Origin of the sequence: Desulfovibrio legallii (assembly GCF_004309735.1) — a bacterium.
Classification (GTDB): domain Bacteria; phylum Desulfobacterota; class Desulfovibrionia; order Desulfovibrionales; family Desulfovibrionaceae; genus Desulfovibrio; species Desulfovibrio legallii.
The window spans coordinates 169578-220888 of record NZ_SIXC01000006.1; the positions used below are offsets into that span (position 1 = coordinate 169578).

Consider the following 51311-nt stretch of genomic DNA (forward strand, 5'->3'; position numbering starts at 1 on the left):
CGGCGCTTTGACGCGCGGCATTCGTCTGATCCGAAGGCTGCCCGGTTTGCCGCGCTGTGGCCTGCTGTGCTGTAGACTGCCCCGCAGCCGTGTTGGCGTCGGCTGTTCCGGTTTTCGTCACCGTTTGCTCCAGCACCTGCCGGCTTTTTTGCTGTACGGTGTCGTCAATGACGGCTTTGCTCTGCTGGGCTTTTTTGTTCTGCAGGGCGTAAGCCTGTTTTTCTTTTTCCGTGCGGGCGCGGGCCTTGGCCAGCATGGGCTGCAGGGTATCCTTGAGGGCTGCGTCCAGGGTTTTTTGCGCAGTCTTGGCGGCGGTAAAATAGTCCGTGGCCGGGGCCAGCAGATTGCTCAGCTGGGCAGGCGTGGAAAGCAGTTCCGTGGCGGTGCCGAACTGGTTCTGCAGTCCCAGCAGAGCCGAAGTGGAAAGCCCCAGCCCTTTGCCCAGGGCCAGGGCCTCGGTCTGCGTTACCGTAATGCCGGTGCTTTGGTCCAGCCTGGCGACAAAGTTCTGAATAAGCGCCAGGGCTTCCGCGCCGTTGCCCTGCAGCATGAGGGCCTGGGCGTTGTCGTCCAGCACGCCGGTGGGATCGATTTTTTTCAGCAGAGAAGTAATGGCGGACTTTTCGTCGTCGCTCAACTGCGGCGTGCTGCCGCCGGTTTTGAGGCTGGCCAGCACCATGGCCAGGCTTGCGCCGTCGGGCTGATCGGCCAGGGCGTCCAGGCGTTCCAGGCCTTCATCTGAAACGCCTGCCTTGGCCAGTTGCTGGCGTAGGTTCTGGAGCTCCTGTTTGGTAAAGCAGACTTCCTCCAGCGTATAGGTGACGCCGTTGGAAGTGGTGCGGGTGTAGGGGCTCTGCACCTGCGTTGTGGCGGCGGTGCCGGTGGTGGCGACAGCGGCGGTATTCTCCTGGGCCAAGGCCGCATCAGCGGAGACGCTTTCGCCGTTTTCCGCGTTGTCCATGGCTGTGTGCATGGTCTGAAGATATTCGGCGAAGCCATCGGCGCTCCGGGCAGCGCTCTGGGCGCTCCAGAGGGCGTCGGTAGCGGCGGCGGCGTCGGTGGCGATGGGCAGAATCTGCATGGTCCTCTCCTTGCGCACCGGTACGATTCAAGGAGTGTTCCAAAAAAAATTATAATTATATTTTAATAAGATAAAAATATACTGTGGGAGTAATGGGCAAGTCTTGCCGCCGTACTTCAGCCCAGCCTGGATGCGAGGTCGGCCAGGCGTTCCAGGGCCGTGCGCCAAGCGCGGCGGCTGTAGCTGGCGTTTTGCAGATAGAGGTGCAAAAAACCGCTGCCCAGGCGGGCCAGGGGCGGCTGGGAGTTCCAGAAACCTGGGGGCAGGCTGCGGGCGTCATTTCTGAGGGCTGCGGCGCAGTGGGCGCAGACCTGCGCCAGGGCTGCCCCAAGACGCGTCTGCAGTGCGGGGAAGCGCGTGTGCAGGGCCGTCAGGCGAGTTTGCAGCAAGGGTGCCAGAGCGGGCTGGTAGATGTACAGAAAAACCGCCTGCCAGAAGTCTTCCAGTACGGGACGACAGGAAGGTGAAGGGCTGCCCACGGCGGAGAGGCTGTGCAGGCCCAGGACATCGCGGCCCGTGCGCCAGAGGCGCAGGCCAGGCCTGGACGGCAGGGCGGCAGGCAGGCCGAGGCAGGGGGTCTGCAGCAGGGCCAGCACCGTGTCCGCCACGGCCGCCGGGCTGAAAGCCCCTTTGCAGTACAGGCGGCCGCGTCCGCACTGCCAGCAGCCCACACAGCTCATGCCCGCGCGCAGCACCCACTGGCCGGGAGCGGTGGGGCCCGTTTCCCGCGCGTGCACGGGGCCCATGGAAAGGTTGAGCACGGGCACGCCCAGATAGTCTGCCAAATGCATGGGGCCCGTATCCGGTGTGACGCAGAGGTCCAGGGTGCGCATCAGGGCCGCCAGTTGGCCCAGGTCCAGCCGACCGCAGGTGTTGGCCTGGGGCAGACCGGCCTTGCGGGCCACTGTTGCCCCCAGCGCGGCCTCGGCCGGGCCGCCCAGCAGCAGAGGGGGGGCGCCGGCCGAAGCCAGCCGTCGCGCCAGCCGTGCCCAGAAATCCGCGTCGGGCCGTTTGGCCGGGGTGCTGGCGCCCAGCACCAGGCCCACACGCCGCGCCCCGGCGCGGCGCAACGGCGCGTGGGGCACGGCGCGCAGATCTGGAGTGGGGGCAAGGTCCAGCAAATGCAGGTCCGCCCAGTGGAAGGCGTTGTTGTGGTTGTTTTGGGTTAGCGCTGTCCGGTACAGCTGCCAGAAGCCGCGCACATGCAAGCCCTTGCGGCCGGCCACGGGGCCGAGCTTGCGCTCCGCCCGCAGGGTTGCCATGCACTGGGCTGCTGCGGGTGCGCTGCAGAGATTGAAGGCGGCCTTATAGCGGGCACGGGCCAGGGTCGCGCAGTGGGACGGAGGGAAAAAAACCACCTCCGGCGCTATGGCCGTGAGGGGCATAAAAAACTGCGGTTCGGCCACCACCCAGAGGGGGCGCTCCGGCCACAGTCGTTGCAGGCGCAGCAGCAGGGGAAAGGTGAGCAGCAGATCCCCCATGCGGTGGAGCTGAAAGATGAGGATGGGGTCCGCGTTCACGTCATGGGTCCGGGGGGGGGCGCTGGTGTAGCGTCCTGAACGCTTTTTACGCCGTAAACCGCGCGCATCTGGTGGAGCAGGGTTTGCAGACGATGCCGCCAGGTGTGGCAGGCCAGCACCCGCCGCCGTCCGGCCGTGACCAGAGCGCGACGCTGGTCCGGATGGGAGAGGAAGTGGCGGGTCAGATCCGCTATTTCTTCCGGCTCATGGTAGACGGCCATTTCGTCCGGTTCAAACAGGCGTTCCATCTGCGGACGCCAGTCGGTAAGCACAAAACCGCCGGCGGCGGGGATGTCAAAAATACGCTGGTTCACGGCCCCTTTCATCTGCTTGCTGGTGCAGTTAAAGTTGAGGTCTGAACAGCCGTAAAAGGCGGGCAGCTCCGTATAGTAGCTCAGGGCGGGCAGATAACGGGGCTGCGCGGATTCGTGGCGGAATTCCGTCTTCCAGCCCGCGTCGCCCACAAGGAGCGGGTGAAAGGGCAGCAGGCGGCGCACGCAGCCATTGCGGTAGAGGCGGGTGGCCTGCCAGGTGACGGCCGTCTCATAGGCCAGCCTGGCTTCATTGTCCGGCAGGGCCAGGTAGCGGGCGTGTACATCGGGAAAGTCCCGCTCCAGCAGAGCGGGCACCGAACGCAGTTCGCTTTCCATAAAGGCCCGCGCCACGGTTTTGAAGGGCAGCAGCAAGGCGCGGGGAAAGCGGCCGTTTTTGAGCCTTCCGCCCACCTTGTAGAGCATGGAATTGCCCACAAAGGAGATTGCCGCGCGCCAGGCCGCCGGGGCGTCACGTTCTTTGCCGGGGCAAAAGCGTTCCGGGTCCGTGCCCAGGGGCAGATAGAAGACATGTTCGAAGCCCGCGGCGTGCAGGCTGGGGATATTGTCGCTGTCCCAGGTGAACAGGGCTGTCCAGGGGCTCACGCAGCGCGTGTAGAGGTGGATAATCAGGTGTGGATTGTCCACAAACCAGGAGGCCAGGGGCAGTTGCAGCCGGGCCAGCAGGTCCATGAGCACGCCCTCCACGTCCACGCCCATGTGGTTGAGCGTCAGGCAGCAGTCGGGGCGGAATTCCAGTACGGCGCGCAGCAGGCGGCGCACAAAATCTGCCTGGGCCACATCGCCGTCGCCTACGGTGAGAAGCCGGTATTCCAGGTTCAGCTGGCGGCAGGCGGCTTCGATTTCGCCCATAAGAAAGTAGCGGCTGGTGAGCAGTAAAAGGCGGGGGCGGGCGCTGGTAAAGCGCGGTTCCACGGCGCGGCTCCAGAAGTCAAAGCGGGCGCTGGCCTCGAGCTTTTGGCGCAAAAAGCCGTAGTAGGCCGCGTCCAGACGCTGATAAAACGGCAGGGCCACAGGCAACAGACGGTGGCCGCCGTGTTCCGCCTGCCAGCGGGTCAGGGCGGCCAGGGCAGATTCCGCCTCCGGATCGGCAACCAGAACAATGCGGGCGCGCTCTTGCGGGCTGAGGGCGGCCAGCGCGCCGCTGCAGTCTTGCAGAGCCCGTTCTTTTTCCACTACCGCCAGCGGGCCCGTGGTGCGGGCCAGCAGCAGGCGCAGGGCGTGCCCCAAGCCGCAGCCCAGAAGCACGGGCAGCGTTGCGGACAGGGCCGGGGCCGGGCCGACGGCCATCGGGTCGAAGCGTGCGGCGGCCGTGTCGGGGCTCTGTGGGGCCGCAGGCGGCGAAAGTCTGTTCAGGGCGGCGCGCACGGCTGCAGTTTCGCGCTCCGGGCCGCCCGCCCCCAGCATACGCAGCGTACGGCCGTCGGGCAGAAGAGCTTCCACATCAAAGGACATGCCCCTTACCGTTCCGGGCAAGGGGCGGAAGCGGGGCGCTGCGCCTGGGGTCATGGGCGCTTGCTCCGGAGGGCAACGGGCAGGGGCTCCACCACAATATCGTCCTTGTCCAGGCGAAAGAGCACATTCTGTTGCAGGCGTTCCACTTCCATAAAGGTACGCCCAATGGAAATTTCCACCCCCGGATAGATCGTGCCCGGCACCAGCAGCCGGCAGCCCTGCATGGCCTGCTCGTCCTGAGTCAGTCGGCTCCAGAGTTGTTCACGCTTTTTGAGCAGATCGTCATACTGCCGGCGCTGGACCTGGAGTTTGCGCGTGATTTCGTTGGTTTCCGGCGGCAGATGTCCGGCCACAGCATTGAGGTGCAGCACGGCCTGGGAAAGGTCTTTGAGGATTTTGTCCAGCTTTTCCAGCTGGCGGATGCTCACGGGGTCGTAGCCCAGAAAAACCTGGGTGGGGATGGCAGCCTTGTTGCCCAGCTGCCGGCCCACATACACGCTGCCGTAGGCGTTGATGACGCCGCCGTAGGCCAGTTCGCGCACCACCAGGTTGCTGCCCGCGTACACGGTGCAGTAGAGGCAGGTTTTGTCCACCACCATGCTGTCACGGGCGCGGGCGTCCACGCGTTCCATAAATGGGGTCAGCAGTTTGCCGCCGGCGTCCACCTTGCTGTGCCTTCCCGCGCCGCCGCGCACGCCCCCTTCAATAAGCAGGTTGCGCCGGGCGCGGACCACGCCGCCCTCCACCATGCCCATGATGCGCACGTTGTTGCCCTGGACGGAAAAGCCCGCGCGTACGGAGCCGTGCACGGCCATGTCGCCTACAAAAAAGATGTTGCCGGTCTGAAAGCTCACGTCTTGGCGCACGTTGAGCAGTTTTTTGACCGTGATCTTTCCGTGGAGATAAAAAACATAGCCATTGGCGGCGGCCAGCAGGTATTCGGGGTGTTCGGGGTCTACTCTGGTGTTGGCCCCGGCGGGAAAAACCGGAGATTCCAGAATAAAACGCAGATCCGTTTTTGTGCCGACGGCCTCCAACGGCACCAGGCGGGCCAGTACCTGCCCATTGATGACGTTCTGCACGTAGCCCAGGCTGTAGACGTCGGACGAACCGCCAGCCTCTCCCGGCTTGAGGTTGAGGTGGTCGAAATCGGGATTGAAGTAGTGTTGCAAATAGTATTGCACCGTGCACCTTCCGCTGGAGCACCGTCACAGGGCGCTCTGCCGGGACAGCCGTGGCCGGCTATTCCGCTGTGTCGGGGATGTAGCCTTTGAGTTCCTCTTCGCTGTAGAAGGTGGGGAAAAATCCCTCAATTTCGGATTTGCGTAAAAGATCGGTCACATGGGGCGCAGGCGTCAGCAACACCAGGCGTCTGCCCTGACTGCGGCCCTTGGTGCTGGCGCTCACCAGGACGCCCAGACCGGAGGCGTCCAGTTTGTTCACCTCGCTCAGGTCCAGCACCACCTGCCGAATGCCCGGGGCCAGGATATAGGCGTCCAGTTGCCGGCTTAGGTCAGGCACATCGGGCAGAACCATGTCGCCTGCAAGGCGCAGTACGGTGACCTTGTTGTGGGATTCCGCCTGAAGGGAAAACATGGGGGGGCCTCCGTCAAGGTACATCCACAGAGTAACGCGTTGGCCGGGTAGGGGACGGCACGGCCGCGTACTTCCGAATAACCCGCCTGCCGTGAACAAAACCGTTGCAAACAAGATCGCAAGGCTGGACGCCGGCCTCGCAGCCGACCCGGGATCGCCCCCAAAGACGGACCACCGGCCGGGGCTTTTTATCGCAACTGTCATACACTACGCCGACGCGGCGAGATTCGTCAACCATGCCGCCGGGAAAGGCGCACGCTGTAGCAAAGGCGTCCAGGGCGTGTCCCTGCGTTCAAGCGTGTCCCAGCGGTTCTTCTGTTGTTCCAGCAGGTTGCGCTGCGTCCGCGTCATGACGGCGTTTCTTGCGTTGGGCGCGCTTCTGTTCTTCCTCTTCCCGCAGGGCGCGGCGCAGCACCTTGCCCACAATGGTCTTGGGCAGACTTTCACGAAATTCCACCAGGCGCGGCACCTTGTAGTTGGCCAGCTTTTGCCGACACCAGGCAATGATGTCCGCCTTGGTCAGGGTTTCGCCCTGACGGGGCACCACATAGGCTTTGAGCACTTCGCCGCGCAGGTCGTCGCCGATGCCCACGCTCACGGCTTCCAGCACCTTGGGGTGTTCCAGCAGCACTTCGTCCACCTCGCGGGGGTAGACGTTGTAGCCGCCCACCAGGACCATATCTTTTTTGCGATCCAGGATGTAAAAGTAGCCGTCTTCATCCATGCTGGCCAAATCGCCAGTGTAGAGCCAGCCGTTGCGCAAGGCGCTGGCCGTTTCGTCGGGCCGCCGCCAGTAGCCGTGCATGACCTGCGGCCCCTGCACCACCAGTTCGCCCATCTTGCCGGGGGGCAGGGTCAGGGAGCCGCCCTCCATGTCCACAATGCGGGCGTCCGTGCCTGGCACGGGCATGCCGATGGAATTGGCCCGCTGCCCCTGTTTGCCCAGAGGGTTGATGTGGGTGATGGGCGAGGCTTCGGTAAGGCCGTAGCCTTCCAGAATGGCCGCGCCTGTGGCTTCCTGAAAGCGGCGGAAGATTTCGCGCGGTAGGGGCGCGGATCCGGAAACGCATATCTGGATGCTGCCCAGGTCGAATTTGTTCAGATTTTTCTGCTGCAGCAAGGAAATGTAGACCGAGGGCGCGCCGGGAAAGATGGTGGGCTTGCGCTTGTCAATAAGGCGCAGCACGTCCTGCGGCACATAGCGCGGCAAGGGCAGGGTGGTGGAGGCCAGGGCCATGGGGATGATCAGCCCCGTGGTCAGGCCGTAGACGTGAAAGAAGGGCAGCAAAGAAATGAAGGTGTGGTGCGTTTCGGGGCGGACATTGATAATGTTCAGCACCTGGCGGCAGTTGGTGCCCAGGTTGGCGTGGGTGAGCACGACGCCCTTGGGCAGGCCGGTAGTGCCCCCGGTGTACTGCAGCATGATGGGGTCGCGCTGGGGGTCGGCAATGGGCGCCGCATAGCGTCGCGCCCCTTTGCAGAAGCTCTGCCAGGCAAAAACGTTTTTGTTGTCGTAGGGGATGGGGGCTTTGTTGCTGCGACGCTTTTTCAGCTTGTACAGCCAGTTGAGAGGAAAGGACAGAGAATCCGCCGCACTGGTGACAATAAAGTTGCGCAAAGGCAGGCGGTCCCGCAGAGCGTCTATGCGCGGCCAGAGCATATCCAGCAGGATCATGTGCTCCGCGCCGGAATCCTGCATGTTGGCCACGATTTCCTTTTCCATATACAGGGGGTTGGTCATGACCACCACGGCCCCGGCCTTGATGACGCCCCAGAAGGCGATCATGGTCTGCGGCAGGTTGGGCAGCATGATGGCCACCCGCTGTCCGGAGCGCACGCCCATGCGCCGCAGTGCGCCGGCAAAAAGTTCGGCCCGCTCCCGCAGTTTTTTGTAGGTAATGCGCGTGTTCTGAAAAATGAGCGCGTAGCGGTTGGGGTATTTTTCCGCCGCTTCGTCCAGCATGGCGTAGAGGGGTTTGTTCCACACGCTGGCGGTGTGGGGCACAAAGGCATCATAGTGGTCAAACCAGGGGCGGGTAAGTTCTGTGCTCATAACCGTTCGGCAGTGGGGTTCAGGGGGGAGGAATGTTCCGCAGCGTCCAGGGGCGCGGCCTGTGCGCTGACCACGGCATAGGCCTTGATGCCCTCAAGCCGGCCGGTAAAGCCCAGGCCTTCTTCGGTGGTGGCCTTAACATTGACGCAGCTCTGGGGCAGGCCCAGCAGCCGGGCCACGTTTTTGCGGATAGCCGCGCCGTGGGGAGCCATGCGCGGTTTTTGGGCCACAATGGTCAGGTCCGCGTGGCAGGGCGTGACGCCCGCCTCGCGTACCATAGTCAGCACCCTGTCCAGCAGCAGGGCGGAAGAAACGCCCTCCAGAGTGGGGTCGCTGTCGGGAAAATGCCGGCCAATGTCGCCCAACGCGGCGCAGCCCAGCAGGGCGTCGGCCAGGGCGTGCAGCAGCACGTCGCCGTCCGAGTGGGCTACTACCTCAAAGCCGCCTTCTATGGGCACGCCGCCCAGGCGCAGGGGGCGGCCAGAGCCGTAGCGGTGCACATCATAGCCCATGCCGGTGCAGAAGCGCGGTATGGGGGTGGCAGGGCGCAGCAAATCCAGGTCTTGGGGATGGGTCAGTTTGACATTGACGGTTTCGCCTGGCACTACGCGCACCTCCTCGCCCAGGGCTTCCAGCAGGGCTGCGTCGTCCGTGGCCGGGCCGCCGGGGGCGGCCAGAGCCGCCGCATGGGCGCGGCGCAGGGTCGCGCAGCAAAAGCCCTGCGGGGTCTGCACGGCCGCCAGGCTGTGCCGGGGCAGGGTGGCAAGCACCTTGCCTTCCGCCACGGTTTTAATGGTATCGGTGACGGGCAGAGCGGGCACTACGCCCACTGCGCCTTCCCGCAAGGCCGCACAGACGCGCTGCACCAGGGCCGGGCTCACAAAGGGGCGGGCCGCATCGTGCACCAGCACCCAGCGCGTGCGCGCGGGCAGGGCGGCCAAACCCTGGCGTACGGAATCCTGCCGGGTTTCGCCGCCGTCGGCGCAGACCCAGGGCAAGCCGAGGTCGTGGCTGCGGCACAGGGCGCGCAGGCGCTCTTCTTCCGCCGCGCGGCGCTGGGGCGGAAAAACAAAGACCAGACCGGCCGTCAGGCCGCTGCGGCTCATGGCCTGGGCTGCGTGCCAGTAGAGGGGCAGGCCGCGCCAGGGCAAAAACTGTTTGGCTTCGCCGCCTGTGGCGGCCGCCATGCGACTGCCGTGCCCGGCGGCCAGCACCAGGGCCCAGGGAGCATCTTCGGCGTCGGACGTGAAAACAGGTTGGGGCATGGGCGTGCTCACAGTATAAAAACAACGGGAGTGGGACGATAAGCCGGGTTCTGTCCGCGCGGCAAGCGCGCGTGACCGTCATTCCTCTAGGAGCGCAGTTGCCTGCGCCCTCCAGCAACCTACCCGGAAGGCATGGGCCGGGCCGGCCGCCTTCCCTATTTGGTCTTGCTCCAGACGGGGTATGCCGAGCATGCCGCGTCACCGCGGCATCTGGTGGGCTCTTGCCCCACCGTTTCACCCTTACCCCGCACGCGGCGGGGCGGTTTGCTTTCTGTGGCGCTGTCCGAGGGTCGCCCCTCCTGGGTGTTACCCAGCGTCCTGCCCTGTGGAGCCCGGACTTTCCTCCCCGGGCACGCGGCCCGCGGCGACGGTCTGTCCCACTCCCGTTACTTTGTGTTGCGGTCTTGCGTGCAGACCACAGCAAAACCGTACGGCTGCAGTTCAGGGCATTGCAACGTTGCCCTGCCCTGGCGGTTGCATAAGCAAACGCCCGCCGTGGAGGCGCACGCGCAGGTCTTTGCGCGCTTGAGCGTCGGGACGAGCGTGCCGTAACCTTTGGGAATACATATTCTCAAAGCTAGGCGGCTCTGGCGCTCCGGCGGCAGCGTAAACCCGCTTGCCTCAAGTGGCTGCTGCGCCTGCGGGGCAATAACCAGCCGTTGTGTCGGCTCCGGTTCCCACGCAGGCCGGTGTGCCGGGCAAGCGGCCTCAGGCCTGGTCGTTGGCCGGGGCCTGCGGTGCGCACTGGGGCTGCTCCGCATCCTGAAAATGTTCGCACCAGAAAATCAGGCGCTGGCAGTTGGGGCAGCTCAATATCTGCTGGCCGCGCTGCAGCTCGATGAAGGTCTGCGGCGGCACGGCGATGTGGCAGCCCGTGCAGACGCCTTCCCGCACAGCCACGATGACCGGGTGATCCAGCCGCTCACGGATGAATTCGTAGCGCAGAAAAACCGGGTGGGGGATGGCCGTGCCCACATTGGCGCGTTTGGCGTCCAACTGCACCAGACTGGCCTGGGCTTTTTGCAGCCGGGCGTCCAGATTGCTGCGTTTGTCTTCCAGTTCGGCCTTGAGGGCGTTATAAGTTACGTCCAGTTCGGCTAGGGCGTCGTTCTGGCTTTGGACTTCATCCAGCAAGGTCATTTTTTCTTCTTCGCGGGAGCGATTGACCTTTTCCATGCTGTCCATTTCGCGCAGTACGGCGTGATATTCGCGGGTATTGCCCACCAGGGTGAGCTTGTTTTTGCTTTTTTTGATGCGGGCCGCGTCATCGTCGATTTCGAGCGAAAGACGCTTCTGCTGCTCCTGCAGGTGGGTCAGCTTGTCCAGCACATAATTGCGTTGGGTTTCCACCGCGGCAAAGCGCTGTTCCAGGGCTTCCAGATCGCCGGGGGCGCGGTCCAGCTCCTGCCGGACTTCGTGGATGGCGTCGTCAACTTTTTGCAGTTCAACAAGTTGACGGATTTGTTCAAAATAGACGGCACTGCTCATGGAAGAGGTCCTCCTCGCGGATCAGGAAAAAACAACAGGGCGGAAGGGCGATCGCGACGGCACAAAGTGTACGGCCACGCCCGTCAAGGTCTGTTGCAGCAACAGGCTCATGTGGCGCATCATTTCTTCTTCCAGGCTATGGTGCCCCACGTCCAGAAGGCAGACGGCGGCTTCGAGAGCCGCGTGATACTTGATGTCGCCGGTAATATACAACTGTGCGTCGGCCTGGGCCGCCGCGTCCATCAGAGAGGCGCCCGAACCGGTGCAGTAAGCCACCCGGCGCACGTGGGTCGCCTGCGGGCCGCAGCAGACGGCCGTGCTCAGGTCCAGCCGCCGCGCCAGGCGTGCGGCCAGATCAGCCACGGAACAGGCCTGGGGCAGGTCGCCCGCCAGGCCGTAGCCGGGGGGCAGCTCCGTCCCCTGGGCCGGGGCTGCGGGTTCCAGCACGCAAAGGTTGTTGAGTTCCAGCTCCCGCGCCAGCCAGCCCGCCGGTCCGTGGGGGTTGACGTCCAGCGACGTGTGCGCGGCGTAGAGGGGCACATCCGCGCTCAGCAGCAGGCGCAGGGCCTCGTGGTAGTTGTTGCAGCAATTGGGCAGGGTGGGCTTGAGGGTCAGGGGATGGTGGCTGAGGACCATCTCCGCCCCTTGAGCTAGGGCGGCGGCCAAGGAGGCCGGCGTGGGGTCCAGGCACACGGCCAGACTGCGCACTTCTGTGCGGCGGGCCGCCACCTGCAGGCCGGAAAGATCCCAGGACGCAGCCTGCCCCAGAGGCGCAATTTTTTCTATGGCGTCAATAATTTCAATCAGTTGCATGTATTTCACCGGGAATAAAAAAGGCACTTTCGCGCTCTGTGCTACAAAAGTGCCCTTGGTGCGGCGGCAAGAAAACGTTGTGCGACGCTTGCGGCAATGGAATGACACACCTCTGTAAACAGGTGGGGAGCTGTTCCCGACCCGCATGCTCTTAATCGAGGAAGGATAGAGAGAGAGCCGGGTATTGTCAAGCCGCGTTGCCGACCAAGGCCAGACCCATGGCCCGCAACGCGGCGCAAAACTTACAGCTCACGCAGATAGCGCACAGCATTGACGAAAAGCAGCGTGCCCGGCGGGTCCAACTCACCCCTGGTCCAGCCCGGGTGGTTGGTGACATGGTGAAATGCCTCAGGGTGGGGCATAAGGCCCAGCACGCGGCCGGTGGGATCCGTGAGGCCGGCGATGGCCAGGGCCGATCCATTGGGGTTATAAGGATATTCCTGGGTGGGCAGGCCTGTCTTTGGGTCGGCGTACTGCAGGGCGATAAGGTTTTCTTTCTGCAGGCGGCTCAGGCAATCCGCGTCGCGGGGCACCAGCTTGCCCTCGCCGTGGCGCACGGGCATGGCCAGGGGGGGCAGGCCTTTGGTGAACACGCAGGGGCTTTGGGCGTTGGGCGCAAGGCGCACCCAGCGGTCTTCAAAGCGGGCGGAGTCGTTGTGTCCCAGCGAGACCTGGCGTTCGAAGCGGTGGCCGTCCAGGGCGGGCAGCACGCCCAGCTTGACCAGCAGCTGAAAGCCGTTGCAGATGCCCAGCACCAGCTTGCCGGCCTCAAGAAAGCGGTCCAGTTGCTCCCGCAGGGGCACGCCCGCAGCGTCTTCAAGGTAGCGCCAGCGCATAACGGCGGTCTGGGCCGCGCCCAAATCGTCGCCGTCCAGAAAGCCACCGGGAAAAATGAGGAAGTGATAGTCGTCCAAGTGAACCTTGGCGGCCACCAGGTCGGAAAAGTGCACCACGTCGGCCCGGTCGGCTCCGGCCAGGCGGGCGGTGTGGGCGGTTTCCAGATGCGAATTGGTGCCGTAGCCGGTGATGACCAGCGTATTGACCGTGCCCATGCGGGGAAAGCCTCCTTGACAAACAGCGCCGCCTGCCGACCCCTGCCGGCGACGGCATACGGCAGCGGGGCCCGGCGCGGCCGGCCCGCCGCAAGCGCGGGAGGGGGCCCCGTACGGGATGCCCGTCTGCATGGGGAATACCACACTACGTACCTTGCTTTGGATAGTCAATGCTGGCAAAAAAAATCGTCTTGGTGTATGTAGACGAAGATGTGCTTGGGGATGTGCCTTGGCACGCCACAATCAAGGTTGAGAGGCCATGAAAACAAAGTATATTTTTGTGACGGGCGGTGTGCTTTCGTCACTGGGCAAAGGCCTGGCGGCCGCTTCCCTGGGCGCGTTGCTGCAGACGCGCGGGCTGACGGTCACCATCCAGAAGCTGGACCCGTACATTAACGTGGACCCCGGCACAATGAACCCTTTTCAGCACGGCGAAGTCTTTGTCACCGACGACGGCGCCGAAACCGACCTGGACCTGGGCCACTATGAGCGCTACCTCAACGTGCCCATGTCCCGCAAGAACAACACCACCTCCGGGGCCATTTACAACCACGTCATTGCCAAAGAGCGCCACGGCGACTATCTGGGCGCCACGGTGCAGGTGATTCCCCACATCACCGATGAGATTAAGAGCGTGGTGCTTTCGCTGGCTGAAGGCGATGACGCGCCAGACGTGGCCATCATCGAAATCGGCGGCACCGTGGGCGACATTGAAGGCCTGCCTTTTCTGGAGGCCATCCGCCAGCTGCGTTCGGAGCTGGGCCGCGACAATTGCCTGAACATCCACCTCACCTTGGTGCCCTACTTGCGCACGGCGGGTGAGCACAAGACCAAGCCCACCCAGCACAGCGTCAAAGAGCTGCTCTCCATCGGCATTCAGCCGGACATCATCCTCTGCCGCTGCGAGCAGAGCATCCCCGAAGAGCTGCGCCGCAAGATCGCCCTGTTCTGCAATGTGGACCAGGACGCCGTGTTCTCTTCGGTGGACGTAAACAACATTTATGAAGTGCCCCTCAAGTTTTATGAGGAGGGCTTTGACCAGAAAGTGGCCATCATGCTGCGCCTGCCCGCGCGCAATGCCCACCTGGAAGCCTGGGAAAAGCTGGTCAGCGATTGCGCCAATCCCAAAGGCCAGGTAACCATTGCCATTGTGGGCAAGTATGTGGATCTGAAGGAAGCCTACAAGAGCCTGCACGAGGCGCTTATCCACGGCGGGGTGGCCAACCGGGTGGATGTGGAGCTGCGCTACGTCAATTCAGAAAATGTGACCGAGGCCAATGCCGCCGGGCACTTTGAGGGCTGTGACGGCATCTTGGTGCCCGGAGGTTTCGGCTACCGGGGGGTGGAGGGCAAAATTGCGGCCATCCGCTACGCGCGGGAAAAGGGCGTGCCTTTCTTCGGCATTTGCCTTGGCATGCAGTGCGCCGTCATTGAATTTGCCCGGCACGTGGCCGGGTTGGAAGATGCCAATTCCGAGGAATTTAACCCTCTTTCCGACCACAAGGTCATTTACCTCATGACGGAATGGTACGACTTCCGTACCAAGAACGTGGAGCGGCGCGACGCCGGCAGCGACAAGGGCGGCACCATGCGCCTGGGCGCGTACCCCTGCAAGCTGCTGCCCGGCACCAAGGCGCACGATGCCTACAAAAAAGACCTGGTGGAGGAGCGCCACCGCCACCGCTACGAGTTCAACAACGCTTTTCGCGAGATGTTCGGCCAGAAGGGCATGGTCTTCAGCGGTACGGCTCCGGACGACTCACTGGTGGAAATCATTGAGCTGCCGGACCATCCCTGGTTTCTGGGCTGCCAGTTCCATCCGGAATTCAAATCCCGGCCCATGAACGCGCACCCTTTGTTCCGCGAGTTTATCGGCGCGGCCAAAAAATACGCCAAGGGACACGGCAGGAGCTGAGCTTCGGCCTTTGCGCCCGGCTTGTACAGGGCCGTTCCGTGAAGGGCCGCGCGGCGTCGCGCCTTTCGCGGAGCGGCTTTTTTGGCGCCAAAGGGCGGCTTGGGCTGTGACGTGCAGCGTCCCTTGGCGGCGACTGGGCCACCAAATCGCGGGGGCGGTCCATTGCGCCCGCACAACTGCTGGCTATTGCATAATTTTTATAGCTGTGGCACATTCCTTGTAAACAAAAATCAGGTAGTTTTCTCGTCGCTTGAGGGCGGAAGGGACACATGGCACTGGAACTTCGGCAGCAACTAAAGCTGGCACAACAATTGGTGATGACCCCGCAACTGCAGCAGGCCATCAAATTGTTGCAGCTCTCTCGTCTGGAACTTCTGGAAACGGTCCAGCAGGAGCTGGTGGAAAACCCGTTTCTGGAGGAATCCGGCGGCGAAGAGGCCGGGCCGGAAACCGTGGCCGAAGACGGGCGCGAACCCGTGGCCGAAGAGGTCTATGACCGTGAGCTGGCCAAGGACGCCGACTGGGAAGATTATCTGGGTGAATTTGCCAGTACCCCCCGCCTGTCGCAGTCCCGCGAGTACGAGGCCGCCGAAGAAATTTCGCCCTTGGAGGCCCGCTACGCCGCCAAGCCCACCTTGGAAGGCCACCTGCTCTGGCAGCTCCGGCTTTCGCAGTTGACCGACGCACAGAAGGCCATTGGCGAGGTGATCATCGGCAACCTTTCTTCATCGGGCTATTTGCAGGCCAGCGTGGAGGAAGTGGCGGAGATGGCCCACGCCGCGCCCGACGAGGTGCGCGCCGTTCTTGAAAAGGTGCAGCATTTTGACCCTGTGGGCGTGGCCGCCCGGGACGCGCGGGAGTGTCTGCTGGTGCAGATCCGCAATCTGCACTATGACCGCGACCCCATCCTTGTGGAGTTGGTTACATCCCACCTGGAAGATCTGGAGGCAAAACGTTACAAGCCCCTGCTGCGCAAGTTCAAGCTGGATATGGAAGGCCTGCGGGAGTATCTGGACATCATCCAGAGCCTGGACCCGCTGCCCGGCGCCAGCTTTGGCGGGGGCGAGCCCACCTATGTGAGCCCGGACGTTTTTGTCTACAAAGTGGGCGATGAGTTTGTGATCCTGCTCAATGAGGATGGTTTGCCGCAGCTGCAGCTTTCGGCCATGAGCGGGATGGATCTGACCGCCGCTTCGGAGAAGGAAAAGGAATACTGTTCCGAAAAAATCCGCTCCGCTTCCTGGCTGATTAAAAGCCTTTACCAGCGCCAACGGACCCTGTATAAAGTGATGGAGAGCATTGTGCGTCACCAGCGGCCTTTTTTTGAAGAGGGCGTCACCAGGCTGGCCCCGCTCATCCTCAAGGACATTGCCGACGATATCGGCATGCACGAGTCCACGGTAAGCCGCATCACCACCAACAAATATGTGGCTACGCCCCACGGCATTTTTGAACTGAAATTTTTCTTCAACAGCGGGCTGGAACTGGACGACGGCAGCCAGGTGGGCTCTGAAAGCGTCAAGGCGCTGATCAAAAAATTTATTGCGGATGAAGACCCCCACGCGCCCTTGAGCGACGAACGCATCGGCGAAATGCTCAAAGAGCGCCTCAAGGTCAACATCGCCCGACGCACGGTGGCCAAATACCGCACCGCTCTCGATATTCCTTCTTCATCACGGCGCAAGGAGCACTTTTAGGCCCCTGTCTGGTCCGGCCTTAAGCGCCCCGGCGCCCCACACCAGGAGGACTTCATGAACATCTCCTTCGCCTTCAAAAACTTCGACGCCTCCGACCATCTGAAAAAATACGCTCGCCGCCGCATGGAAAAGCTGGGGCGGTTTTTTGGCAAATCCGCCGGTCTGGACGTGGCCGTGGTGCTGACCGTGGACAAATTCCGCCATCGCTGCGAGGTTACCGTCACCGGCGAGGGCCTGCACATTAATGCTTCAGAACAGACTTCGGACATGTACGCCGCCATTGACCTGGTGACGGACAAGGTGGAAGCCCAGATCAAGCGTCAGGTTTCACGGGTCAAGGAGCAGCGCCGCAAGGCCCGCAACGCCGAAGTGGACGTGTTTACCTATACCGTGGACGCCGAAGGCGAGGCCCCGCAGCCTGTGGAAGGTACGGACCGGCTGGCCACAAAACCCCTGCATCTGGATGAGGCGCTCATGCAGCTGGATTCCATCGGTAGTGATTTTCTGGTCTTTTTTAATGCGGAGAACAGCCGTATCAATGTGGTTTATCGTACGCGCGCCAGCGGGTATGCGTTGATTGATCCCGTATTGTAGGCGCAAGTGCTTCCTGGGCGGGGCTTTCCTCCGTCCGAAGTAAGCCTTTTGCAGGGGCCGCTCGGTTGGAGCGGCCCCACGCGGCTGCATACGGCGGGTTTCCCTGCAGCGGCAGGCGAGAGATCGGGGCGGCCRTGGACGAACCGGCCTTGCCGCGAGAGGGCGTTATGAGCAAAACCGTAGCGGCGGCTGCCGCCTCCACATCCACAAGTGCGCCGGCCTCTGCGCCGGTGCGGGTCTGCGTGGTTACGGGGCTTTCCGGTGCGGGCAAGAGCACCGCGCTGAAAGTGTTTGAAGACATGGGGCACTTTGTGGTGGACGGCCTGCCCGCCAGCCTGGCGCCGGAAATGGCGGCCATGATGTCCCGCCCTTCAATGAGCCATTTTCAGGGCATTGCGCTGGGCATGGACCTGCGGCAAAGCACTTTTCTGGACGACCTGAACGCCTCGCTGGAGGCCCTGGCCGCGCAGAGCATTCGCCCCACCTTGTTGTTTCTGGAGGCCTCGACGCAGGAGCTTATGCGCCGGTACGCCACCACCAGGCGGCCCCACCCCCTGGAGCGGGAGGGCATGGGCCTGGAGGCGGCCCTCAAGGCGGAGCGCGACAAGCTGCGTCCTTTGCGGGAGCTGGCCGATCTGGTGGTGGATACTACGCGGTTTTCCATCCACGATCTGCGCAGAGCCATTCAGAAGCGCTGGGGCAGCAGCCGGGGCAGACTGCGGGCCATCCGGGTCAATGTCATTTCCTTCGGCTTCAAGTACGGCGTACCGCGTGAGGCGGATTTGGTTTTTGACCTGCGCTTTTTGCCCAATCCCTATTTTCTGGAAAATCTGCGCCCCCTCTGCGGCCGGGACAAGCCCGTGGCCGACTACGTTTTTGCCACGCCCCAGGCGCGGGAATTTCGCGCCAAGTTGTTGGACCTGCTGTTTTTCATGTTGCCGCTCATGGAAACAGAAGGGCGTTACAGGGTGACCATTGCCGTGGGTTGCACCGGCGGCCGCCATCGCTCTGTGGCCATGGCCGAGGCCCTGTGGCAGGCGCTCCGGCAGGCGGACTATCCGGCCTCTCTTGAGCACCGGCATCTTGAACTTGGTTGAAAAAGCTGGCACGCTCAGCCCTGCGAGGTTTGTCATGACGGACGAAAATACTGCAAACGTCGAAAACGGCGAGCAGGACGCCGGCGGTCGGGTCGGCGTTATTGTGGTTTCCCATGCCGACTACGGTTCGGCCATGCTCCGCACGGCGGAATTTATTCTGGGGCCGCAGAGCGACTGTTGCTCCATTAGTGTGGACGTGGCCCACGAAGTGTCCGAAACCGTGCGCCGTCTGGACGACGCAGCCCAGCGCCTGGACAAGGGTGCCGGCGTCATTGTGCTTACGGATATGTTTGGCGGCACGCCTACCAATCTGGCCCTTTCACTGTTGGCCACCCACAAGGTGGAGGTGGTCACGGGGGTGAACTTGCCCATGCTCCTCAAGGTCTTTACGTCACGGGACAAGGAGCTGGAAGAACTGGCCCAGCTGGCCGGTGAAGCCGGGGCCAAGGGCATTGTGGTGGCGGGCAGCATGCTGCGCAACAAACCTCGTGACAAGAATGCCGGTTAGTATGTGGTTTCGGGTGGACAACCGGCTGGTGCACGGACAGGTTATTGAGGCGTGGCTGCCCTATACGGGGGCGCGGCATCTGGTGGTGGCCAACGACGAACTGGCCACGGATTTTTTGCGGCAGCAGATCGTGGCCCTGGCCGTACCCCAGCGGGTGGCGGTCCATTTTATTCCAGTCAGGGAGTTGGCAGCTACCCTCAATAGCTGCGGCGAGGAGAGTTTTGTGCTCTTTGCCACCTGCCAGGACGCGCGTCGCGCCTGTGACGCCGGAATCGTCATGGAGGTGCTCAATATGGGCAACCTGCACTATGGTCCGGAAAAATTGCAGATTCTACCCAATGTAGCCTTGTCGCTGCAGGACAGGGAAGATTTGCGCGTCCTGCGGCAGCACTTGGTGCAGTTCGACTTTCGGTCTGTACCTTCGGAGACTGTGCGAGGCCCCCATGAGCAGCTTTTCTGATCCGTCCGCAGTGGCGACGCTGCTTACGGTGGGGACGCCCTACGCTTTTTTTTTGCCCTGGCCGGGGCGGCCCGCTTTACCTGCATAGCGGGCCTGGTGGACAGGCCCTTGTGCCTGGCCCTGCTCACGAGCTGGTGTACGGGAGATTGGGCCCTGGCCCTGCCGTTGGGCATTATTTTTGAACTGCTCTGGCTGGACACGCTGGAGCTGGGCGGCGTGGTGCCGCCCTACGGCGGGCTGAGCTTTCTGCTGGCCTTTCCTCTGTGCCGTCACTTTGGCCTGACCCAGGCGGGCGCAGCCCTGCTGCCGCTGTTTCTCTCCATGCTGGCGGCGTACGCGGCAACCTGGCTTGAGTTGCGGCAGCGGGCGGCGCAGAACATCCTTGCCCCGTCTCTTGAATCCTGGTGCGCGGGTGGCCGCGGCATATCCCCTGCCAGGGCTGTTCTGGGGGCCGCCCTGCGCCGCGCCATCTGGCAATGGGGCTTTTACGCCCTGTGGTTCTGTACGCTCTACCTGATTCTGGCGGTCCTTACAGCAGGGGGGCATTGGCCCCGCCTTTCACTGGTGACCTGGCCGGTGCTTTACGCGGCGGCTCTGCTGGGTGCGGTGCTCTCGTTACGGACCCGACAGGCCTATCTGGTGCTCATGGCTTCTCTGGGCGGTCTGGCCCTACTGTTTTTCTGGCGGGGGGCGTAACCGCGCCGCAGCAGAGCGTCGGCGGCCGCTGTACTCGCCTGGGCGGGGGCCCCTGCTTGGCACAGATGGGGAACAATGCTGATGCGGCGTTGTTGTGGGTTCCTGCCAGGCCGCTGAGTACCCCCTGGTGACTACACGAAAGGTTAAAAATTTGGCTGCTTTTGTGGGCAGCAATATTAGCCAGCTTCGCCGCAGTAAAGGCATGACCCAGGCCGAACTTGCAGAGCGGCTTGGCGTTGGCAATGATTCTTTTTCTAGAGCATTTAACACTTGAAATGCTCGCTTACGGCAGGCAAAAGCCTGCCTTCTCGCATTTTGTGGCAAGGATTTTCAAGAAAATCCTTGCAGAGCAGTTAGCTCATTTCATTCGCTAACTGCTCTAGAATAGAGAAAGGAGTGGTAGCCCCAAGATTTCAGCGGTTGGAGCTTATTGCTGAAGTCCTGGGGTGTACAGTTTCGGAATTGTTTGTCTGTAAAAACGAGGAAGTAGCGGCAAAGATATCTGTTATTGAAGATGTTCTGCTGCGGCTGCCGCAGGATGTCCGCAGCGAAGTGCTGCAGGTAATTCTGAACTTATTGTACAGCTTTCAGAAACTATTGCCTGTCTGCAGCATGCAGGCAGAAAAAGAATCGCAACGCGCAGAGCAAAACAGGGTAATGGTGGGGAAACCACCGTCTTCCTGAAAAGTGCGGCTACATCCCCAGCTGGGCGAGCATAGCGTCGATGGCAGACTGGGAAACCCCGTTTTTATCCGGGCCTTTGAGGGCCTCCTGACGGCGCTGCTGGAAAGTCTCCAACGCTTTGTCGGCCTCGTCCCGCAGCTCGGCAGCGGTTTTGTGGGGGTTGGTTTCCGCGCCTTCCAGCATGAGGCCGGAAGAAATGTACAGCTCCACCACGGTATTTTCGATCTGGTTCAGAGCGTCCACCACGCGTTTGATGCGCTGGCCGGTGATGTCCTGAAAGCTCAGGGTGGTAAGCAGGGTGGTTAAATCGTCGCCGAGCCGGTTGTTGTTGTCTTCCAGCCTGCACACCTGTGAAGGCGTGGCCGCGCCCTGGCGCACGGCGGCCAGCATTTCGGCGTTTTGGGCCTGCAGGTCCAGATGGCGCTCTACAATTTCCATGATGCTCATGGTGGCTGTTTCTGTGGCCTTAAGCACTTCGTTCAGTTGGTCCGAGGCTTCGTGAAACAGCGCGTCCGTGGCAGGGCCGGGCAGGGGCTGGTCTTTGGACGCGGTGTAGATCTGGCGGTAAATTTCTCTGAGACCTTGGCGCATGTCCGCAGTCAGCTCTTTGTACACGGCGGGTTCGTCAGCCTTTTTGCTCATACCCTGCCCTTTGCGCGTGGCGCGGTTGTGGTAAAACTTGGCGGCGGCCCCGTGCGCTTGTCACACCCAGGGCCGCCAGGCCTCACTTGTTGGTCTTGAGAAAGGTTTTGGCTCGTGCGGCTTCGGGTGAGCTGGGGTATTTTTTGATCAGTTCCTGCATGCGGGCCTTGGCCGCCGCCCCCTGATTGAGCTTGCTGAAGCTGATGCCCTGCTTCAAGTAAGCGCCGGGCGCGCTGGACGACTTGGGGTACTTTTTGATGACGGTATCGTAGGCCAGGGCCGCGTCGGCAAACTGGTTGCGCTGGAAGTAGCACTCCGCCAGGTAGTACTGAGCTTCCGGGGCCTGGCTGTGGTCTTTATAGTTCTTGAGAAAGTCGGAAAAAGAACGTTGGGCCTCTTCGTATTTGCGGGAGTTGAAGGCATTGACGCCCGCGTCAAAGAGGGCCAGCGAAATATCCTTTTGCGGAGCCTGCACCTGCGTCTGCGGCTGGGGTGAAGGCTGGCCCCAGGTGCTGGCGCTGGGCGCCTGGGCCGGACCAGCCGCAGCCGGACCAGTCGCCGCAACGCCGGCAGCAGCGCCGGCCGCAGCGCCGGCAGCGGCCGCCTGGCCGTATGTGGGTTGGCCGTACGTGGGGCTCTGACCATAGGCGGGCGTCTGTCCATAGGCTGGGGTTTGCCCGTAGGCGGGCTGGGCTTGCGGCGCGGCCTGCACTGCGGGCGCGGCCGCAGCGCCGCCGGAAGCGGCGGTCATGGGGTCGCCCAGGTTCAGGTTCAGGGCCATGCTGCGCTCCACCTGGCGCAGGGCCTCGTCATGGGTTTTGACGCGTTCCACCAGGACGCGCGCGCCGCCCACGTTATGCAGGTCGTCCATTTGTCCTTTCAGCGTGTTCAGCTCTTGGCGCATGGCCTGCAGCTGATTCCAGGCGTCGGCCTGGGCGGGCTGCATCTGCCGCAGCTGCACGTCGTGCTGCTGCACCTGTTGTTCCAGGCTCAGGCTGCCGCTGCCGCTGCTGCTGCCCATGCAGCCACTCAGCGGCAAGGCTGCGCAGGTCAGGGTCAGAATATACAGGGAACGGAATGTGCGCATATATCTTCCTCATCTTCAAAGACGTTGGGGTTGTGGCGCGCCGCAGCGGTGCGGTTCAGGACTGCACCTCGCCCAGAGCTTTTTTGCGACCGGTAAAAATATAAATGATGCCGCCGAGGACCGGAACAAATACCACCAGCAACAGCCACAGCACGCGCTGTTGGGGGCTGGCGAACTCATGCCCCCAGATGTGCAGAATGCTCCACAGTGAAGGGATCATGGGCACCATCAAGATCAGCACATGCCACCAGTGAAAAATCATACAACCTCCTCGGGATGCGGCTGCCGCGCGCGGTGCGCCGGGACAGAAGCGTATTGCCCCTGCGGAAGGGCCCGCCCGCCGACACTTTGCCGCCCAGGCCTGCGTCATGCGCTCTTTTGCGGCGGGCGTCCCCGGGACCAATTTTTGCGCTGCTCCGTCCCGCCCACAAGAAGCGCGTTTTTGTCCCGCAATGCTTAATACTGCACACGGCAAAGCGGCGTGCAGTAAGCCGACATAAGGCGTGCCGCCATTACTTTTGTGTTGGCGGCTTGCGCCAAAGCACCAGGCAGGTCAGGGCTACCCCCACAAATATGGCGGCATCCGCCACATTAAATGCGGGCCAGTGCCAATCTTTCCAATAAATGTCCAGAAAGTCCACTACCGCGCGAAACCGCACCCTGTCCACCAGGTTGCCCAGCGCGCCCCCCATGATGCAGCCCAGGCCGGTCAGCAGGCAAGGGCCGTTTTCTTCGCTGCGGGCCACCAGCAGGATGGCCCCCACCGCCACGATGGTGGCGGCCAAAAACAGCCAGAACTGCCATTCCATGTCCGAGCGGTTCAAAAAGCCGAAGGCCGCGCCCCGGTTACGGATGTTGACCAGATCAAACAACCCCGCAATCACCGTGACCGGGCGGTGTTCCGGTATCAGGCGCATGACGGCCCATTTGCTCAACTGGTCCAGAAATAGGACCAGGGCGGCCACAGAGCCCAGCAGAGCATAGCGACGCGCCATATCAGCTCCGGCTGTTGTCCTGAGCGCAGACTACGGCCGTGCAGCGCGGGCAGAGGGCGGGGTGCTCTGCATTGCGGCCCAGCTCCGTACTGTATATCCAGCAGCGCTCACACTTGGCCCCCTGGGCTTTGCCGACCTCAATGCTCAGGCCGGACACCTCCGGGTCGCTGTAAGCTCCCTGGGGCGCGGCGGCCAGCGGCTGCAGGGCCAGCTGGGAGACGATGCACACGGCCCGCAGGTCCGTATCCAGGCCTTCCAGGCGCTGGCGCAGTTCGTCGGCTACATAAAGGGTCACCCGCGTGTCCAGGGCGTGCCCCACCACGCCGTCGCGGCGCAGGGGCTCAATGGCGCGGGTTACCGCGCCGCGCACGGCCAGCAGCACGTTCCAGTCATCGCGAACGCCGTCCGGCAGCAGAAAGGGGTCGAGATCGTCCAGCGGCGGCAGGGCAAAGACCGTGGCCTGCGGCACGCGCAGCCCTTCGGGAAGATGGCTGAGTATTTCCTCCGCCGTAAAAGAGAGTACCGGGGCCATATCGCGCAGCAGCAGGCGCAGGATGTGCCAGAGAGCCGTCTGGGCCGAGCGGCGTTCCACTCCGGTCCGGGACGAGGCGTAGAGGCGGTCCTTGAGAATGTCCAGATAGACGGCGGAAAGGTCGGTGACGCAGTAATTGTGCAGGCAGTGGTAGACCTTGTGGAAGTCGAAATCCATATAGGCCTGCTGCACCCGCTGGTGGGTGCGGGCGGCCGTGTCCAGAGCAAAGCGGTCCAGGGGCAGCAGGCCCGCCACGGGCAGCAGATCCTCGCGGGTCAGGTCGTGGAGGTTGCCCAGGATAAACCGGCAGGTGTTGCGGATGCGGCGGTAGGCGTCCACCAGCCGCCCCACGATTTCATCGGAAAGGCGGATATCCTCGCGGTAGTCCACCGAGGAGGCCCAGAGGCGGACGATTTCTGCGCCGTATTTTTCGGTGAGCTCTTGCGGCGCAATGATATTTCCCACGGATTTGGACATCTTGTGCCCTTCGCCGTCTACCACATAGCCGTGTGTGAGCACGCTGCGGTAGGGCGGGCAGCCCCGGTTGCCCTCGCTGACTAAAAGGGAACTGTGAAACCAGCCCCGGTGCTGGTCGGAACCTTCCAGGTACAGGTCCGCCGGGAAGGCAAGCTCCGGACGCTGTTCCAGTACGGCGGCAAAGCTGGTTCCCGAATCGAACCAGACGTCCAGGATGTCGGTTTCACGTTTCCAGTGGCTGCCGCCGCAGTGCGGGCAGGTCAGGCCCTGGGGTACAATATCCTTGATATCCGCCTCATACCAGTAATCGCAGCCCGTGGGGTGGGCGGCGAAGCGGTCGCAGAGACCTTCCATCCACTGGGGGTCGTTCCAGGCTTCCCCGCAGTCTTCACAGAGCAAGGCCAGAATGGGCACGCCCCACTGACGCTGGCGCGAGATGCACCAGTCCGGGCGCAATGCCACCATGTTGTGGATGCGCTCCCGGCCCCAGGCCGGAATCCAGCGCACCTGCTCGTCAATAGCCTTGAGGGCGCGGGCGCGCAGGTCGTTCTTTTCCATGCTGATGAACCACTGGGTAGTGGCGCGGAAGATGACCGGCTCCTTGCAGCGCCAGCAGTGCGGGTACGAGTGTTTGATACGCCCCTTGTGCAGCAGCGCTCCAACTTCTTCCAGCTTTTCCATAACCTTGGGGTTGGCCTCAAAAACATTGAGCCCGGCAAAGAAGGGCACTGTGGGCAAAAACCGCCCGGCGTCGTCCAGGGGGGAGAGGATGTCCAGCCCGTAAGCCAGGCCCACCTCGTAGTCTTCGCGGCCGTGGCCCGGCGCGGTGTGCACGCAGCCCGTGCCCGCGTCCAGGGTAACGTGTTTGCCCAGCACCAGGGGCGATTCCCGGTCGTAAAAGGGGTGGCGGGCCTTAAGGCCCGCGAGCTCCGCACCTGTGGCCCGGCCCAGCACGGCGGGGTTCGCCCAGCCGAAGCGCGCGGCGCAGTCTGCCAGCAGTTCGGCAGCCAGCAGGTACTGTGCGTCCCCGGCCTGCACCAGCACATATTCAAACTCCGGATGCAGGCACACGGCCATATTGTCCGGCAGGGTCCAGGGGGTGGTGGTCCAGATGACCACAAAAGCGCGGGCCGGGTCAGCCTGGGGGAAAAAGTTGCGCAGAGCGTCGTCGGGCAGGGCGAAGCGCACATAGATGGAGGGCGAGGTGTGGTCGGCGTATTCCACCTCGGCTTCAGCCAAGGCCGTGTGACAGGAGCAGCACCAGTAAATGGGCTTTTTGGCGCGCATGACGCCGCCCTTGGCCACAAAACGGGCCAGTTCCCGTGCGGTGGCCGCCTCGTAGGCGGGCTTCATGCTCATGTAGGGATCTTCCCACAGGCCCAGTACGCCCAGCCGTTTAAATTCCTTGCGCTGGATGTCGATCCACTTGGCGGCGTATTCGCGGCAGAGCCGCCGCACCACATGGGCAGGCAGGGATTTCTTTTTTTCTTTCAGTTCCTGTTCCACCTTGTGCTCAATGGGCAGGCCGTGGCAGTCCCAGCCCGGCACGTAACGCGAGGCGTAGCCCGCCATATTGCGGGATTTGACAATGATATCCTTGAGGATTTTGTTCAGGGCGTGGCCCATATGGAGGTGGCCGTTGGCGTAGGGCGGGCCGTCGTGCAGTACATAGCCGCCCTTGGAGCCGGAAGCGGCGGCCATAAGTTCCGCGGCGTTGATGGCGTCCCAGCGTTTGATGGCGTCCGGTTCTTTCCGGGCCAAATCGGCCTTCATGGGGAAGCTGGTCTTGGGCAGGTGCAGGGTCTTTTTATAATCGCTCATTCTGGCTCCGGCGGTAAAAACGCCACAAAATCATCCACATGGATAAATAACATAAAGAAAAAAACCGTCCTAGTGTGGGCAAAGAGCGCCCCAAAGTCAAGACTGCCCTGCGGCCGCAGGGCCCTTGCTGAAAAAAGGCCGCGCCACCGGCGTGGAACGGCCGCAACGCGTGGCAGCGGCATAATCCTGCCGCCAAAGCGGCGGAAGCATATGGGGCCGTATTATGTCAAAAACTACGCCTGGCTGCGGTGCGCACAGCGGCGCAACCGAGCAGCAGGCGTGCTTTTACGGCTGCAGGCAAGAGGTTTGCGGCGTAAGCCTTAAAACGGAGCCGGCGTGCCCTCCATAGCCTGGGCCAGTTCGCGCAGGGCGGAGAGGCTCTCCTGGGCTTCCTGGGGGGTCATAGTGTGCAGGGCAAAACCTGCGTGGACAATAACATAGTCCCCCACAGAAGGCGGTTCCGGCAAAAGCATGACGGAAGTGGTCAGAAAGGTCTGGCTTTCGCCCACGCGTACGCGGGCCATGCCGTTTTCCTGCAGTTCTTCGATTCTGGCGGGTATGGCGAGACACATGACGGTCTTCAGACCTCCTCAATGCGGATTCCTTACAGGATACGCATTCCCCGGCCCGACGGCAAGGTGTGGGGGGGCAAAAAAAGGGGGGCTTGCGGCCCCCCTTTGTACAGTTGTGGATCAGTCGTGCTTTTTGCTCTTCTTGTCAGGGAAGAGGATGAAGTTCCAGTACCACACATAGAGCGGCAGCACAATGAACATCATCACATAAGCCCAGCTCTTGGTGTAGAGGAAGTATTGATAAAAAGTATGGAATTCCATGGCAATCTCCTCTTGTGTTCTAGTGCGCATCCCTGAAGTCGGGGTGTTCGTAGAGCACGGGCATATGGTAGACGATGAAGCGGTACACCGTCACGATCATGGTCACCACAAATATGGAGATGCAGATTTCCCAGATGCTGGGGAAATAGCGCTCCGACGACGGCAGGGCGTAGTTGAAGGCGATCATGCTCACGTTGAAGCGGTTGAGCACAATGCCGATCACGGTATTGGCGGCGGCAAAGCGGCAGAGGCCCAGGCGGCGTTCCCGAGCGCCCTTGGCGTAGAGCAGGGCGGGCAGCAGCACAAAGCCCAGCATCTCCACCATCCACCATGCGCCGTAGCCAGTGAAGAGATAGGGGATGTTGGCCTGCACCAGCATATCAATGAGCTTGAGCATGAAGTAGGCGAAGAGAATGAACGACGCGGCCCGCGCAAAGCTGAAGACCACCTGGTCCGCCTCGCGCAGATGGGTCTTGTCCATATACTGGTGCACGCCTTTGTGGGCAAACATGCCTTCAAAGATGACCATGGACGCGCCTGCGGCCATGGAGCTCACAAAGAAGAACATGGGCATGAAGGGCGAGTACCACAGGGGATACAGCTTGCCGGGAGCGATAAGGTAGAGCGAACCCAGCGAAGACTGGTGCAGGGTGGACAGGGTCACGCCAAAGATGGTCAGCGGAATGGTCATCTTGATGACGACCTTGCGCCATTTGACCAGCCAGGGGAAGCGGGAGGCCAGCCATTCCATGGGTGCCACGGAAAACTCCACAAAGAGTACCGTGAGGTAGGTGGCCACGCACAGGCCCACTTCAAACAGCACAGACGTGGTGCCGGGGAAGAAGAACATGAAGGGCAGCCGCAGCGGGTGGCCCAGGTCGTACAGCAGGGCTATGACCACAAAGGCGTAGCCCAGGAAGGCCGTGGTCACGGCCGGCCGGATGGCCGAGTGGTAGTTGACCCCCATAATGTAGCAGGCCACGGTGGTAAAGTAGCCGCCGGCGGCCAGACACACGCCGCAGAGCAGATCAAAGCCGATCCACATGCCCCAGGGTTGGTTGTCGCTCAGATTGGTGACCGAGCCAATGCCCATGGTGAAGCGGATGATGGTGATGGTCAGCCCCACAGCCAGAATGATGGCAGTGATGATGTTGCCGGGTGTGGGCCGGAAAAATTCGCCCAAATTGAACAGCTTGTCCCTGGTGGGAATAACGATGCTGTGCTCAGCCATTTACTTATCCTCCCCGTGTTCCTGGCTGCCGGCCACTTCACGGGCCTTGAGGGCCTCGGTCATGGCGCGGCGGGCCGTATCGGCGGCGCCCGGTCCCTGGGTTTCCTCAATCTTGCGTACGGCGGCGTCCACAGCGGCGGCCACGTCTTCGCGGGCCTCCTTGGCGTGCTTTTCCTGCTCCGCTTTGTAGATGGACTCGCGGCGCTTGGTGATGGCGTAAGCCCCACCGAAGAGCACGGGCCAGAAGGCGACAATCATGGGCACGGTGCCCAGTGCGCCGTAGGTCAGCTCGCCCATGGGCTGGGTGCCCAGGTGGGTATCCAGACCCAGCTGCTTCCATGTGTCCGGGGCGTGCGCGTCCTTGGCGGGGGCGTCTTTGTCCGCAGCGGCCGGAACAGCCTTGGGCGCGGCCGGGGCCAGCACCATCCAGGCGGTGCCGCCGGCGTCCGCTTCGCCGTAGACGTAGTTGGTGTAGCGTTCGGGATTTTCGGCAATGCGCGCGCGGGCAATCTTGAGCAGGTCGCTGCGGCGGCCGAAGGTCAGGGCGTCCATGGGGCAGGCTTCCACACAGCCGGGCAGCTTGCCTTCCTTGAGACGCGGCTCGCAGAAGGTGCACTTCTGCACCAAGGGGTCAAAGGCTTCATCATATTGGAAGCCCGGCACATAGAAGGGACAGGCGACCATGCAGTAGCGGCAACCCACGCACTGACTGCCATTGTAGGATACGGTGCCGTCGGGCAGTTTTGTAAAGCATTTGGCAAAGCAGGCCGATGCGCAGGCCGGATCGTTGCAGTGGAAGCACTGCAATTTACGGAATACAGGTTTGCCGTCGACTTCGTATTTGTTTACCACCGTCCACTCGTAGGCCGAGGTACGGCGGCGCGTGGCCGTGACGGAAACGTCGGTAAAGGGCGTTTTGGGCTTGGGCAGGTGGTTGACCTTGTTGCAGGCCTCTTCACAACGGCGGCAGCCGATGCAGCGCGTGGTATCGTGCAGCACGCCGTAGCTGTCTGCATAGTAGGGGAAGGTGTGCACCCCGGCTTCGGCCACCTTGGCCGTGCTCAGGGCCGAGACCACACCCGCGCTTCCCATAAAAGTCAGGAATTTTCTGCGATTCATATGCGATTCTCCGTGCTCTGGGGCGCGCTACGGGCGCGCCTTGTGGCAGGTGGTGCAGTCGGTGTTTCTCGGGCGTCCCACATTCATACCCTGGTGGCAGCCCATGCACTGAAGGTGGTAGGCGGCCTTGAGGCTGGGACGCTGCGGATGCGCCGGGTCGATATCCTTGGTGTGGCAGCTGGCGCACTTGGGCGGCGTGGCCGAAAGCGGGCTTCTGTGATGGCAGGTGGAGCAGAGGATTTCCGGCTGGTTATGGAAGGCCTGGGCCAGCTTGTCGTCCTTGATGCGTTCCATGAGCGAGGAAAGGTGCCGACGATGGGAGAACACGGCGGGCTCATAAGTTTCGGTGATGGCGTCGATGGTGACCTTGTAGGGGGCGTCCGTGGGCGCGAGGTTTTTGACGGGCTTGTGGGAGAGCACGGTCTCCGCGGCCAGTTCCTCATTGCGTTCGGGCGGCAGCTTGTCGGCAATGCCTTGCTGCAGGTCGGCGGGCGTCATGGAAGGCGTCACGTTGTGGCAGGTGGCGCACCAAGCCTGGCTGCGGCTGGGGGTCACGATTTTGTGGCAGCCCGCGCATTCACGCCGTTCTTTGGTCTGCTGTTCGTGACAGCTTACGCAGCTCACGGGCGTGTTGCCCTTGGCGCGCTTGGCGATGTTGGTGGCGTGCATGGCGCGGTCAAGCGTAATGAAATTGCCTTCGGCCTTGCCCTCCACCGTGTGGCAGGTGGTACAGGCGACGGGGTCTCCCGTGTGATGGCAGGTTTCGCAGTTTTCAACCTTTTTTTCATGGATGAGATGGTTGAAGACCACAGGTTTCATGGCCGAGCCCTTGGGATTGGGCTTCTCGCTGACCGGGAACATGACCTTGGCCGAAGGCGCGCCGCTGTCAGTGGGTTCCAGGGTGGCGGCCACCGCCGTTCCAGCCCCGGTACCCGAGAGACACGCCGCGCCCGCCAGGGCCAGAGCCGCCAGCAGTAGCAGTGTTGTGCCGTTCCTCATGTGCTTGTCCTTTTGCATTCAGACATTTCCCCAAGGCCCGTTGCGCATGGCGTAGCGGGCTTCCTCCGGCCCCGACGATCCCTGCGGGGGCGACACGCAGATATCCGAACGGTACTCCACAGCCGACAATCCGTCAAGGCGTTCAGCCTGTTGGAACGGTTTCTTATGCTTGGAAAAACAAGATGATTGAGAAAATTTTCTTAAAATAGCGGGTGTTGCCCGGTGTGGTTATGCAACGGGCCGGGAAAAAGGTGGTTTTTCCGCGCCATGGGGGAAAGATTCTGCGGGGAGTATTATGGAGTGCCCTTGTGCAGTTTTTCCCAACTGCGTGCGGCCTCGGCGGTTATAGCCGCCCCATTGTCCGGCGGCAGAAAGACGGCCTCGCTGCGGGCGCGGAACCAGGTGCGCTGCCGTTTGGCGTAGGCCCGCGTGTTGCGCAGCCAGAGTTCCCGGCACTGGGCGAGGGTACAGCGGCCCTGCAGATGGGCCAGGGCCTCGGCGCAGCCTATGCCCGTCCAGCCGGGGGCGGCGGGATTACTGCAGTTTTGCAGGGCGGCGCGGGCTTCGTCCAGAGCTCCTTGCTCCAGCATGAGGTCCATACGGCGGGCCAGGCGCGGTTCCAGCCATGCTAAGGGGGCGTCCAGCACCAGCAGCGGGCCTTGGCACAGAGGCGCTTCGGCGGCATGGGCGTGCCACCAGCTGAAGGGGCGGCCCGTGGCCAGGCGCACTTCCAGCGCGCGGACAATGCGTTGGCGGTCGTTGGGGTGGATGCGCGCGGCGTAGCCCGGGTCCTGGGCGGCCAGTTCTGCGTGCAGGGCGGGCGCGCCTTCCGCTTCCAGGCGGGCTGTAAGGTTGGCCGTAAGGGCGGGATCCACGGGCGGGATGCGGGCCATGCCGCGTAGCAGGGCCTGGAAATAGAGCCCGGTGCCGCCCACCACCAGGGGCGTGCGGCCGCGTTCTAAAATCGCCGCAATGGTGCGGCTGGCCGCTGCCGCCCATCTTCCGGCGCTGATTTTTTGTTCTGTGGGAAGAAAGCCGTAAAGATGGTGGGGGCAGTGGGCCTGCTCCGCTGCCGTGGGCTGGGCCGTGATGCAGGGGAAGTCGGCGTAAACCTGGCGCGAGTCGGCGTTGACCACCTCGCCGTTGAGGGCTGTGGCCAGGGCCAGGGCTGCCGCGGTTTTGCCGGAACCCGTGGGCCCGGCCAGGCAGATGACCGGCAGCGGAAGAACGCAGGGGGGAGCGCTGCCGGGCATCAGAGCACGCGAAAGCCGCCGTAGGGCGGGGCCAGGCAGGGTGTGCCCTGGCGGACCTCTCCCTGCTGGTATTTTTGCAGCAGGGCCTGACGGACGTTTTCCGGCACCAGGCCCTTGATATCCGCCCCGTGGCTGGCCGCCGCCTTGACGATGGTGGAGCTGATGAACAGCCACTGGTAGTCGGTCATGAGAAAGATGGTCTGAATGTGGCGCTGCAATCGGCGGTTCATGAGCGCCAGCTGGAATTCGTACTCAAAATCCGAAACGGCGCGCAGCCCGCGCAGCAGGGCGCAGGCCCCGCGTTGGGCGGCGTATTCCACCGTCAGCCCGGAAAAGGGCTCTACCGTCACGTTGGGCATATCCTTGAGGGCCTCGCAGGCCATGCTTACCCGCTCTTCATGGCTGAACAGGGGTTTTTTGGGCGTGTTGTCGGCCACGGCCACGATGAGGTGGTCAAAAACTTCGCAGCCGCGGCGGATAAGGCTCAGGTGCCCGTTGGTCAAAGGGTCGAAGGTGCCGGGATAGAGGGCTGTTTTCATGGCATGGTCCAGATGCGGATACGGGTTTGGCCCAGCAGTCGGTCCACCTCCGGGCGCAGCTCCGGCGGTGGGGAAAGTCGGGCTTCTTTTTCCACTTCGGCGGTCACAAAGGCCCCGGGCGCAAGCCAGCCGCGCTGGACAAGCAGACGCAGGGCCGGGTCTGCCAGGCGTTTGCGGTAGGGCGGGTCCATGAACACCAGGTCATAGGGCGCGTCCGGCGGGCGCTTGAGCACGCGCAGTACGTCTTCGGCCAGCAGGCGTACCTGGTCCTGCAGGCCCAGGGCCGCCGTATTGGCTGTAAGGCAGCGCACTGCCTGGGGGGCGCTTTCCACCAGTAAGGCGTGCGGCGCGCCCCGGCTCACGGCCTCGAAGGCCAGGCTGCCGCTGCCGGCAAAAAGGTCCAATATCCGCGCTGTGGACCAGTTCAGGCCCCGCGCCGCCAGCATGGAAAACAGCGCTTCCCGCGTTCTGCCCATGGCCGGACGGTAGCCTTCGCCTTCCACGGTTTTGAGCAAACGTCCGCCCAGGCGTCCTGCAATAATGCGCATGGCGGGCTACATCCGTGAAAGCAGGCGGGTAAGGGCGTAGTCCAGCTTTTCCACGGCGTCCTGCAGGTCGGTCTGCTCCAGCCAGGGGCGGCCTTCCACGTCTGCAAGCCGCCCTTTGAACAGGCCCCACTTGCGTTCCACTTCGCTGGTAAGGAAGTTCCAGTCCACCCTGGGGTGGGCCTGCGTTTCGTGGCTTACGGTGGTGGCCACGTCGCAGCCCTCCAGGACCATTTCCTCCAGATAAGCGGCGATGAGGGGCCGCACGCCGAATTTCTGCTCCATGAGCCCGGCCAGGATGGTCTGGGCCTTGATTTCGCCGTGGGTCAGCACCACCTTGGCGCAGTGGCCGGTCACCAGGGGGGCCAGCCAGTCCAGCAGCTGGCTCTGCCCTGCGTGGGCGGAAAAGCCGTTGATGGTGAAAATGCGCGCGGCCACGTCCACGTCTTCGCCGAACAGGGTAATTTTTTTTGCTTTTTCCACAAGCTGCCGACCGGGGGTGCCCGCAGCCTGGTAGCCCACAAAGACGATGCTGGCCCCGGGCCGCCAGATATTGTGGCGCAGGTGGTGGCGCACGCGGCCCGCGTTGCACATGCCGCTGGCTGAAATGACGATGGCCGGGCCCTTGTAGACGTTGATGGCCTGCGATTCGCTGGCGGAAAGGGTGTAGTGCAGGTTGGGCAGGGCAAAGGGATTATCGCCGTTGTTGAGCATCTTTTGGGCGTTGTCGTCAAAAAGCTCGCGGTGGCGTTCAAAAACTTCGGTGGCGCGGATAGCCAGAGGGCTGTCCACAAAGACGGGCATGTCCGCCGGCAGCTTGCCCTGCTTATTGAGCACATGCAGGCAGTAGAGCACCTCCTGGGTGCGCTCTACCGCAAAGGCCGGGATAATGACCTTCTCGCCCTTGCCGTAGCTGTAGGCAATGGCTTCGGCCAGTTCCGCATCGCTCAGGGCCTCATCTTTGTGGTCGCGGTCGCCGTAGGTGGATTCCATGAAGACGTAGTCCGCCTGCGGGGGCTCTTCCGGGTTGCGCACGATAAGGGACTGGGGCCGCCCGATGTCGCCCGAAAAGATCATACTGGTGGTGCGTCCGTTTTCGTCGGCCTCCAGACGCAGGCTGCCCGAACCCAGGATGTGCCCGGCGTCGTAGTAAGTGACGCGGATGCCCGGTGCGGGCTCAAAGGTCTTGTGGTAGTCCACGGGCTGAAAGAAGCGGGCGGCTTTTTGTGCGTCCTCGGTGGCGTAGAGGGCGGCGGGCGGGTTGGTCAGGCCGCGCCGCAGATACTTTCTGGCTTCGCTCTGCGCTTCCATTTCCTGAATATGAGCGCTGTCTTCCAGCATGAGCTCCAACAGTTCGCCCGTGGCGCGGGTGCAGTAGATGGGCTTGGCGTAGCCCTCGCGCACCATCTTGGGCAGCAGGCCGGAGTGGTCGATGTGGGCATGCGTGACAAGGATGAAATCGATGTCTTGGGGCCGGTAGGGCTTGGTGTCCCGGTTGCGGGCTTCAATCGCCTTATTGCCCTGGTGCATGCCGCAGTCCACGCAAAAGCGCTTGCCGTTGGCTTCGATCATATAACAGGAACCGGTCACGGTCTGCGCCGCGCCCAGAAATTGAACTTTCATGCTGGCCTCCGCAAGTTGTCGCCCCAAGGCGGGCCTCCCCCGCATCCGGATGCCGGAGTGGGGAGAAGGCTTTTCCATAGCCGCAAGGGACGCGCAGCGTCAAGCAAGCCCCGTTGCCTTTGGCGGCTCCCCCATTTATACTGTGCGTTCAAATTCGGGATGCGGCCTTGGGCCGCCCCGTTCATATGAAGGAGCCGCTATGCCGGAACTGCAACAGAATATTGTGGACGATCTTGCTTCCGTTACCACCGAATCCTGGCGTACCTTCCGCATCATGGCCGAGATGGTGGAGGCCCTGGATACACTCAATGCCTTGAAGGTCAACTGCATTTCGCTGTTCGGCTCCGCCCGCTGCACCCAGGATATGCAGGAATATCAGGATGCTGAGAAAATAGCCCGGTTGCTGGTGCAAGCGGGCTTCGGCATCATTTCCGGCGGCGGCCCCGGCGTAATGGAGGCGGCCAACAAGGGGGCGTTCGACGCGGGGGGCGAATCTGTAGGCCTGCACATTCAGCTGCCCCACGAGCAGGGCTGCAACCAGTATGTAAAGACGCGCTGCAACTTCCGCTATTTTTTCATCCGCAAATTCATGTTCGTCAAATACGCCATGGCCTATGTGGTCATGCCTGGGGGCATGGGCACCATCGACGAGCTTTCCGAGGCTTTTGTGCTGGCGCAGACGGGCCGCACCCGCGCTTTTCCCATTGTGCTCTACGATTCCAGCTTCTGGAGCGGCCTGCTGGAGTGGCTGCGTAAGAGCATGGCGGGCCGGGGCTTTATCAAGGAAGCGGAAATCGACAAGCTCATTACTGTCTGTGATACGCCGGAAGAAGTGGTCAGCCACCTGTGCAAGATTGTGATCCTTTGAGGGCGGCGCGGGTTTTTGCTCCGGCTGGTCCGCGCACGCCGCCGCCGCCGGGCTGGACCTGGGAAGGGCTCATGGACCTGGCTCTGGAGGAGGCCCGCCGCGCTGCCGCAGCCGGTGAGGTGCCTGTGGGCGCAGTGCTGGCGGCGGCGGACGGCCGCCTGCTGGCGTGCGCCGGCAATGGCGTGGTCCGGCGCAACGACCCCACGGCCCACGCGGAGATTCTGGCGCTGCGCCAGGCGGGCGCGGCCCTGGGCAATTACCGTCTGGGCGGCTGCGTGCTGGCTGTCACCCTGGAGCCCTGCGCCATGTGCGCGGCGGCCTGTGTGCACGCCCGGTTGGCGGGGGTTGTTTACGGCGCGGCAGATCCGCGCGCCGGGGCCGTCATTTCCCGCGTCGAGTACCTGGACGCGCCTGAAGCCAACCACCGGGTCTGGCATATGGGCGGCGTGCGGGGAGAAACCTGCGCCGCAATCTTGCGCGCCTTTTTCGGGGAGCGGCGGCCGTAGCGCCGGCCCCTTGCGCCATACGCCCGAACAGGCTATTTTACGGCAAACAGGGAGGAGCTCCATGGAATTCACTGTCGTGAGCCCCGTAAAAAGCAGTGAAAACGTCCTGCGCATCCTGGGCAACAAGATGGCCAGCGGAAGGGAATTGACCATGGCTGAAAACCTCATGGCCATGACGGCTTCCGGCCAGATTCTGGGCAACAATTATGGCCCCGGCCCGGCGGAGATGGAGGTTTCTACCCCCCAATTGCCGGAAAACATCAAGGGGCTGCTGGCCAACTATGCCGGATGACCCGCAGGCGCCGACGCGGCTTCAGGCCGCGCGGACCGCGACCCGTGCCTGAGGTTTTGCCGCTGTGTCGTAGAGCGGCAAAGGAATGGGGCTTTGCGGCCCAAGGGATGCAAGAGAGGAAATTTTGAACGAAAGCATTGACGACCTTACAGTACAATTTGAGGAAAACGGCCAGACCATAGTCAATGAACTGGACAAGGTCGTTCTGAGCAAGGGGCTCTGGACCACCATCCTGTTCCGTTATCAGGTCTGGCAGCCGGAGAAAAACGCCTTCGGCCCGGACATGTTCGTCATCCGGCGCTACAAAAAGTCCGGCGGCGAGTACCGGCAGCAGTCCAAGTTCACCATTTCCAGCGCTGAGCAGGCCCGTAAGATTGTGGACGCCCTGAGCGGCTGGATCAACTAGCCCGTTTTTTCTCCCAGGGGCCCGGCCGCAAGTTTTGCGCCGCGCTTCGGCGGGGGCTGGGCCGCACGGCGGCGCGCAGCGGCATTGCTGCTGCGGCGCGGTCTGCGCAGGCTTTACAAGCGGTTTCGGGCAAGTCTTGCCGGGCCGCTTTTTTTATGCCTGCCACAAGGCTGCGGCGCATTGCGCCACATGGGGCTTGCTCCCTGCGTCAAAGTTGGGCAAGCTGCCTGCCTGAGTTTCATCATGTCTTTTTTCCCGACAATGTTTTTTCCGCAAACCGGCTGGAGTTCCCTATGCCTTTGCAATCCATAGCCGTGGTAGGCGGCGGTCTGGCCGGGTGTGAATGCGCCCTGCATCTGGCCGAAGCCGGCTTGGCCGTCACCCTTTTTGAGCAGAAGCCGGGGCGGCGCTCTCCGGCGCATATCAGCGACAACCTGGCCGAACTGGTCTGCTCCAATTCCCTGCGCTCGGACGAAAGCAGTTCGGGCGTGGGGATGCTCAAGGCCGAGCTGCGCGCCCTGGGCAGCCGTTTTATGGCCGCCGCCGACGCCTGTCGCGTGCCCGCGGGCAAAGCCCTGGCCGTGGACCGTGAAGCCTTTGCCGCCATGCTCACGGCCCTGGTGGCGTCCCAGCCGCGCATCCGCCGGGTGGAACGCAATGTGTGCGGCCTGGACGACCCCGTGCTGGCTCCGTTCCGCACTCCGGAAGGGACCGTGGTCATCGCTGCCGGGCCCCTGGCCTCCGAAGAGCTTTCCGCTTCCCTGGCTGCGGCGGTGGGTGCGGAGCACTGCTACTTTTACGACGCCATTGCGCCCATTGTCTGGACCCATTCGCTGGACATGAGCGTGGTCTTTCGCGCTTCGCGCTACGGCCAGGAACAGGGGGACGCCCCCGGCGAAGGGGATTACCTGAACTGCCCCATGAGCCGCGAGGAATACACAGCCTTTTATACTGCCCTGCTGGAGGCGCGTACGGTACAGGCCCACGCCTTCGAGTCGGAGCGGCACTTTGAAGGCTGTATGCCCATTGAAGCCCTGGCCCAGCGCGGCGACCGCACCCTGACCTTTGGGCCGCTCAAGCCCGTGGGCTTTGTGGACCCGCGCACGGGCCGCCGCCCCTGGGCCATACTCCAGCTGCGGGCCGAAAAAGCCAATGGCGAAGCCTGCAACCTGGTGGGTTGTCAGACAAAACTGGTGCAATCTGAGCAGGCCCGCATCTTCCGCCTGGTGCCCGGCCTGGAACAGGCGGAATTTGCCCGTTACGGCAGCATGCACCGGAATACCTACGTCAATGCGCCCACGGCCCTGACCCCGGACCTGGAGCTGCGCGCCGCGCCCGGCGTTTATCTTGCCGGGCAGATCACCGGCGTGGAAGGCTATGTGGAGTCCGCTGCCTGCGGCCTTTGGCTGGGCATGCTACTGGAAGCCCGCGCCTACGGCCGGGACCTGCCCACGCCGCCGCCGGAATGCGCCCTGGGCGCGCTGCTGGGGCATCTGCGCACGCCCGCCAAACGCTTTCAGCCCTCCAACGTGCACTTCGGCCTCATGCCCCCCCTGGACGAACGCGCCCGTAAAAAAGACCGCAAGGCCCTTTACGCGGCCCGCGCCCAGGCTGCCTTTGCCGCTTGGCGGGCGGCAGCGGGGCTGGCCTGAAGGAGAGAACCCCTCGCAGGACGGAAAGAGGGCAGGGGCAAGGTCGACGCACGCACGGATGCCGTCGGAAAAACGGCCAAAAGCCGCCAGAACATTCCATACCTGAAATGCCCTGGCGGTTTATAAACAGACGCCGCCGTGGAGGCGCAAGCGTAGCTTCAGCTATGTATTTGCGCGGTTATGCGCCGAAACGAACGTGCCGTAAACGTTGAGAATACAGATTCTCAAAGGTGATCTGCCCTAGAAAGCGTAGATAACGTTCAGCGAGGCTTTCCAGGCGTCCTTCATGTTCAGGCTGGTGCCGGCAATGTTCTGGTATTGGCCCCAGACGTCTTTGTCCAGCCAGAGGTGGATGTAGCCCAATTCGCCCACAAAAGTCAGGTTCTCTGTGGCCTTGTATTTGCTGTCCAGGTTGACTTCAATGCCCGTGTCGGAAGTGGTGAGGTAGGTGCCGAAGGAGTTGAAGTCCGTATTGTTGCGGTAGATCTGGCGGCCGTCGTTGTCGCGTCCCTAGCGGCCCGTGATGTAAGAGGCCATCTTTGTGTTGTTGGTGCCGCCGAAGTAGTTGACGCGCAGGGTGTGGGTGAGGTTTTCCAGCGAAGGAACGTCCTTGACGCGCGCGCCCACGCCCCAGGTGCCCGATGGGTTGGTGCCCAGAATGCCCTTGCCGCCGCCCATGATGGGGTTGCCCCGGTAACCGAAAGTGGACAGGGAGTTGGTCAGGTTGTTGGACGTGACTACGTAGGGCAGGCGCTCCGAACCGTTGTCGGGATTGGCGTCGTCGCCGCTGAAGTACCAGCCGTAGAGGCCGGGTAGGCCCCAGTCCGTGGCGTATTCGGCCACCAGCATGCCGTACCAGCCCTGGCGGTTGAGGTATTCCCGTCCGTGGTCCACGCTGCCGTAGGTAAAGTCCCAGGTCAGCCGGAAGGGGTCGAACAGGGTCCACTGGCCGGTAAGGCCGCCCCAGGCCATGGTGCTGTATTCACTGCTCCAGAGAGTGGATTGGGGCCGTCGGCTGCTGAAGGCCGCCGGGTACAGGCCGTCGCGGATCTGCAGCCCGTCAATGCCCTGCTGGCTGTTGTGGTTGGCCAGGGTAAAGGCTTTACTGCCGCCGGGCCGGTTGACGACCATGTTGTTTTTGTAGACGGAGTTGGGCCCCATGCCTCCGGCCATGCCCCAAGGCGTGATTTTAAGCCCTTCAAAGGTTACGGGCAGGCTCAGCACAAACAGATCAAAGTTGTCCATGTAGTTGGCCGGGCGTTTGTTGTTGCCGGTCCAGTTGTCGTTATAGGGCCGCATCCACACGCCCGTTACGCTCACATGCGGGTTAAATTTCCATGAAGCGGTAATGCCGGCCACATCGTCCTGAAATACCGGACTGTCAATGGCGTAGCCCGGCAGTTTGACGCCCTGCAGGCCCATGCGCAGTTTGAGAGGCGTGTGCGGAACCTTCCAGTCGATATACGACTGCTTGACCTTGACCACTGTGCCGTCCGCGCCCAGCGCGCCGCCCTGGGAATCCATGCCCCAGCGCTGTTCGCCGATTTCAAAAAACACTGTGCCCGAAAGATTTTCCGAGGCGATGGCGTGCAGTTGCACATGCATGCGCTGAATGGCTTCAAATGCGTCGCGTTGCTGCCGCATGGCGGCCCATTGCTGCCCGATGGTGTGGTTTCCGGCGCGGTCTTTCCCCATAAAGTTGCCGCCGTTGATGTAGTCAAAGGCAAATTGCCAGCGCCCCTTGATCTGAAAGTCCACCGCCAGGCTCTGTCCCGCCGTCCCCAGCAGCATGGCCGCCGCCAGCAGAAGTGTCGCCAGTTTCCTCATCCCTCGCCTCCTTCCTTCGTATGGGTTGTGTCTGCGACCCGCGTCACGCCACGGTCAGGTGTAAAAGGGGCGGGTCGCCCCACCGCCTGGCCGTAAAACAGGCAAATCCGTACGCCCAGGCCACTGGGCAGCGCAGATATACAACGGCATTGTCAGACGGTATTCGGATGTAACTTATCGTCATTAATATAAAAATAAAACGATGACACGGGATTGTAATAAATAGGGAGAATTGTTTCAGGTAATGTAAACAAAATCGCAGTGATGCATTTTGTCAGTGGCAGCCTTTGGACGCGCTGCGTGCTGGGAGCCCTATGCCGGCGCATCCCCTGGGCGGAGCGGGCATCCTGACGGGACGCACAGCTGCCGGTGTGGCTGTTCGGTCGTAAAAATGCGCTGGAAAAAAATCATGAATAGGCATAGTAATAACAACCCCCCTGTATAATCTGAATCCGGGATGACAATGCGCTGCTGCGGCAGTGTGTTCAGGAAAGGCAACCAAATTGAAGGAGGCGGGATGAAAAGGGTTGTTGTGCTGCTGCTGGCTGCCGGGATGTTGTGTGCGCTGCCGGTTGGCTCCAGCGCTATTGATTTTACTGCCAAAGGCCGTTGGGCATACAATTTTAACTATGGACAGAACGGCAATTTTACGTCCGGCGGCAAGCGGACGGGCTTCAGCAGTACCGAAGACGAATTTGAAGCGGCCCAGCAGGTGCGTCTGCAGTTGGACGCGGCGGCGTCCGAGCGTCTTTCCGGCACCGTACAGATCGAATTGGGCGGTTATAACCGCGGCATGGGGCAGTACTGGGGTTCCAATGCCAGCGGCGGGGCTCTGGGCGCGGACGGCGACTGGGTAAAAATTAAGGGCGCGTATCTGGACTGGATGCTGCCGCAGGCGGACCTCAAGGTGCGCATGGGTATTCAGCCCATCCAACTGCCCGACTTTATCAACAACAGCCAGGTACTGGCTGACGATGCGGCGGGCATTACGGCTTCCTACGCAGTTACGGAAAATGTGGGGTTGACGGCTTTTTGGGTGCGCGTTCTCAACGACAATTCCACCAGTGCCACCAACCGCAACCCAGGCTACATGGACAACCTGGACGCCGTGGGCCTGACCGTGCCGCTGACCTTCGACGGGCTCAGCCTGACGCCGTGGGGCCTGTATGCCGGCATTGGTCCGGCCATCAACTATGACAATGTCAACGAAGCCCAGATAAGCCGTTACAACAGTTATGCCGCTGGTTCAGGGCTGCGGGCAGGGCTCTTGCCCCTGCTGCCGCCCAAGGGAGGGGCGCATGCCGACCGCAGACTCAGCGAATACGGTAATGCCGTCTGGGCGGGTTTGCCCGGCCAAGTTACGGCTTTTGAGCCTTTCAGGATTTCGTGGGACGCGGTGTACGGTTCCGTGCAGTACGATAATTCTTCTTTGAATCGTTCCGGCTGGCTGGCCTCGTTGCTGCTTGAGTACAAGCTGGAGTGGAGCGTGCCCGGCATTTATGGCTGGTATACCTCCGGCGATGACGACGACCTGGGCAACGGTTCGGAGCGCATGCCCAGCATCCACCCCAACAATCCCAATGGCTTCTCGGAATTTGCCTTCCACGGCGACCCTATCATGGGGCGTGACAGCCTGCTGGGCAAATCCATGGCCGGCACCTGGGGTGTGGGCGCGCGGCTGAAGGACATGAGTTTTGTGGAGAACCTCAGCCACACTTTGCGCGTTAATTATATCGGCGGCACCAACGACCCCGGCGTGCTCAAAAAACTGCACAGCGCCACGGGCAGCTGGATGGCCCCCAACGACAACGCTGGCTATGCCGGACGCGAAGGCCTGTACCTGACCCGCAACGACGGGCTGCTGGAAGTGGGCTTGAGCAACAAGTACAAAATGTATGAGAATTTTACCATTTACAGCAGTCTGTACTACGACGCTCTGTTTCTGGACAAATCCGATTCCGTGTGGGGAAACAGCTGTATGAATGGTGAAAACGACCGCACGGCCGACGCCTGGAACGCCAGCGTGACGTTTGTCTATCAGTTCTAGCGCGTTGTGCCGTATTCGCCTTTGGCGGCGCGGCGCTTTTACACGGCGTCTGTGCCGGCTTTTGACAACAAAACGCCCATGGCTCCCATGGGCGTTTTGTTGTTCCACGTTGCGGGGGTCGCTGGGCGCTCTGCTTCCGCAGTAGGCCGGGGCAGGGGGTTGCACAAAAGAGCGGCCCAGCGGAGCGACGCGGTCGGGCTGTGGCGAACCGCCGCCGGAACGGCGTGGAGGGATACCCTGCCACGCAGGTAAAAAAATAAAATTTTATTGCATGTTCCGCAGAATGTGTGTAGATAATGAAGATGAAAAAAGAATTATGTGAACAAGAATCACAATTGAGTAAGGATTTGCGGGGCGTAAATTTTGAAGAGGCTAAAGATTGGTGGCAGGACAAAAACCTTTTGGTATTTCCGCTAACCAATTGTGAGAAACATATTTATGCGTGCATAAGAATGCTTAATGAGAGATATTGGACCGCATTGATTTCGCTTCACAGTGGATGCACCCACCTGATTTCAGTGCGTTTGGCCAGAAAAGACGAGGTACAGATATATGAAAAATGCTGCCAATAATAATTTTGAGGAATATTTTGATAATGGCGGAAGCGTTATGCCTTTTGCCAATATGGCGCATGCCGTCAAGCCCAACAGCCCCATGTGCATTGATCTTGAACTTCCCATCTGGATGGTGGAAGCACTGAACCAGGAGGCCCAGCGTCAGGGAATTTCACTGCAATCCCTATGTAAAATATGCCTGGACGACCTTATTACGGAAAAGGCTAAACGAATCTCCGCGTAAGGCAGATTTTTTCCCCTCAGATCTGGCCGCTCGCGCGGCTCTTTCCTGCATCCTACGCCAAAAATCATACCAGCAAGGCCTGAAGACGCCATTGCAGCCGCCGCTGCGAGGCCGGTTGCGCCGTCATGCTACACTCCTCGGCGCGCCGCGCAGCCGAACGCTTGGCGGTGGCAGGCGTGCCTTTGCGCACGCCTGCCACTCCGTTTGCGTGACGGACTTCAGACGAATATCTGAGAACCGGCGGAAGCGTATTCAATTTTTTTACCCATCAGTTTTTTCAGTCTGGCAAAAACCTCCTGGCCTGTGCAATGCCCGGTATAAAAGACCGTTTTGCGGCGCAGCAGTTCTTGGGCGATGGCGGCAACCAGTTCCGGGCTCTCCGGCGTCTTTGTAATGGGGTCAAACAAATGGAATCCCGAAAATACAAAATCAAATTGCGTCTTGCAGATGTCTTCTCCCCGTTCCAGAATATTGACGATGCCGTTGTGGGCGCAACCGCCAAAAAGGAGCTTTTTCCCTTCTGATTCCACCACAAGGCACTGTTCGTGCTCAAAGTCGTCAGGGACGATTTCTTGCCGCGTTTGTTTGCAGAGGCAGGCGTTGAGCGGTGACGTCAGCTTTCGCCCCAGGATTTTGCTGAACAGGGAAAGTTCTGCATCAAGGCGTATAAATCCGTCCACAAGTCTGACCTGTGGATGCGTTTTTAATGCCCGATTCAGCCCTATTTCCTGTTTTGTATTGCCGGTTACAGCATAATATTTTTCAAAAGCACTTTTTTGCAGGTAAATTGTGGCCGTAGAATTATTTTCCAAAAAAATATCCAAAGCGCCGCCATGGTCAAGATGCGCATGCGATATGACAACGGTATCAACCTGGTCCAGGTGGACATCCAATTGCTTTGCATTATATACTATATTTTCATTTTTACCCACATCAAAAAGTATTTTGTGCTGTTGCGTTTCTATATAAAAAGAAAGACCGTGATTGGCCCTGAAAGTGTCATTGAGGGCCGTATTTTCCACAAGAGTTTTAATAATCATTTTGCGCTCCTGATTACAGATGTTCTTTGGCCATATTGAGGGCATGCTGCAAAAAATCTATGTATTCGCGGCGTACAGAAGGCTTCTTGGTTGCCAAAAAACTGTAGAAGTCGCGTGAGAGTTCTTGATGGTAGCGCTCATGCAAGGCAAAGACCTTCTGGCCGGATTCGGTCAGGTACAGCGCTATGTCTCTGTTGTTATCCGGCTGTTTTGTCTTGCGGATAAACCCTTTCTTTTCAAGCTGCACTAAAATTTTGTGGGTTACCCCTCGCGTAATGCCAAAAAATTTTGCCAGCTCTGCGCTGGTAATCCCTTCCGATTGGCCGATAAGGGCGATGCTATGCAGCTCGCGCCGGTAAAAAATGTCTTTTCCAAAAACCACGGGCCGCCTGGCCAGCGTGGTTACGGTTTCGATCAGTTCCAGAAATAGGTGGGCTATTTTTTCGTTCTCGGCGTTCACAACCACTCTCCATACCGTGATGATCAAAATTGTATGCTAGGCATACAAAACTGGCAATCTTTTTCTCAAAGCCTTTCTGTGCTGGTCTTCCGTCGTGTGGGTTTGCACGTTCTGCTTTTGCATGACGTACATTCTTATGTTATGTGACGCCACATATGAGGCCGACCAGCGCGCCCGCTTGCTTCTCCAAAATTTTTGCGCAGATTGGTCATCAGGCGGCCACCAAATCAAAAAAGGGATGCACGGAAAAACCGTGTATCCCTTTGAAATATATTGGTGCGCCCAGCAAGAATCGAACTTGCGGCCTACAGCTTAGGAGGCTGTCGCTCTATCCAACTGAGCTATGAGCGCGACGGGATTTGTGTAGAGGGTCTTGGGCCGCGTGTCAAGGCGGACGGCCTGTGGGGGCGGGGCAGGCGCGGGACTTTTTCAGCCTTTTTTGGCCGTGCGAGCGGCCATGCGTTTGGCGCTGAGGGCGGTGGCCGGGGCTGTTGTGGGGTCTTCGGGCCAGGGGTGGCGGGGGTAGCGCCCACGCATTTCGGCCCGCACGGCAGGGTAGCCGTGCCGCCAGAAGTGGGGCAGGTCGCGGGTTATCTGCAGGGGTCGCCCCGCTGGCGAGTTGAGGTGCAGGGTCAGGGGCACGCGGCCATCGGCAATGGCTGGGGTTTGGACGCAGCCGAAAAATTCCTGCAGTTTGGCGGCCAGCCAGGGGCCGCCGTCATCGCCGTAAACAATGGGCCGTAACGCGCCTGACGGCACCTGCCAGTGGGTGGGGGCCGCCTGTGCCAGACGCCGTCCAAGCTGTCCGGGCAAAAGGCTGTGCAGAGCCGTGCTCAGGGCCTCGGCATTCAGGTCCGTCAGGGCGGTACAGCCGGCCAGCGCCGGGGTCAGCCAGGTTTCCAGGCCTGTCAGCAGCGCGGCGTCGCTCAGGTCTGGCCAGGGCTCGCCTTCCAGGTCGCGCAGCAGGGCCACCCGCGCGCGCCATTGGCGGGCCGCAGCGCCCCAGGGCAGCGCATTGAGGCCACGGTGGCGCACATAATCGCAGAGGGCGGCCGCGCACAGTTCCGAAGCAGGGCGCGGCAAGGGGACGTCCTCCAGCAGCAGGGCGTCCAGCCGGGTTTGCCGCCGGGCCGTAACCTGCCCGCTGGGGCTGACGGCCACGTGCTCTTCCGTCACCATCTCCTCGTTGAACAGGGCGGTCAGGTCTCCGGCTTCCAGAGGCGCGGCCAGACGGATGCGACAGTGCGGGGAGGCCCCGTCCGCCACGGCTATGGCCAGAAAAGGGCTGCGGCTCAGACTGTCCGCAGCGGGCAGACGCGCTGCGCGGCCGCAGCGCATGAGATAGGTGACGCCGGGCCGGGCTCCGCCGACCGCATCCGGCGCGCCGTCCCTGGTTTGCCGCTGGGCCGTCAGTTCTGGCCAGCCTTGGGCCAGCACTGGGCCGGCGTGTTTGTGGTCCGCTGCAGCGACGGCAAAGATATCTTCTTTCAGGCGCAGCAGTCCCGCCAGGCGCAGGGCCTGACGKCGCAGGCGGGCCTGTGCGCCGCCCCCATGCCCCATACCGTCTGAAAGGGGTGACCGGTCCTGCCGGCCTGCCCGGGCAGGTCGGCACAGCCAGTCCAGGCGTTTGCCCAGGTCGGCGCTATTTTCTCGCATGATGGAGCCGGCGGCGCGCTGGGGGGCCTCTGCGCGGGCCAGAGGGTCGCGTTCCGCCAGCAGGGCAGCCAGACAACAAGCCAGGGGGCCGTGCCCCTGGTCCTGTGCGCCCAGAAGCATCCGAGCCGGACGCGGGTCCAGCGGCAGGGCGGCCATGCGCCGTCCCAGAGCCGTGGCGCGGCCCCTGGGGTCCAGCGCGCCCAGGCGTTGCAGGGTCTGGCGGGCCGCGGTCAAAGCGGCGGCAGGAGGCGGGTCAAGCCAGGGCAGGGCCGTGGGCTCCGCTCCCCAGACGGCCAGTTGCAGGGTCAGGCCGCAGAGGTCTGCCTCCAGAATTTCCGGCCGGGCGGTCGGGCGCAGGCCGTGGTCCTCGGCATGGCACCACAGGCGGCAGCACAGGCCCGGTTCCGTACGTCCGGCGCGTCCGGCGCGCTGCACTGCTCCGGCCAGAGAGACCCGCTCCGTCACCAGGCGGGTCAGGCCGCTGGCCGGATCAAACCGGGCCAGCCGGGCCAGGCCGCAGTCCACCACCATGCGCACGCCGTCAATAGTCAACGAGGTTTCAGCAATGGCCGTGGCCAGCACCACCTTGCGGCGTCCCGGCGGGGACGGGGCCAGGGCCGCGTCCTGCGCCTGGGGAGAGAGGTTCCCGTAGAGCGGGTAGAGATCTGTATGGGGCGGCAGGCGGCCTTCCAGCAGGGCCGCCACTTGTCGGATTTCGCCCGCGCCGGGCAGAAAGGCCAGCAGGCCGCCCGGCTCTGTGCGGCAAAGTTCGCCAATGACTGCGGCCATGTGCCGCCACAAGAGGGGCGCTCCGCCGGGAGATCCTGTGGTTTCGGGCCTGGGGGGCAGATAGCGGATGTCTACAGGATAGGCGCGGCCGGGGCAGGTCACCACCGGGCAGTTGCCCAGCAACGCGGCCACGGGCGCGGCGTCCAGCGTGGCGGACATGACCACCAGGCGCAGGTCCGGGCGCAGGGCTGCTTGGCTTTCCAGGCACAGGGCCAGGCCCGTGTCCGAGGTGAGGGAACGCTCATGAAATTCGTCAAAAATCACGCAGGCCGTGTCGGTAAGTTGCGGGTCCGCCTGCAGCAGGCGGGTAAGCACCCCCTCGGTGAGCACCTCCAGCTTGGTGGCGTGGCTGACGCGGGTTTCGTCCCGCATGCGCAGGCCCACGGTGCGGCCCACGTCTTCGTCCAGGGCGCGGGCCAAGTAGCGGGCCAGGGCACGGGCGGCCACACGGCGGGGCTCCAGCAGCAGGATGCGGCCTTGCTTGTCGTGCTGCCGCAGCCAAGGGGCGGCCAGCAGCCAGAGGGGCAGGCGAGTGCTTTTGCCCGCACCGGGCTCGGCCTGCAGGACCAGGCTGCGGCCCAGGGCCAAGGCGCTGTCCACCTTTGAGCGTACCGCGTCCAGCGGGCAGGGCGGTAAAAGCGCTGGTTGGGGGGTGGGGACGGCAGAGGTCATGGCGGCGTGGGCTCGTGCGGGTGCTTTTTTACTGGCAATCCGGTCCGTGTCAGTGTATTGACACAAAAGAAAGCCTTCAGGTGGAGACGTTATTCATGGATGTGAACACCAGCGGCATTATCGGGCAAAGCACCACCTTGGCCGAGGTCTTCAAAGTGCTGGGCAAGGTGGCCCCTACGGACAGCACCGTGCTTGTAACCGGAGAATCCGGAACTGGCAAGGAGTTGCTGGTCCGCGCCCTGCACGCCAACAGCCAAAGGGCGGAAAAGCCCTTTGTGCCCATCAACTGCGGGGCCATTCCCAAGGATCTGCTGGAAAGCGAGCTTTTCGGCCATGAGAAGGGGGCCTTTACCCACGCCATTCGTTCCCGGCCCGGCCGGTTTGAAATGGGCGACGGCGGCACGGTTTTTCTGGACGAAATAGGCGAGATGGATCTGAGCCTGCAGGTAAAGATTCTGCGGGTGCTGCAGGAAAAGGAAATCGAGCGGGTGGGCGGCACGGGCAGCAAAAAAGTGGACGTGCGCATTGTGGCGGCCACCAACCGCGATCTGGAAGCCGAAGTAGCGGCCGGGCGCTTTCGCGAAGACCTCTACTACCGTCTCAACGTCATCCCCCTGCACCTGCCCCCGCTGCGGGAGCGCGGCGGCGATGTGCTCTTGCTGGCCCGGCATTTTCTCAACCATTTCTGCGCCAAAAAAGGACGGCCGCCCCTGGGGCTGTCCCCGGACGCCCGGCGCGTACTGGTGGCCTACGCCTGGCCCGGCAATGTGCGGGAACTGGAAAACTTCATGGAGCGGTTGAGCATCCTGGTGGACGGGGATACCGTCTTTCCGGACGATCTGCCGCGCAAAATTCTGGACCAGGTGGGCGACATCGCCGCACTGCCGGAACCGGTTGAGGAAGCGGCCCCGTCCGCAAGTCCCGCCGTTCCGGCCGTCTCCCGCGACGTGCGGACGGGCGCGCCGACACCTGCGGGCACAGGGGCCTTTGTCTGGCCGGACCTGGCCGTGCTGAGCGACCAGGGGCTGAATCTGAAAGACTTTCTGGACGCGGTGGAAGGTCGCCTTATTGATGAGGCTCTTGGTTCGGCCCAGGGCGTCAAAAATCAGGCCGCCGAGCTTTTGGGCATCAAACGCACTACCCTTATTGAGAAGCTGAAAAAACGGCAGGCCTAGGCACTTTTTTTGCATAATGCAGCGCGCCCGCATGGGCGGCAAAATTTTTATGTTCGGCGGGAACAGGTGAATCAGAATACGGCAGCCGCCGCAGACCGGCTACAGACACGCATCGCAAAAGACACGGCCAGACCGCGCCGTCGCGGGCGGGGCCTCTTGCGGCGTGGACTGCTGTCGGTGGGTCTGGCCCTGACCTTAACGGGCGTTGGCCTGCCTTCCCGTTGCGTGGGGCCGGCCTTTCTGCGCGATGTGTCCGCAGCCCAGGCCGCGCCGGAAATGCCCGGAGGCCGCCAGAGCCTGCGCAGCCCCGTCAATCCCGGCGGGCCGGAAAACTGGCCTCCGGAGAAGTTCCTCTCCACCACCAGGGGCGCTGGGCCCGGCCCCGCCAGTGCAACGCCTCCGTCCGGCACGCCGGCAGAGGGGGACAGGCCTTCTCCAGATCCTGCGGCGCAACCCCCTGCGGCCGTAGCTGCGCCGTCGCCCAAGGGGACCTCCCCGCAAACGGCTCCCCAGGGCACGCCCCCTGAACGTGCTTCCAGATCGGGTCCGGAGCAGCCGACAGCCCCAGGAATAAGGCCGTCGGCCAAAGCCGCGGCGCCCGGCGCGCCGTCCCCGGCCGCCCCTGGCGCGGTTGCGCCTGTGCAGCCATCGCCGTCGGCCTCGGCATCCTCACAGGCTGCGGCCCCGCCGCCGGCCACTGCCGGGAGCCCGGAAGTTTCCGGCAAGGTGAGCGGTAAGGTGCTTGGCCTACCCGAAAAAACACCGGAAAAAGAGGAAGCGGCGACTACAGAAGCGCCGCGTCCGGTCGTCTATGTGGACGAGCAGGGCAATCCCGTGCCCAAACCGGCAGATCCGGCCAAAATGCTGGCCGAAGCTGAGCGCCTGCTGCAGGAGCGCAAGTATGATGAGGCCTTGCCCCAGTTGGAGCAGATCCGCAACCTGCCCAACCTGACGCCGGAGCAGCGGGAGGCGACCCTCTACCACATCAGTGACTGCCTTTGGGCCCGTTACGTCAACGATCCCCTGGCGGGCTTTGAGCCCATTGTGTCCGCCACCAGCGAGGCCATGCACGCCAACCTGCGTTCGCCGCGCGTGCCCGACGCCCTGCTGCGTCTGGGGCTGGCTAACGTCAATGTAGGCAATCTGGTGGACGCCGGTGGCTATCTGGCGGCTCTGTATCGCCGGTATCCCGATTATCCCGGCGTGGCGCAGGGTTTTACGGCCCTGGGGCAGGCGCAGATGGCCAAGGGCCGCAATGCGGCGGCAGAGCAATCCTTTGCGCTGGTATTGGACAAGTATCCGGAATCTTCCGCACTCATGGAGGCCTCCGTGGGGTTGGCCACAGCCCTGCATCAGCAACAAAAATATGACAAGGCACAGCTTATTCTGGACTTCATCAGCAAGCGCTGGCCCCGTCACTATATAGACCAGCCCGACTTTTTGCTGCTGCAGGCCCGTAACAACGAGGCGCTGGGGCATCCCGAAGCGGCCTTGCCCATGTATTGGCTGTACCACAACCTGGTGCCCAAGGCTAAGGGGACGGATGCCCTGCTGCTTAAAATGGGCGACATGTATTCCCGTCTGGGCGCGGACAAGGCTGCGGATTTTGTTTATACGCGCACGCGGGATCTGTTCCCCGGCACGCTTGCCGCCTGGGTGGCGCGTCTGCGTCTGGCGGAAGGCGGCATTTACGATGCGCCCATCAGCTATGCGGCCATGAGCCAGGTGTTTGCGCGTGCCGCTGACAAAAATATGCCCAAGTTCTACAGTGAATTGGCGTCAGCGGGCGGCGAGGCTCCGCAGGCGGTGCTGGCCCGGCTCAAAGAAGCCATGTGGCAGTACTGGAATGGGCACTATACTGAAGCCATGGGCAAGGCTGCGGACTTTATTGACGCCTATCCGGAAAACTCCTGCGTGCCCCAGGCCCGTGACCTCATCTGGATGGCGTTTCAGAAGGAACTGGCCAATGCTCTGGCCGAAGGCAACTACGGCCGCATCCTGATCCTCTGGAACGGCTTCCCGCTGGTGCGCGAACGCTACGGCCAGCCGGATCCGCGCCTGCGCTACGCCCTGGCCCAGGGCCTGCTGGAGCGGGGCGAGGAAAAACGCGCTCTGGAGATGCTCAGCCCCTTCTTGGCCTCCCCCATGAACCCGCAGTACGGTGAAGGCGCTTTTGTGACCTTTTTTAACCGCTATCTGCAGGCCGGCGCGTGGGACAAGATTCTGGATCTGGGCAGGCTGGTTTCCACCTGGCCGTTGCGCCCCCAATTGCGCAACCAGCTGGACTACGCCATGGCTCTTTCAGCCCAGAATCTCAACCTCAACGGTCCGGCCCTGGCCATGTGGCACAAACTGGCGGACAAGCCCGACATCCCCCTGTACCAGCGGGCCTACGCCACCTATTTTCTGGCGCGCGACGCCGAACAGCGCAAGGATATCGCCGCTGCCTACCAGCTGAACAGGAAGGTGGTGGAGCTGTTCACCCGGCTGCACGACGAACGTTCGGACAAGGCCGACCCCCAGCGCATTAAGGACGCTATGCTGGCCCTCATGGACATCTGCGAAGTGGGCAACCGCGTGCCTGAGGCGCTGCAGTGGCTGGCGCGCTATAACGCTTTTGTGCCGCAGAATTCGCCGGAATACCCCGGCCTGCGCTTCCGTGAGGCGCGTCTGTACCGTAAACTGGGCGATGCCACCAGGGCGCAGATGCTGCTAGAAGCCATTGTGCGCGATTATAAGGATTCTCCCTTTGCCCAGGCCGCCGCGGCCGAGCTGCGCACCTTTGCCGTTTCGCGCGATCTGCAGAGCTTTATGCCCGGCAATGCGCCGACAAGTCCCGCTGCGGGCACGGCCGACTCCGGAGCGGCATCGGGCGCTGCTTCCGGCCAGACCTCTGCGCAGAATCCGGCCCAGCCCCCCGCGCCAAGTGCCCCGTCCGCGTCCCAGAGCAAGTAAGACGCCCACTCCGGCACTGCGCAAGCGCAATTTATTTGCGCGTTTAAGCGCCAGAACGAGCGTGTCTTCACCGTTGAGAATACATATTCTCAACGGTAATCTGTTCCAGGGCATTTCAAAGATGAAATGCCCTGGCGGTTGCGTAAGCAGCCGCCCGCCGTGTAGG

The 51311-nt window shown here is 62.3% G+C and carries 47 protein-coding genes, 1 tRNA gene and 1 other RNA gene (1 of these 49 only partly in view); 18 read left to right on the plus strand and 31 right to left on the minus strand.

All coding sequences use genetic code 11. The annotated features are described in order from the left end of the window. From EB812_RS06495 to EB812_RS06545, 11 genes are all read right to left on the minus strand, one after another. Positions 1-1081, minus strand: partial view of a flagellar hook-length control protein FliK gene (locus EB812_RS06495; protein WP_118229121.1) — the 5' portion only. Its footprint begins 779 nt before the window's first position; only the first 1081 of its 1860 coding nucleotides appear in the window; it begins with the start codon at positions 1079-1081; the stop codon falls past the left edge of the window. A 116-nt stretch (positions 1082-1197) separates the two neighbouring features. After that, positions 1198-2601, minus strand: a complete 1404-nt coding sequence (locus tag EB812_RS06500) for a glycosyltransferase family 9 protein (RefSeq protein ID WP_118229120.1) — start codon at positions 2599-2601, stop codon at positions 1198-1200. After that, entirely contained in the window at positions 2598-4388 is a 1791-nt protein-coding gene (locus EB812_RS06505) for a CgeB family protein (protein WP_242621222.1), read from the minus strand. The genes EB812_RS06500 and EB812_RS06505 overlap by 4 nt, the downstream gene beginning before the upstream one ends. Before the next feature lie 50 nt (positions 4389-4438). Further along, on the minus strand, positions 4439-5572 hold the full coding sequence (locus EB812_RS06510; protein ID WP_118229119.1) for a FapA family protein: 1134 nt from the start codon (positions 5570-5572) through the stop codon (positions 4439-4441). A gap of 58 nt (positions 5573-5630) precedes the next feature. Next, on the minus strand, positions 5631-5984 hold the full coding sequence (locus EB812_RS06515) for an STAS domain-containing protein (RefSeq protein WP_118229118.1): 354 nt from the start codon (positions 5982-5984) through the stop codon (positions 5631-5633). 292 nt (positions 5985-6276) lie between these two features. Continuing rightward, a complete protein-coding gene (locus EB812_RS06520; protein WP_118229117.1) occupies positions 6277-8037 on the minus strand; it encodes a long-chain-fatty-acid--CoA ligase in 1761 nt (586 codons plus the stop codon). Beyond that, complete coding sequence (ispD, locus tag EB812_RS06525) at positions 8034-9302, minus strand: 2-C-methyl-D-erythritol 4-phosphate cytidylyltransferase (RefSeq protein ID WP_118229260.1); 1269 nt, start codon at positions 9300-9302, stop codon at positions 8034-8036. The genes EB812_RS06520 and ispD overlap by 4 nt, the downstream gene beginning before the upstream one ends. A gap of 23 nt (positions 9303-9325) precedes the next feature. Beyond that, an RNA gene (rnpB, locus tag EB812_RS06530) (RNase P RNA component class A) lies at positions 9326-9686 on the minus strand. A 324-nt stretch (positions 9687-10010) separates the two neighbouring features. Beyond that, entirely contained in the window at positions 10011-10790 is a 780-nt protein-coding gene (locus EB812_RS06535; RefSeq protein ID WP_118229116.1) for a zinc ribbon domain-containing protein, read from the minus strand. Positions 10791-10811: 21 nt separating this feature from the next. Beyond that, on the minus strand, positions 10812-11603 hold the full coding sequence (locus EB812_RS06540; protein ID WP_118229115.1) for a Nif3-like dinuclear metal center hexameric protein: 792 nt from the start codon (positions 11601-11603) through the stop codon (positions 10812-10814). Positions 11604-11845: 242 nt separating this feature from the next. Further along, positions 11846-12655 (minus strand): phosphoribosylformylglycinamidine synthase subunit PurQ, encoded by an 810-nt coding sequence (locus EB812_RS06545; protein WP_118229114.1) that lies wholly within the window; start codon positions 12653-12655, stop codon positions 11846-11848. A gap of 259 nt (positions 12656-12914) precedes the next feature. Here EB812_RS06545 and EB812_RS06550 point away from each other — a divergent pair, with 259 nt between their 5' ends. The 9 genes from EB812_RS06550 to EB812_RS06585 all read left to right on the plus strand — a co-directional run bounded on the left by EB812_RS06550 (position 12915) and on the right by EB812_RS06585 (position 20306). Further along, entirely contained in the window at positions 12915-14570 is a 1656-nt protein-coding gene (locus EB812_RS06550) for a CTP synthase (protein ID WP_118229113.1), read from the plus strand. Positions 14571-14839: 269 nt separating this feature from the next. Continuing rightward, on the plus strand, positions 14840-16267 hold the full coding sequence (gene rpoN, locus EB812_RS06555) for an RNA polymerase factor sigma-54 (RefSeq protein WP_118229112.1): 1428 nt from the start codon (positions 14840-14842) through the stop codon (positions 16265-16267). A gap of 54 nt (positions 16268-16321) precedes the next feature. Continuing rightward, positions 16322-16861 (plus strand): ribosome hibernation-promoting factor, HPF/YfiA family, encoded by a 540-nt coding sequence (hpf, locus tag EB812_RS06560; RefSeq protein ID WP_118229111.1) that lies wholly within the window; start codon positions 16322-16324, stop codon positions 16859-16861. Between the two features lie 167 nt (positions 16862-17028). Beyond that, positions 17029-17958 (plus strand): RNase adapter RapZ, encoded by a 930-nt coding sequence (rapZ, locus tag EB812_RS06565; RefSeq protein ID WP_118229110.1) that lies wholly within the window; start codon positions 17029-17031, stop codon positions 17956-17958. Positions 17959-17992: 34 nt separating this feature from the next. After that, positions 17993-18466 (plus strand): PTS sugar transporter subunit IIA, encoded by a 474-nt coding sequence (locus EB812_RS06570; RefSeq protein ID WP_118229109.1) that lies wholly within the window; start codon positions 17993-17995, stop codon positions 18464-18466. Position 18467: 1 nt separating this feature from the next. After that, a complete protein-coding gene (locus EB812_RS06575) occupies positions 18468-18926 on the plus strand; it encodes a PTS sugar transporter subunit IIB (RefSeq protein WP_118229108.1) in 459 nt (152 codons plus the stop codon). Positions 18927-19022: 96 nt separating this feature from the next. Beyond that, positions 19023-19622, plus strand: coding sequence for a hypothetical protein (locus tag EB812_RS06580; protein WP_242621223.1), 600 nt, complete (start codon positions 19023-19025; stop codon positions 19620-19622). Positions 19623-19785: 163 nt separating this feature from the next. After that, the gene (locus tag EB812_RS11975) at positions 19786-19896 is read left to right on the plus strand and encodes a helix-turn-helix transcriptional regulator (RefSeq protein ID WP_353936904.1); all 111 of its coding nucleotides are present in this window, start codon (positions 19786-19788) and stop codon (positions 19894-19896) included. Positions 19897-19982: 86 nt separating this feature from the next. Beyond that, entirely contained in the window at positions 19983-20306 is a 324-nt protein-coding gene (locus EB812_RS06585) for a helix-turn-helix domain-containing protein (RefSeq protein WP_118229107.1), read from the plus strand. Between the two features lie 9 nt (positions 20307-20315). On the opposite strand, the gene EB812_RS06590 is transcribed toward EB812_RS06585, so the two are convergent. The 14 genes from EB812_RS06590 to EB812_RS06650 form a co-directional block, all read right to left on the minus strand. Continuing rightward, complete coding sequence (locus tag EB812_RS06590) at positions 20316-20948, minus strand: protein phosphatase CheZ (protein WP_118229106.1); 633 nt, start codon at positions 20946-20948, stop codon at positions 20316-20318. Between the two features lie 82 nt (positions 20949-21030). Continuing rightward, positions 21031-22035, minus strand: a complete 1005-nt coding sequence (ybgF, locus tag EB812_RS06595) for a tol-pal system protein YbgF (protein WP_118229105.1) — start codon at positions 22033-22035, stop codon at positions 21031-21033. A gap of 55 nt (positions 22036-22090) precedes the next feature. After that, a complete protein-coding gene (locus EB812_RS06600) occupies positions 22091-22297 on the minus strand; it encodes a PLDc N-terminal domain-containing protein (RefSeq protein WP_118229104.1) in 207 nt (68 codons plus the stop codon). 250 nt (positions 22298-22547) lie between these two features. After that, positions 22548-23030 carry a signal peptidase II gene (gene lspA, locus EB812_RS06605; protein ID WP_118229103.1) on the minus strand — a complete coding sequence of 161 codons (483 nt, stop codon included), beginning with the start codon at positions 23028-23030 and terminating at the stop codon, positions 22548-22550. 1 nt (position 23031) lies between these two features. Continuing rightward, positions 23032-25860, minus strand: a complete 2829-nt coding sequence (gene ileS, locus EB812_RS06610; protein WP_118229102.1) for an isoleucine--tRNA ligase — start codon at positions 25858-25860, stop codon at positions 23032-23034. Positions 25861-26180: 320 nt separating this feature from the next. Beyond that, positions 26181-26432: a HypC/HybG/HupF family hydrogenase formation chaperone gene (locus tag EB812_RS06615; RefSeq protein WP_118229101.1), complete on the minus strand. Its 252-nt coding sequence runs from the start codon at positions 26430-26432 to the stop codon at positions 26181-26183. Positions 26433-26552: 120 nt separating this feature from the next. Then, a complete protein-coding gene (locus tag EB812_RS11670) occupies positions 26553-26693 on the minus strand; it encodes a hypothetical protein (protein WP_165450905.1) in 141 nt (46 codons plus the stop codon). 19 nt (positions 26694-26712) lie between these two features. Next, positions 26713-27924: a sulfate respiration complex protein HmcC gene (gene hmcC, locus EB812_RS06620; RefSeq protein ID WP_118229100.1), complete on the minus strand. Its 1212-nt coding sequence runs from the start codon at positions 27922-27924 to the stop codon at positions 26713-26715. Then, the gene (locus EB812_RS06625) at positions 27925-29043 is read right to left on the minus strand and encodes a 4Fe-4S dicluster domain-containing protein (protein WP_118229099.1); all 1119 of its coding nucleotides are present in this window, start codon (positions 29041-29043) and stop codon (positions 27925-27927) included. Between the two features lie 27 nt (positions 29044-29070). Then, a complete protein-coding gene (locus EB812_RS06630) occupies positions 29071-30042 on the minus strand; it encodes a nine-heme cytochrome c (RefSeq protein ID WP_118229098.1) in 972 nt (323 codons plus the stop codon). A 293-nt stretch (positions 30043-30335) separates the two neighbouring features. After that, positions 30336-31295 (minus strand): tRNA (adenosine(37)-N6)-dimethylallyltransferase MiaA, encoded by a 960-nt coding sequence (miaA, locus tag EB812_RS06635; protein WP_118229097.1) that lies wholly within the window; start codon positions 31293-31295, stop codon positions 30336-30338. After that, complete coding sequence (coaD, locus tag EB812_RS06640) at positions 31295-31834, minus strand: pantetheine-phosphate adenylyltransferase (RefSeq protein WP_118229096.1); 540 nt, start codon at positions 31832-31834, stop codon at positions 31295-31297. Before coaD ends, miaA begins: the two co-directional genes overlap by 1 nt. Continuing rightward, positions 31831-32382 carry a 16S rRNA (guanine(966)-N(2))-methyltransferase RsmD gene (gene rsmD / locus EB812_RS06645; RefSeq protein WP_118229095.1) on the minus strand — a complete coding sequence of 184 codons (552 nt, stop codon included), beginning with the start codon at positions 32380-32382 and terminating at the stop codon, positions 31831-31833. The genes coaD and rsmD overlap by 4 nt, the downstream gene beginning before the upstream one ends. A gap of 6 nt (positions 32383-32388) precedes the next feature. Continuing rightward, positions 32389-34002 (minus strand): MBL fold metallo-hydrolase RNA specificity domain-containing protein, encoded by a 1614-nt coding sequence (locus tag EB812_RS06650; protein WP_118229094.1) that lies wholly within the window; start codon positions 34000-34002, stop codon positions 32389-32391. Positions 34003-34201: 199 nt separating this feature from the next. Here EB812_RS06650 and EB812_RS06655 point away from each other — a divergent pair, with 199 nt between their 5' ends. The 5 genes from EB812_RS06655 (at position 34202) to trmFO (ending at position 37726) form a co-directional block, all read left to right on the plus strand. Then, positions 34202-34870 (plus strand): LOG family protein, encoded by a 669-nt coding sequence (locus EB812_RS06655; protein WP_118229093.1) that lies wholly within the window; start codon positions 34202-34204, stop codon positions 34868-34870. Between the two features lie 71 nt (positions 34871-34941). Next, positions 34942-35376 (plus strand): nucleoside deaminase, encoded by a 435-nt coding sequence (locus tag EB812_RS06660; protein ID WP_118229092.1) that lies wholly within the window; start codon positions 34942-34944, stop codon positions 35374-35376. Between the two features lie 61 nt (positions 35377-35437). Then, positions 35438-35668, plus strand: a complete 231-nt coding sequence (locus tag EB812_RS06665; protein ID WP_118229091.1) for a hypothetical protein — start codon at positions 35438-35440, stop codon at positions 35666-35668. 124 nt (positions 35669-35792) lie between these two features. Continuing rightward, positions 35793-36074, plus strand: coding sequence for a hypothetical protein (locus EB812_RS06670; RefSeq protein WP_118229090.1), 282 nt, complete (start codon positions 35793-35795; stop codon positions 36072-36074). A 155-nt stretch (positions 36075-36229) separates the two neighbouring features. Next, positions 36230-37726, plus strand: coding sequence for a methylenetetrahydrofolate--tRNA-(uracil(54)-C(5))-methyltransferase (FADH(2)-oxidizing) TrmFO (gene trmFO, locus EB812_RS06675; protein ID WP_118229089.1), 1497 nt, complete (start codon positions 36230-36232; stop codon positions 37724-37726). 240 nt (positions 37727-37966) lie between these two features. Here the strand turns inward: trmFO and EB812_RS11905 are convergent, their stop codons facing one another. After that, the gene (locus EB812_RS11905) at positions 37967-38098 is read right to left on the minus strand and encodes a hypothetical protein (protein WP_278184283.1); all 132 of its coding nucleotides are present in this window, start codon (positions 38096-38098) and stop codon (positions 37967-37969) included. Between the two features lie 138 nt (positions 38099-38236). Beyond that, a complete protein-coding gene (locus EB812_RS06680; RefSeq protein ID WP_242621226.1) occupies positions 38237-39553 on the minus strand; it encodes an outer membrane homotrimeric porin in 1317 nt (438 codons plus the stop codon). A gap of 517 nt (positions 39554-40070) precedes the next feature. Here EB812_RS06680 and EB812_RS06685 point away from each other — a divergent pair. Both EB812_RS06685 and brnA read left to right on the plus strand, forming a co-directional pair. After that, positions 40071-41600, plus strand: a complete 1530-nt coding sequence (locus EB812_RS06685) for an outer membrane homotrimeric porin (RefSeq protein WP_165450906.1) — start codon at positions 40071-40073, stop codon at positions 41598-41600. 552 nt (positions 41601-42152) lie between these two features. After that, the gene (brnA, locus tag EB812_RS06695) at positions 42153-42398 is read left to right on the plus strand and encodes a type II toxin-antitoxin system BrnA family antitoxin (protein WP_118229086.1); all 246 of its coding nucleotides are present in this window, start codon (positions 42153-42155) and stop codon (positions 42396-42398) included. Positions 42399-42616: 218 nt separating this feature from the next. Here brnA and EB812_RS06700 read toward each other — a convergent pair whose 3' ends face one another. The 4 genes from EB812_RS06700 to hrpB form a co-directional block, all read right to left on the minus strand. Then, positions 42617-43438, minus strand: coding sequence for an MBL fold metallo-hydrolase (locus tag EB812_RS06700; RefSeq protein WP_165450907.1), 822 nt, complete (start codon positions 43436-43438; stop codon positions 42617-42619). A gap of 13 nt (positions 43439-43451) precedes the next feature. After that, positions 43452-43898 (minus strand): MarR family transcriptional regulator, encoded by a 447-nt coding sequence (locus tag EB812_RS06705; RefSeq protein WP_165450908.1) that lies wholly within the window; start codon positions 43896-43898, stop codon positions 43452-43454. A 274-nt stretch (positions 43899-44172) separates the two neighbouring features. Next, a tRNA-Arg gene (locus EB812_RS06710) sits at positions 44173-44249 on the minus strand. A gap of 78 nt (positions 44250-44327) precedes the next feature. After that, a complete protein-coding gene (hrpB, locus tag EB812_RS06715; RefSeq protein ID WP_118228734.1) occupies positions 44328-47015 on the minus strand; it encodes an ATP-dependent helicase HrpB in 2688 nt (895 codons plus the stop codon). Positions 47016-47110: 95 nt separating this feature from the next. Here hrpB and EB812_RS06720 point away from each other — a divergent pair, with 95 nt between their 5' ends. Continuing rightward, a complete protein-coding gene (locus EB812_RS06720) occupies positions 47111-48190 on the plus strand; it encodes a sigma-54 interaction domain-containing protein (protein ID WP_118228735.1) in 1080 nt (359 codons plus the stop codon). A 639-nt stretch (positions 48191-48829) separates the two neighbouring features. Beyond that, the gene (locus EB812_RS06725) at positions 48830-51145 is read left to right on the plus strand and encodes a tetratricopeptide repeat protein (protein WP_242621227.1); all 2316 of its coding nucleotides are present in this window, start codon (positions 48830-48832) and stop codon (positions 51143-51145) included. Positions 51146-51311 lie beyond the last annotated feature (166 nt).

What these genes read in the sequence shown, in the direction of transcription:
- EB812_RS06680 (WP_242621226.1), bottom strand. Translation starts at nt 39,553, where the DNA reads ATGAGGAAACTGGCGACACTTCTGCTGGCGGCGGCCATGCTGCTGGGG.
- ybgF (WP_118229105.1), bottom strand. Translation starts at nt 22,035, where the DNA reads ATGCGCACATTCCGTTCCCTGTATATTCTGACCCTGACCTGCGCAGCC.
- EB812_RS06540 (WP_118229115.1), bottom strand. Translation starts at nt 11,603, where the DNA reads ATGCAACTGATTGAAATTATTGACGCCATAGAAAAAATTGCGCCTCTG.
- EB812_RS06575 (WP_118229108.1), top strand. Translation starts at nt 18,468, where the DNA reads ATGTGGTTTCGGGTGGACAACCGGCTGGTGCACGGACAGGTTATTGAG.
- EB812_RS06700 (WP_165450907.1), bottom strand. Translation starts at nt 43,438, where the DNA reads ATGATTATTAAAACTCTTGTGGAAAATACGGCCCTCAATGACACTTTC.
- EB812_RS06520 (WP_118229117.1), bottom strand. Translation starts at nt 8,037, where the DNA reads ATGAGCACAGAACTTACCCGCCCCTGGTTTGACCACTATGATGCCTTT.
- EB812_RS06535 (WP_118229116.1), bottom strand. Translation starts at nt 10,790, where the DNA reads ATGAGCAGTGCCGTCTATTTTGAACAAATCCGTCAACTTGTTGAACTG.
- lspA (WP_118229103.1), bottom strand. Translation starts at nt 23,030, where the DNA reads ATGGCGCGTCGCTATGCTCTGCTGGGCTCTGTGGCCGCCCTGGTCCTA.
- EB812_RS06625 (WP_118229099.1), bottom strand. Translation starts at nt 29,043, where the DNA reads ATGAATCGCAGAAAATTCCTGACTTTTATGGGAAGCGCGGGTGTGGTC.
- EB812_RS06545 (WP_118229114.1), bottom strand. Translation starts at nt 12,655, where the DNA reads ATGGGCACGGTCAATACGCTGGTCATCACCGGCTACGGCACCAATTCG.
- miaA (WP_118229097.1), bottom strand. Translation starts at nt 31,295, where the DNA reads ATGCCCGGCAGCGCTCCCCCCTGCGTTCTTCCGCTGCCGGTCATCTGC.
- EB812_RS06515 (WP_118229118.1), bottom strand. Translation starts at nt 5,984, where the DNA reads ATGTTTTCCCTTCAGGCGGAATCCCACAACAAGGTCACCGTACTGCGC.
- hmcC (WP_118229100.1), bottom strand. Translation starts at nt 27,924, where the DNA reads ATGGCTGAGCACAGCATCGTTATTCCCACCAGGGACAAGCTGTTCAAT.
- EB812_RS06650 (WP_118229094.1), bottom strand. Translation starts at nt 34,002, where the DNA reads ATGAAAGTTCAATTTCTGGGCGCGGCGCAGACCGTGACCGGTTCCTGT.
- EB812_RS06660 (WP_118229092.1), top strand. Translation starts at nt 34,942, where the DNA reads ATGGACCTGGCTCTGGAGGAGGCCCGCCGCGCTGCCGCAGCCGGTGAG.
- EB812_RS06590 (WP_118229106.1), bottom strand. Translation starts at nt 20,948, where the DNA reads ATGAGCAAAAAGGCTGACGAACCCGCCGTGTACAAAGAGCTGACTGCG.
- EB812_RS06655 (WP_118229093.1), top strand. Translation starts at nt 34,202, where the DNA reads ATGCCGGAACTGCAACAGAATATTGTGGACGATCTTGCTTCCGTTACC.
- rpoN (WP_118229112.1), top strand. Translation starts at nt 14,840, where the DNA reads ATGGCACTGGAACTTCGGCAGCAACTAAAGCTGGCACAACAATTGGTG.
- rapZ (WP_118229110.1), top strand. Translation starts at nt 17,029, where the DNA reads ATGAGCAAAACCGTAGCGGCGGCTGCCGCCTCCACATCCACAAGTGCG.
- rsmD (WP_118229095.1), bottom strand. Translation starts at nt 32,382, where the DNA reads ATGCGCATTATTGCAGGACGCCTGGGCGGACGTTTGCTCAAAACCGTG.
- brnA (WP_118229086.1), top strand. Translation starts at nt 42,153, where the DNA reads ATGAAAAATGCTGCCAATAATAATTTTGAGGAATATTTTGATAATGGC.
- trmFO (WP_118229089.1), top strand. Translation starts at nt 36,230, where the DNA reads ATGCCTGCCACAAGGCTGCGGCGCATTGCGCCACATGGGGCTTGCTCC.
- hpf (WP_118229111.1), top strand. Translation starts at nt 16,322, where the DNA reads ATGAACATCTCCTTCGCCTTCAAAAACTTCGACGCCTCCGACCATCTG.
- EB812_RS06600 (WP_118229104.1), bottom strand. Translation starts at nt 22,297, where the DNA reads ATGATTTTTCACTGGTGGCATGTGCTGATCTTGATGGTGCCCATGATC.
- ileS (WP_118229102.1), bottom strand. Translation starts at nt 25,860, where the DNA reads ATGAGCGATTATAAAAAGACCCTGCACCTGCCCAAGACCAGCTTCCCC.
- EB812_RS06505 (WP_242621222.1), bottom strand. Translation starts at nt 4,388, where the DNA reads ATGTCCTTTGATGTGGAAGCTCTTCTGCCCGACGGCCGTACGCTGCGT.
- EB812_RS06550 (WP_118229113.1), top strand. Translation starts at nt 12,915, where the DNA reads ATGAAAACAAAGTATATTTTTGTGACGGGCGGTGTGCTTTCGTCACTG.
- EB812_RS11670 (WP_165450905.1), bottom strand. Translation starts at nt 26,693, where the DNA reads ATGGAATTCCATACTTTTTATCAATACTTCCTCTACACCAAGAGCTGG.
- EB812_RS06685 (WP_165450906.1), top strand. Translation starts at nt 40,071, where the DNA reads ATGAAAAGGGTTGTTGTGCTGCTGCTGGCTGCCGGGATGTTGTGTGCG.
- coaD (WP_118229096.1), bottom strand. Translation starts at nt 31,834, where the DNA reads ATGAAAACAGCCCTCTATCCCGGCACCTTCGACCCTTTGACCAACGGG.
- EB812_RS06570 (WP_118229109.1), top strand. Translation starts at nt 17,993, where the DNA reads ATGACGGACGAAAATACTGCAAACGTCGAAAACGGCGAGCAGGACGCC.
- EB812_RS06665 (WP_118229091.1), top strand. Translation starts at nt 35,438, where the DNA reads ATGGAATTCACTGTCGTGAGCCCCGTAAAAAGCAGTGAAAACGTCCTG.
- EB812_RS06615 (WP_118229101.1), bottom strand. Translation starts at nt 26,432, where the DNA reads ATGTGTCTCGCCATACCCGCCAGAATCGAAGAACTGCAGGAAAACGGC.
- EB812_RS06630 (WP_118229098.1), bottom strand. Translation starts at nt 30,042, where the DNA reads ATGAGGAACGGCACAACACTGCTACTGCTGGCGGCTCTGGCCCTGGCG.
- EB812_RS06720 (WP_118228735.1), top strand. Translation starts at nt 47,111, where the DNA reads ATGGATGTGAACACCAGCGGCATTATCGGGCAAAGCACCACCTTGGCC.
- ispD (WP_118229260.1), bottom strand. Translation starts at nt 9,302, where the DNA reads ATGCCCCAACCTGTTTTCACGTCCGACGCCGAAGATGCTCCCTGGGCC.